This window comes from Deltaproteobacteria bacterium (genome assembly GCA_012522415.1).
In the GTDB taxonomy this organism is placed as follows: Bacteria; Desulfobacterota; Syntrophia; order Syntrophales; family JAAYKM01; genus JAAYKM01.
Map to the genome: position 1 here is coordinate 1 of JAAYKM010000123.1, position 57,671 is coordinate 57,671.

General features: G+C 50.6%; 52 protein-coding genes and 6 tRNA genes (1 of these 58 running past the window's edge). 35 read left to right on the top strand and 23 right to left on the bottom strand.

Annotated elements, in window-relative coordinates:
- Together GX147_09580 and GX147_09585 are read right to left on the bottom strand one after the other, a co-directional pair.
- A partial coding sequence (locus GX147_09580) for an exodeoxyribonuclease V subunit gamma (protein ID NLN60928.1) occupies nucleotides 1–562 on the bottom strand: 562 nt, incomplete at its 3' end.
- A 36-nt stretch (nucleotides 563–598) separates the two neighbouring features.
- Nucleotides 599–2,092, bottom strand: coding sequence for an exodeoxyribonuclease V subunit gamma (locus tag GX147_09585; protein NLN60929.1), 1,494 nt, complete (start codon nucleotides 2,090–2,092; stop codon nucleotides 599–601).
- A gap of 301 nt (nucleotides 2,093–2,393) precedes the next feature.
- Here GX147_09585 and rmuC point away from each other — a divergent pair, with 301 nt between their 5' ends.
- The 21 genes from rmuC to GX147_09690 all read left to right on the top strand — a co-directional run bounded on the left by rmuC (nucleotide 2,394) and on the right by GX147_09690 (nucleotide 22,084).
- Entirely contained in the window at nucleotides 2,394–3,548 is a 1,155-nt protein-coding gene (gene rmuC, locus GX147_09590) for a DNA recombination protein RmuC (protein ID NLN60930.1), read from the top strand.
- A 91-nt stretch (nucleotides 3,549–3,639) separates the two neighbouring features.
- Complete coding sequence (locus GX147_09595; GenBank protein ID NLN60931.1) at nucleotides 3,640–4,620, top strand: hypothetical protein; 981 nt, start codon at nucleotides 3,640–3,642, stop codon at nucleotides 4,618–4,620.
- Nucleotides 4,621–4,734: 114 nt separating this feature from the next.
- Nucleotides 4,735–5,493 carry a SagB/ThcOx family dehydrogenase gene (locus GX147_09600; GenBank protein NLN60932.1) on the top strand — a complete coding sequence of 253 codons (759 nt, stop codon included), beginning with the start codon at nucleotides 4,735–4,737 and terminating at the stop codon, nucleotides 5,491–5,493.
- A 167-nt stretch (nucleotides 5,494–5,660) separates the two neighbouring features.
- Nucleotides 5,661–5,951: an antibiotic biosynthesis monooxygenase gene (locus tag GX147_09605; GenBank protein NLN60933.1), complete on the top strand. Its 291-nt coding sequence runs from the start codon at nucleotides 5,661–5,663 to the stop codon at nucleotides 5,949–5,951.
- 481 nt (nucleotides 5,952–6,432) lie between these two features.
- The gene (gene aroF / locus GX147_09610) at nucleotides 6,433–7,446 is read left to right on the top strand and encodes a 3-deoxy-7-phosphoheptulonate synthase (GenBank protein ID NLN60934.1); all 1,014 of its coding nucleotides are present in this window, start codon (nucleotides 6,433–6,435) and stop codon (nucleotides 7,444–7,446) included.
- A gap of 11 nt (nucleotides 7,447–7,457) precedes the next feature.
- Complete coding sequence (gene aroB, locus GX147_09615) at nucleotides 7,458–8,552, top strand: 3-dehydroquinate synthase (protein NLN60935.1); 1,095 nt, start codon at nucleotides 7,458–7,460, stop codon at nucleotides 8,550–8,552.
- The gene (gene pheA, locus GX147_09620) at nucleotides 8,549–9,634 is read left to right on the top strand and encodes a prephenate dehydratase (protein NLN60936.1); all 1,086 of its coding nucleotides are present in this window, start codon (nucleotides 8,549–8,551) and stop codon (nucleotides 9,632–9,634) included. The genes aroB and pheA overlap by 4 nt, the downstream gene beginning before the upstream one ends.
- Nucleotides 9,631–10,374, top strand: coding sequence for a type I 3-dehydroquinate dehydratase (gene aroD, locus GX147_09625; GenBank protein ID NLN60937.1), 744 nt, complete (start codon nucleotides 9,631–9,633; stop codon nucleotides 10,372–10,374). Before pheA ends, aroD begins: the two co-directional genes overlap by 4 nt.
- Nucleotides 10,371–11,201 (top strand): shikimate dehydrogenase, encoded by an 831-nt coding sequence (locus tag GX147_09630; protein ID NLN60938.1) that lies wholly within the window; start codon nucleotides 10,371–10,373, stop codon nucleotides 11,199–11,201. The genes aroD and GX147_09630 overlap by 4 nt, the downstream gene beginning before the upstream one ends.
- A 25-nt stretch (nucleotides 11,202–11,226) precedes the next feature.
- Nucleotides 11,227–12,510: a 3-phosphoshikimate 1-carboxyvinyltransferase gene (aroA, locus tag GX147_09635; protein ID NLN60939.1), complete on the top strand. Its 1,284-nt coding sequence runs from the start codon at nucleotides 11,227–11,229 to the stop codon at nucleotides 12,508–12,510.
- Nucleotides 12,503–13,075: a shikimate kinase gene (locus tag GX147_09640; GenBank protein NLN60940.1), complete on the top strand. Its 573-nt coding sequence runs from the start codon at nucleotides 12,503–12,505 to the stop codon at nucleotides 13,073–13,075. The genes aroA and GX147_09640 overlap by 8 nt, the downstream gene beginning before the upstream one ends.
- Nucleotides 13,076–13,134: 59 nt before the next feature.
- Entirely contained in the window at nucleotides 13,135–14,205 is a 1,071-nt protein-coding gene (aroC, locus tag GX147_09645) for a chorismate synthase (GenBank protein ID NLN60941.1), read from the top strand.
- Nucleotides 14,202–14,984, top strand: coding sequence for a prephenate dehydrogenase/arogenate dehydrogenase family protein (locus GX147_09650; protein NLN60942.1), 783 nt, complete (start codon nucleotides 14,202–14,204; stop codon nucleotides 14,982–14,984). The genes aroC and GX147_09650 overlap by 4 nt, the downstream gene beginning before the upstream one ends.
- A 27-nt stretch (nucleotides 14,985–15,011) precedes the next feature.
- A complete protein-coding gene (locus GX147_09655) occupies nucleotides 15,012–15,779 on the top strand; it encodes an NAD-dependent deacylase (GenBank protein NLN60943.1) in 768 nt (255 codons plus the stop codon).
- 15 nt (nucleotides 15,780–15,794) lie between these two features.
- Nucleotides 15,795–16,223 (top strand): NUDIX hydrolase, encoded by a 429-nt coding sequence (locus GX147_09660; GenBank protein ID NLN60944.1) that lies wholly within the window; start codon nucleotides 15,795–15,797, stop codon nucleotides 16,221–16,223.
- Nucleotides 16,224–16,242: 19 nt separating this feature from the next.
- A complete protein-coding gene (locus GX147_09665) occupies nucleotides 16,243–16,989 on the top strand; it encodes a histone deacetylase family protein (GenBank protein NLN60945.1) in 747 nt (248 codons plus the stop codon).
- 360 nt (nucleotides 16,990–17,349) lie between these two features.
- The gene (locus GX147_09670; GenBank protein NLN60946.1) at nucleotides 17,350–18,228 is read left to right on the top strand and encodes a pantoate--beta-alanine ligase; all 879 of its coding nucleotides are present in this window, start codon (nucleotides 17,350–17,352) and stop codon (nucleotides 18,226–18,228) included.
- A 27-nt stretch (nucleotides 18,229–18,255) separates the two neighbouring features.
- Nucleotides 18,256–18,615 carry an aspartate 1-decarboxylase gene (locus GX147_09675; GenBank protein NLN60947.1) on the top strand — a complete coding sequence of 120 codons (360 nt, stop codon included), beginning with the start codon at nucleotides 18,256–18,258 and terminating at the stop codon, nucleotides 18,613–18,615.
- 121 nt (nucleotides 18,616–18,736) lie between these two features.
- Nucleotides 18,737–19,384, top strand: a complete 648-nt coding sequence (locus tag GX147_09680; protein NLN60948.1) for a DUF502 domain-containing protein — start codon at nucleotides 18,737–18,739, stop codon at nucleotides 19,382–19,384.
- Between the two features lie 27 nt (nucleotides 19,385–19,411).
- Complete coding sequence (locus tag GX147_09685) at nucleotides 19,412–20,590, top strand: methionine adenosyltransferase (protein ID NLN60949.1); 1,179 nt, start codon at nucleotides 19,412–19,414, stop codon at nucleotides 20,588–20,590.
- A 69-nt stretch (nucleotides 20,591–20,659) separates the two neighbouring features.
- Nucleotides 20,660–22,084, top strand: coding sequence for an adenosylhomocysteinase (locus tag GX147_09690; protein NLN60950.1), 1,425 nt, complete (start codon nucleotides 20,660–20,662; stop codon nucleotides 22,082–22,084).
- 23 nt (nucleotides 22,085–22,107) lie between these two features.
- Here the strand turns inward: GX147_09690 and lptG are convergent, their stop codons facing one another.
- Nucleotides 22,108–23,187, bottom strand: coding sequence for an LPS export ABC transporter permease LptG (gene lptG, locus GX147_09695; protein ID NLN60951.1), 1,080 nt, complete (start codon nucleotides 23,185–23,187; stop codon nucleotides 22,108–22,110).
- Between the two features lie 69 nt (nucleotides 23,188–23,256).
- Nucleotides 23,257–24,390, bottom strand: a complete 1,134-nt coding sequence (gene lptF / locus GX147_09700) for an LPS export ABC transporter permease LptF (GenBank protein ID NLN60952.1) — start codon at nucleotides 24,388–24,390, stop codon at nucleotides 23,257–23,259.
- A gap of 218 nt (nucleotides 24,391–24,608) precedes the next feature.
- On the opposite strand from lptF, the gene GX147_09705 reads away from it, so the two are divergent.
- The 9 genes from GX147_09705 (at nucleotide 24,609) to GX147_09745 (ending at nucleotide 34,060) form a co-directional block, all read left to right on the top strand.
- Nucleotides 24,609–25,259 (top strand): histidinol phosphate phosphatase domain-containing protein, encoded by a 651-nt coding sequence (locus tag GX147_09705; GenBank protein NLN60953.1) that lies wholly within the window; start codon nucleotides 24,609–24,611, stop codon nucleotides 25,257–25,259.
- A gap of 235 nt (nucleotides 25,260–25,494) precedes the next feature.
- On the top strand, nucleotides 25,495–26,079 hold the full coding sequence (locus GX147_09710) for a D-sedoheptulose 7-phosphate isomerase (protein ID NLN60954.1): 585 nt from the start codon (nucleotides 25,495–25,497) through the stop codon (nucleotides 26,077–26,079).
- A 34-nt stretch (nucleotides 26,080–26,113) separates the two neighbouring features.
- A complete protein-coding gene (gene grpE / locus GX147_09715; protein NLN60955.1) occupies nucleotides 26,114–26,674 on the top strand; it encodes a nucleotide exchange factor GrpE in 561 nt (186 codons plus the stop codon).
- Nucleotides 26,675–26,724: 50 nt separating this feature from the next.
- A complete protein-coding gene (gene dnaK / locus GX147_09720; GenBank protein ID NLN60956.1) occupies nucleotides 26,725–28,641 on the top strand; it encodes a molecular chaperone DnaK in 1,917 nt (638 codons plus the stop codon).
- Nucleotides 28,642–28,774: 133 nt separating this feature from the next.
- Nucleotides 28,775–29,971 carry an amino acid ABC transporter substrate-binding protein gene (locus GX147_09725; protein ID NLN60957.1) on the top strand — a complete coding sequence of 399 codons (1,197 nt, stop codon included), beginning with the start codon at nucleotides 28,775–28,777 and terminating at the stop codon, nucleotides 29,969–29,971.
- Nucleotides 29,972–30,025: 54 nt separating this feature from the next.
- Entirely contained in the window at nucleotides 30,026–30,817 is a 792-nt protein-coding gene (gene surE, locus GX147_09730; GenBank protein ID NLN60958.1) for a 5'/3'-nucleotidase SurE, read from the top strand.
- 60 nt (nucleotides 30,818–30,877) lie between these two features.
- The gene (locus GX147_09735) at nucleotides 30,878–32,080 is read left to right on the top strand and encodes an aminopeptidase P family protein (protein ID NLN60959.1); all 1,203 of its coding nucleotides are present in this window, start codon (nucleotides 30,878–30,880) and stop codon (nucleotides 32,078–32,080) included.
- 45 nt (nucleotides 32,081–32,125) lie between these two features.
- The gene (locus tag GX147_09740; protein ID NLN60960.1) at nucleotides 32,126–33,778 is read left to right on the top strand and encodes an alpha-D-glucose phosphate-specific phosphoglucomutase; all 1,653 of its coding nucleotides are present in this window, start codon (nucleotides 32,126–32,128) and stop codon (nucleotides 33,776–33,778) included.
- Between the two features lie 208 nt (nucleotides 33,779–33,986).
- A tRNA-Gln gene (locus tag GX147_09745) sits at nucleotides 33,987–34,060 on the top strand.
- Nucleotides 34,061–34,127: 67 nt separating this feature from the next.
- Here the strand turns inward: GX147_09745 and GX147_09750 are convergent.
- Nucleotides 34,128–35,816, bottom strand: coding sequence for a glutamine--tRNA ligase/YqeY domain fusion protein (locus GX147_09750; GenBank protein ID NLN60961.1), 1,689 nt, complete (start codon nucleotides 35,814–35,816; stop codon nucleotides 34,128–34,130).
- 289 nt (nucleotides 35,817–36,105) lie between these two features.
- On the opposite strand from GX147_09750, the gene GX147_09755 reads away from it, so the two are divergent.
- Nucleotides 36,106–37,029, top strand: a complete 924-nt coding sequence (locus GX147_09755; GenBank protein ID NLN60962.1) for a DnaJ domain-containing protein — start codon at nucleotides 36,106–36,108, stop codon at nucleotides 37,027–37,029.
- Between the two features lie 44 nt (nucleotides 37,030–37,073).
- On the opposite strand, the gene GX147_09760 is transcribed toward GX147_09755, so the two are convergent.
- From GX147_09760 to GX147_09780, 5 genes are read right to left on the bottom strand one after another with little or no spacing between them, the layout of a single operon-like run.
- Nucleotides 37,074–37,790 carry a UPF0280 family protein gene (locus tag GX147_09760; protein NLN60963.1) on the bottom strand — a complete coding sequence of 239 codons (717 nt, stop codon included), beginning with the start codon at nucleotides 37,788–37,790 and terminating at the stop codon, nucleotides 37,074–37,076.
- On the bottom strand, nucleotides 37,790–41,305 hold the full coding sequence (locus GX147_09765; GenBank protein NLN60964.1) for a DNA polymerase III subunit alpha: 3,516 nt from the start codon (nucleotides 41,303–41,305) through the stop codon (nucleotides 37,790–37,792). The genes GX147_09760 and GX147_09765 overlap by 1 nt, the downstream gene beginning before the upstream one ends.
- A gap of 49 nt (nucleotides 41,306–41,354) precedes the next feature.
- On the bottom strand, nucleotides 41,355–42,800 hold the full coding sequence (gene guaB / locus GX147_09770) for an IMP dehydrogenase (GenBank protein ID NLN60965.1): 1,446 nt from the start codon (nucleotides 42,798–42,800) through the stop codon (nucleotides 41,355–41,357).
- A gap of 37 nt (nucleotides 42,801–42,837) precedes the next feature.
- On the bottom strand, nucleotides 42,838–43,329 hold the full coding sequence (locus GX147_09775; protein NLN60966.1) for a DUF1285 domain-containing protein: 492 nt from the start codon (nucleotides 43,327–43,329) through the stop codon (nucleotides 42,838–42,840).
- Nucleotides 43,330–43,344: 15 nt separating this feature from the next.
- On the bottom strand, nucleotides 43,345–43,788 hold the full coding sequence (locus GX147_09780; protein NLN60967.1) for a D-tyrosyl-tRNA(Tyr) deacylase: 444 nt from the start codon (nucleotides 43,786–43,788) through the stop codon (nucleotides 43,345–43,347).
- Between the two features lie 225 nt (nucleotides 43,789–44,013).
- Between GX147_09780 and GX147_09785 the strand changes: the two genes are divergently transcribed.
- From GX147_09785 to GX147_09795, 3 genes are all read left to right on the top strand, one after another.
- Nucleotides 44,014–45,717, top strand: a complete 1,704-nt coding sequence (locus GX147_09785; protein ID NLN60968.1) for a hypothetical protein — start codon at nucleotides 44,014–44,016, stop codon at nucleotides 45,715–45,717.
- 78 nt (nucleotides 45,718–45,795) lie between these two features.
- A tRNA-Met gene (locus GX147_09790) sits at nucleotides 45,796–45,872 on the top strand.
- A 189-nt stretch (nucleotides 45,873–46,061) separates the two neighbouring features.
- Nucleotides 46,062–46,757 (top strand): hypothetical protein, encoded by a 696-nt coding sequence (locus GX147_09795; GenBank protein NLN60969.1) that lies wholly within the window; start codon nucleotides 46,062–46,064, stop codon nucleotides 46,755–46,757.
- 53 nt (nucleotides 46,758–46,810) lie between these two features.
- Here GX147_09795 and GX147_09800 read toward each other — a convergent pair.
- The 8 genes from GX147_09800 to GX147_09835 all read right to left on the bottom strand — a co-directional run bounded on the left by GX147_09800 (nucleotide 46,811) and on the right by GX147_09835 (nucleotide 53,040).
- Nucleotides 46,811–46,887, bottom strand: a tRNA-Asp gene (locus tag GX147_09800).
- Nucleotides 46,888–46,924: 37 nt separating this feature from the next.
- A tRNA-Val gene (locus GX147_09805) sits at nucleotides 46,925–47,000 on the bottom strand.
- Between the two features lie 78 nt (nucleotides 47,001–47,078).
- Nucleotides 47,079–49,463, bottom strand: coding sequence for an endopeptidase La (gene lon, locus GX147_09810; GenBank protein ID NLN60970.1), 2,385 nt, complete (start codon nucleotides 49,461–49,463; stop codon nucleotides 47,079–47,081).
- Between the two features lie 46 nt (nucleotides 49,464–49,509).
- On the bottom strand, nucleotides 49,510–50,769 hold the full coding sequence (clpX, locus tag GX147_09815; GenBank protein NLN60971.1) for an ATP-dependent Clp protease ATP-binding subunit ClpX: 1,260 nt from the start codon (nucleotides 50,767–50,769) through the stop codon (nucleotides 49,510–49,512).
- A 25-nt stretch (nucleotides 50,770–50,794) separates the two neighbouring features.
- Nucleotides 50,795–51,379, bottom strand: a complete 585-nt coding sequence (gene clpP, locus GX147_09820; protein NLN60972.1) for an ATP-dependent Clp endopeptidase proteolytic subunit ClpP — start codon at nucleotides 51,377–51,379, stop codon at nucleotides 50,795–50,797.
- Between the two features lie 9 nt (nucleotides 51,380–51,388).
- On the bottom strand, nucleotides 51,389–52,699 hold the full coding sequence (gene tig / locus GX147_09825; GenBank protein NLN60973.1) for a trigger factor: 1,311 nt from the start codon (nucleotides 52,697–52,699) through the stop codon (nucleotides 51,389–51,391).
- Between the two features lie 30 nt (nucleotides 52,700–52,729).
- Nucleotides 52,730–52,816, bottom strand: a tRNA-Leu gene (locus GX147_09830).
- Between the two features lie 147 nt (nucleotides 52,817–52,963).
- Nucleotides 52,964–53,040, bottom strand: a tRNA-Pro gene (locus GX147_09835).
- Nucleotides 53,041–53,200: 160 nt separating this feature from the next.
- Here GX147_09835 and GX147_09840 point away from each other — a divergent pair.
- Entirely contained in the window at nucleotides 53,201–53,803 is a 603-nt protein-coding gene (locus tag GX147_09840) for a lytic transglycosylase domain-containing protein (GenBank protein ID NLN60974.1), read from the top strand.
- Nucleotides 53,804–53,820: 17 nt separating this feature from the next.
- On the opposite strand, the gene GX147_09845 is transcribed toward GX147_09840, so the two are convergent.
- The 5 genes in view from GX147_09845 to GX147_09865 are tightly spaced (at most 41 nt apart) and all read right to left on the bottom strand, a layout consistent with a single transcriptional unit that may run on beyond the window.
- A complete protein-coding gene (locus GX147_09845; protein ID NLN60975.1) occupies nucleotides 53,821–54,390 on the bottom strand; it encodes a helix-hairpin-helix domain-containing protein in 570 nt (189 codons plus the stop codon).
- Between the two features lies 1 nt (nucleotide 54,391).
- Nucleotides 54,392–55,618, bottom strand: coding sequence for an aspartate kinase (locus GX147_09850; protein ID NLN60976.1), 1,227 nt, complete (start codon nucleotides 55,616–55,618; stop codon nucleotides 54,392–54,394).
- Between the two features lie 12 nt (nucleotides 55,619–55,630).
- Nucleotides 55,631–56,113, bottom strand: coding sequence for a tRNA (adenosine(37)-N6)-threonylcarbamoyltransferase complex ATPase subunit type 1 TsaE (gene tsaE / locus GX147_09855; protein NLN60977.1), 483 nt, complete (start codon nucleotides 56,111–56,113; stop codon nucleotides 55,631–55,633).
- Between the two features lie 23 nt (nucleotides 56,114–56,136).
- A complete protein-coding gene (gene folP, locus GX147_09860; GenBank protein NLN60978.1) occupies nucleotides 56,137–57,378 on the bottom strand; it encodes a dihydropteroate synthase in 1,242 nt (413 codons plus the stop codon).
- Between the two features lie 41 nt (nucleotides 57,379–57,419).
- Nucleotides 57,420–57,671, bottom strand: partial view of an ATP-dependent metallopeptidase FtsH/Yme1/Tma family protein gene (locus tag GX147_09865; GenBank protein NLN60979.1) — the 3' end only. It continues 1,554 nt past the right edge of the window; the window shows 252 of its 1,806 coding nt (coding positions 1,555–1,806); the start codon falls outside the window, past its right edge; its stop codon occupies nucleotides 57,420–57,422.

The following is a 57,671-nucleotide window of genomic DNA, read 5'->3' on the forward strand; positions in this document are numbered from 1 at the left end:
AGCGATCCTCATCGCGTATGGAGGGATCGCCACGTCTCCGGCGGCGTTCTATCAAATCAAATCCCGCTTTGACCGGCTCTCGTGGAAAAAGCTCCTGGTTCATCCCCAGAAGACATATGACCTTGAAAGGGATGCTGCGCATGGGAACCATGGCGCAAAAGGTAACGCCGCCGGACAGGAAACCTCCCGAAAAACCGGCTTTCTCCAATTCGTCGGTAAGACCGGTCCGGATAACGGAAAGCGGCAGGGAATCCTCATACCCGCTCAATTCCTCTGATTCAGACAATCCCTGCAGGACGTCCATGATATATTTTAAGTGAAAGAATGTCTCCTCTTCATTTTCATCAATGTGGAAAAATGTTTCGCAGAGCTGATGGAGAATCAAACGCCATCCATGAAGAGAGTGTCTTCCGCGAAGAAGTTTGCAGGTTTCGATAAGGCACGCCAGAAAGTCTATAAAACGGCCCAATGTTTCCGCTTTTTCCCCCTCAATGCCATCATAGGGGAGTCGTTCATCGTAAAGACGTTTGTTCTCTCCCGGCAGAGCGTAGCCCAGGAGCATACGGTCAATGCCGTCTTGCCAGCTGTGCGGGCTTAATTAAGGCAAACCGAGATCAATCAGGGCATCCTCGTCAATGCCCCAGCGGATACCGCTCTCCTTGATCCACCGATGGATCAGAGGTATTTCTTCCGATGCGATACCAAAGGCACGGCGTACCAGGCGCCTGTCAAGAAGGGCCGTAACACGCGATGCTTCAAAGCGGCTTTCGGCGAGATCCAGAATTTTGAAGAAAGAAACGATGATCGGATTGTCCCGCATGGGCTTACCGTCGGCGATACCGAAGGGTATGGATACATCACCGGCTTTCGGATTTTCTTCTTTGGAGTGGCTGAACACCGATTCAATGAAAGGGGCGTAAATATCGATATTCGGGGTCATGACAAGAATATCCCGCGGTTTGACCTGCTGATCGTTTTCGAAAAGTGAAAGAAGTCGATCGTAAAGAACCTCGACCTCTCGCAGGGGACTGTGACAGGCATGGCACTCTATCGTGTCGTCACTTTCTCTGCATTCCAGGCGAGGTGCCTCCCCTTTGCCGCGGTCGAGGAGATTCAGGATATCCGACTGGATGGTACGCAGCGCCGTGGATTCACCCGGACGCACAAAATAATCCCGGTGTTCCGCGGCAATATCGGCGAATGCAAAGAGAAAGTCCCTGCCCGTTTTCCCCATGGAGGCCAGGAGTGGGTTGCCCTTGTCCATCAATATGTCCCCGCCGCCGAATGGCCCTTTGTTCTGCCGTTTTTCCCTTTCCCGCTCCGACAGGATTTCCGACCAGTACTCACGGCACGGGTTGAGGAGAAACAGGTGTACATCGGTTAATGAAGAAAGGGTCAATATGACGTCGATCCAAAGGGACGGCAATGATGAAATGCCGATCATGGATATTCGTTCAGGAATAAGGATCGACCTCGAATGAAATGCTTTTAATTTTTCCTTGAAAAGCTTGAAAAGGGCTGGCGGATGTGGTTCCTTCGCATCTTCCCTTAAAAGCCGCCAGAGTTCTGCCTGCCAAACCTCATCTCCCTCGGTTGCGCTGCCCGTTTCCCATTTCAAAAGCATTTCCGGGCGGTAGGCCATGTACTGATCGAATACCCGTGCGATACGATGCGAGAGCTGGTGCAGTTTTTGAGAATAATCCATCTCGTAGGATTCCAGATAATGTCTGATGGCATCGAAGCCCGGCTGGTCGATTATTTTCGGAATCCATTTCATGATGCTCCAGGTCATCTTGTCGGGAAGGTAACAATCGGAAGGACCATCCGTTTCCGTTGCGTCTCTCAGCAGGTTGAGAAGATAGGCTCGTGGAAGCTGGAAAGATACATTGGTACAGAGGCCATGGTAGTCGGCAAGTCGCATGGAAAGCCATTTTTCCATGCCCCGACTGCCGACAAGGACAATTTCCGGTGAGCAAGGCGAGGGCAGGGGGGGCGTCATGATGTCTGCCAGACGTGCCGCCAGTATTTCCATCATATTGGATGTTGTAATATGAAGCCCCGCCATAAAGTCACCCGATGTGAGAAAGAACATGTATCACACCTTGCCTTCCCCTCCAAGCATTTCACTGGAAGATTTTCCCGATGTTGCCAGGATAAAAAAGGCTTTACAAACTGGAAAGGGGAAGTCAAGAATAGCACCGTCTTTGGAGGTGTAATTCATGGGATGGCTATGGCCGTTGGTGGCCGGTCTTTTTTTGTTCTGTGTCACGGCGGGATTTTATTTTCTTGGTCGCAGGAAGACAAGAGACAATATCCGAATTCAGTTTTATCTTGAATCCCTCGAAAAAAATTCTGAGCGCCTTGAAGGGCTGATCCGTGAGGAAGTGGAGCGGATGCGCGATACGGTGGTCAACAATGCGTTTCAGACAAAAACCTCCGTTGCCGGGGAGTTGAAGGATTTCGGGAATGCCGTGAAGAAATCGGTGGAGGATATGATCCATTTCCAGCGGATACATGTCGAGACCTCGACGAATCAGATGAATCTGTTCATAAAAAACAGCGAAGAACGCATTGAACGTATCCGTGCAACGGTCGATTCCAGGCTGGAACAGATCCAGAATGATAACGCCAGAAACATCGAACAGGTTCGCCTGACCGTAGATGAAAAACTACAGGGAACTTTGGAACGGCGCCTTGGCGAGTCGTTTCGTCAGGTTTCCGAACGACTGGAACAGGTTCACCGGGGCTTGGGTGATATGCAAAACCTTGCTTCGGGGGTCGGTGATTTGAAGAAGATTTTTGCGAATGTTAAATCCCGGGGCATGTGGGGGGAGATCCATTTGGAAAACCTGCTGGTCGATATTCTCTCACCCGCCCAGTATGAAAAAAATGTCCGGACGAAGGAACGGAGCAATGAGGTGGTGGAATTTGCCGTCAAATTGCCCGGCGGCGAAGAGGGTGAAATGCCGGTCTGGTTACCCGTTGACTCGAAATTTCCACTGGAAGATTACCAGCGTCTCATCGATGCCCGGGAAAGAGGTGAAACACAGGATGCCACGGAAGCGGCCCGCATGCTTGAGGTACGGTTGAAACGCTGTGCACGGGATATCCATGATAAATATCTTAGTCCTCCCCGGACAACTGATTTCGCTGTGATGTATCTCCCGTCGGAAGGGCTTTATGCCGAAACGGTGAGTCGAGCCGATTTGATCGCGGCCATGCAACGCGAATACAGGGTGCTGGTTGCCGGCCCCTCAACCTTCGCCGCCTTGCTGAATAGCCTGCAGATCGGCTTCAGGACCCTGGCCATTCAAAAACGCACAAGTGAAGTCTGGCAGATCCTGTCCGTTGTCAAGACCGAATTCGGTAAATTCGGCGAGATTCTCCAGGGGGTGAAAAAGAAACTGGAACAGGCAACGAACAACATGGATGACGCATTGAAAAAATCACGGATCATTCAGCGCAGGCTCCGTGATGTTCAGAGAATTGACGGGAGCGACAAAGGGCGGGCTGAAGATGAAATCATGGACGATCATGTGGACGATTAACCGGAATTCATTTGCCATAATCGAAGAATTATGAAAAAAACATCCGGGAAAAGACATCTATAGCTGGCCGCTATACGAGGTGGTTGTGTTATTGAAATATATTCTACCACAGAGACGGGCTGAAAAAGAACGCCATAAGGCAAAAAGAACCCTTCAGGGAAGGTGCAAATACCGATGCGATGCGGTTCTGTTGATTTTTTTCTTCTCTTGCCTGATATTCGCCCAAACCGGTATGTCATTCGCCCGGGATGTCCTTGTTTCGGGTAGTCCTGAAGTCGCCCTGCAGGCAAAATATATGGCCTTGCGGGATCGCCTGGACCAGAATGAATTCCAGAGACCCTTATCCTTGGATTCGTCGGAAACTGACGGGGAGTTGAGGGGTGAGATCCATGCCGTCCTGGACTTCCCCTTCAGGGAAACAGCCCTGGCATTGAGGGGGACCCATGCCTGGTGCGACATCCTTAATCTCCACCTCAATGTCAAATATTGTAGTGCCCGGACAAAAAAAACGGCGAACAGCTTGTCGCTTTCTGTCGGGCGCAAACATGAACAACCCCTCGATAAAGCATCGACCGTTGATTTGACCTTCCATGCCGATGCAACGAATCCGGATTACCTGCGAATCGTATTGCAGGCGGTAAATGGCCCTCTTGATACCCGGGACTATCGAATTGTGCTGGAGGCAATTCCTCTGGAGAGGCAGCGGACATTCATCCGCCTGTCATATTCCTATGAGACGAGCCTGATGGCGCGACTGGCCATGCAATGCTATTTCAGTACCCTGGGAAGAGATAAAGTCGGCTTCACCGTGACGGGAAGAACGGATGACGGGCGACCCATTTACACCAGAGAGATGCGTGGTGTCATCGAACGGAACACGATGCGATATTACCTGGCCATTGAAGCCTATCTCGGCACCATGGCCATACCGGAAGATCGACGCCTGGATATTCGCCTGAATAATTGGTTCGCTGCCACTGAACGATACCCTCTCCAGTTGCACGAGATGGACAGGGCAACCTATTTGAAGATGAAACGCAGAGAATATGAGCGGCAGATTGCCGTGCCGTAAACCCATAAGGGAAAATCCCCTGAAGCTACGCGTTCTTAGATCTTTACAGAGAAAAATATCCGCTGGCGACCGTTGTGTTAGTACCCCATAACCGTGTGAACCAAATAATAGACCATGGATAAAGACCTCATCAAACAGTGCCGATTTTTTCTGAAAGACACGATTCGAAAGATGATCGACTTTTCCAGGACGGATCAGTATCTCGGTGTTCCGCCGCCTCCTATTCAAAAACCTTTTTCCCAAGATGCGAAAAGAATTGTCCTGCCCGGCATGAAAGCATGGCAGGACATCGGAAAGGCCGATTTCAAGGCCATAATTCTCAACAGGGAAAGTCATCGGTCTTATCTGGAGGAGGCTCTTACCCTTGGAGAATTGGCTTTTCTCCTTTGGGCAAGCCAGGGGATAAAGGAGAGACTGGATGAGGGACATGCCCTCCGCACGGTTCCTTCCGCAGGATGCCGCCACAGCCTCGAGACTTATCTTTGCGTATTGAATATCGATGGATTGGAACGCGGGATTTACCGTTATCTTCCTCTTGAGCATCAATTGCTCCTCCTGTACACGGACCAGGATCTGGATGAAAAAATTTTCGAAGCAACTTTCAACCAGACTTATCCGGCGGTGGCCGCCGTTACCTTGATATGGACCACCATTCCATACAGGATGGAGTGGCGCTATGGTCCGGCTTCAGCTAAAGTTATCGCCATTGAGGCGGGTCATGCCTGTCAGAATCTTTATTTGGCCTGTGAAGCAATTGGGGCGGGTGCATGTGCCATGGCCGCTTATGACCAACAGGCCATGGATCACCTTCTTCATATCGACGGTGAAGATGAATTCACCCTGTATCTGGCATCGGTGGGACGAAAATTGTAGAAACGCGCTGTCATTAATTCACCGTAACCAACCGTTCTTCAGAGGGGCGGAGGCACGTATTTTATGAAGACTTTCCTTGCATTCCCACCGATGCGTGATTAAAATATAATCATCGGACAGGGGATGAAGTGAAAGTGGATTGAACAGACTGAGAAAGGAGGATTCCCATGGCTCTTACGAAGGTTCTTATTGAGAGGAAGGTCAAACCAGGTCAGGAACAGGCGTTTAAAAAACTCATGCGCGAAGTACTCTCTGGAGCGGCACATACCCATGGTTTCATTTCCGGCGAGACCCTGCAGTCTCTGAGTGATCCCTCGGTTCATGTGACCATCAGTCTATGGAAAGATTTGTCATCCTGGCAGGATTGGATCAACAGCCCACCTCGTAAAAAAATACAGGAGGAATACGATAAGGCTCTGGCGGAACCCATGAAAGTTACCACTTTCCATTACGAGTGATAACGAAACGGACAGGAAGAGGGCAGCCTTTCGGCTGCCCTCTTTTTTTTCTGTTTTCCCGTCGGTGGGAAAAAGGGGCTGAATTGAGAGCTCCCGAGGCGGGTTGCCATTTGAGGACTTCCTCCATGTCCTAAAATATGCATGTCTATCATCGTTACCTGTTGTGTTGAAAAATATCTGAGTTCCTCCCCTTGGAAATATCTTGACAAAGCAATTCGACTGTGCTTTACTCCGCGAGCAGTATTTATTCATAAGGAGTAGGAGTACCCGATGGACAACAACACGCGGAAAAATATCCAGGCTTATTTTTATAGCTTTTATTTTTACGGCGAGGTCTGTCCGTCGCTTGGGGAGTAGAAGCAAATACATATAACCTTAAGCCATGGTCAGACCGATAGGCGCTAACCATGGCTTTTTTGTTTTTTGGCCATGGTGATGAAAGCACCGTGGCTTTTTTTATTTCAGCAAGGAGGATTATCAAATGATCATTATCATGAAAAGAGGGGCCAGCGAGGGGCAGATCGACCATGTCATCCACTGGATCGAATCCGTTGGCTACAATGCTCATCCATCGCGGGGTGTGGAGAGGACCATCATCGGTTGTGTTGGGGACGACCGGGGAAAAATTCAGCTCACTTATGCCGAATCCTTTTCAGGTGTGGAGAAAACCGTGCCGATTCTGAAACCCTATAAATTGGCAAGCAGGGAAGCCCGGGAGGGAGAAACGGTCATTCATGTGGGACGCCTGCGTATAGGCGGCGGTGGTTTTGTCGTCATGGCAGGTCCCTGTTCCGTTGAAAGCGAGGAACAGATGATGGAAAGCGCCTACATCGCCAAGAAAGGCGGGGCCGATATTCTTCGGGGCGGCGCCTATAAGCCACGCACCTCACCCTACAGTTTTCAGGGGATGGAAGAGGAGGGTTTGAAGCTCTTGAAAAAAGCCAGGGAAAAAACAGGCTTGCCGGTTATTACGGAGGTGATGAGTACGATGGAAGTCGATCTGGTTGAGGAATACACCGATGTGCTCCAGGTCGGCGCCCGGAACGTCCAGAATTTTTCACTCCTGAAAAGGATCGGGCAGTGCAAAAAACCGGTTCTTCTGAAACGGGGCATGATGACGACGATCGAGGAGCTTCTGATGTCGGCCGAGTATATTCTTTCATCGGGAAACGCGCAGGTGATTCTCTGTGAGCGAGGTATTCGCACCTTCGAAACGGCAACCCGTAATACCCTGGATATTTCTGCCGTACCCGTGCTCAAATCCCTGACGCATCTCCCGGTCATTGTCGATCCAAGTCATGCCGCCGGTCACTGGCACTACGTCAGGCCTTTAAGTCGGGCCGCCCTTGCGGTTGGTGCCGACGGCATCCTTGTTGAAGTCCACCCCGATCCGGCGAAGGCCGTTTCCGATGGGGTGCAATCCCTGAAACCGGAGAAGTTCTACAGCTTGATGGAAGAACTGCGTAAAATAGAAAACCTTTTGAAACTTCAGTGAGGTTGAAGGAAATGAAAAAGCTTGTCCTGGAAATTGAACGAAAGGGCACCGTCCGTTGTGAAATCACCATAGGCTATGACATCATGGACCGGGTTGGATTGCTTCTAGCGAAGGAGTACGGCAAGGTACGCTCTTTCATGGTTACGGACGATCGGGTGGCTGACCTTTATGGGGCGCAAATTACCGACGGGTTTCGGAAAATGGGAATGACAACCTCGATGATTGTGATCCCCGCAGGGGAAGCATCCAAAAACGTGGATACCGCCCTGTTCGTAATCGGGGAGATGCTCAAGGGGGGGGCTGATCGCAGCAGTGTTCTGATTGCTTTTGGAGGAGGGGTGGTAGGTGATCTGACCGGCTTTGTCGCTTCGATTTATATGCGTGGTATCCCTTATATCCAGATTCCGACAACCCTGATGGCCCAGGTGGACAGCAGCATAGGCGGAAAAACCGCCGTTGACCTGCCTGAGGGGAAGAACCTGATAGGAAGCTTCCATCAGCCGGGGAGAACCTATATTGACCTCAAATTTTTGGAAACGCTCCCTGAAAAAGAGATGAAAAACGGTCTGACCGAGATTATCAAAGCGGCGATCATTGAAGACATCACCCTGTTCAACCTTCTGGAATCCGAAGCAAAGGCCGTTAAAGAACGGGATCGCCTGATCTTGACACAAATCGTGGAAAAGGCTTGCCGGGTGAAAAGGGGAATCGTCGAACTGGATGAACGTGAGAGGGGGTTGCGGCGTATTCTCAATTTCGGTCATACCTTGGGACATGCCATTGAGGCGGAATCAGGCTACAGAATGAGTCACGGTGAGGCTGTCTCCATCGGCATGGTTGCCGCAACAAGAATTGCCGAGAAAATTTATGATTTGCCCCCGTCCGACAGGCAGCGAATTGAATCTCTCATCGGGGCACTCGGTCATCCGACAACCATAGGGGCGGATATTTCCACCGAGGGTATTCTGGCTCGGTTGAAAATGGATAAGAAAAAAATGGGGGACACGGTTCATTTTGTTTTAATCAAGAAAATAGGATTCCCTTTTGTCAATGGCGCGATTGAAAGCGGGACCCTCCGAGACATTATCGAGGAATTGAGGTCATGACGGATAAAAAATTGTTGGAAATTCGTCGCCAAATGTCAGAAGCGGACCAGAAAATTATTCGGTTGCTTGAACAGCGGGCAGGTTTGGCACGGAAGATCGGGAGCATAAAAGAAGAACACGGGACGGAGATCTACGATCCCGCGCGTGAGGCACAGATCATGTCGGATTTAGAAAAAGCGCTCCGCGATGACACCCTGCCCGCCGGATACCTGAAAACAATTTACCGAGAGATCATTTCCGCCTGTCGTAACCTGCAAAGGCCGATGGAGGTGGCTTGCCTGGGGCCGGCCGCATCATTTACGCATCTGGCGGCGAAATCTCATTTCGGTGGGAGCACCGCATTTTCCTTTCAATCGACGATCTCCCACGTTTTTGATGAAATGGAACGGGGACGGGCTGATCTGGGAGTCGTGCCCATTGAAAATACCTTCGAAGGGCCGGTCAATTTCACGGCCGATCGCCTGATTCATACCCCCATAAAGGTCATTGGAGAAATCTATCAGCGAATCAACCATTGCCTGTTATCGGAAGAGCGGGATTTGACGAGAATCAGACGCGTCTATTCCCATCCGCAGGCGTTTGCTCAGTGTCAGGATTGGTTGAAAAAAAAGATGCCGGATTCCGAGTATCTGGATGTTTCCAGCACGTCGGCGGCCGCACAGAGGGCTTTGCAGGAAAAGGGCGCGGCGGCGATCGCCAGTATACTGGCTGCCTCGGTTTACGGTCTCAATGTCCTGGCTGAATCCATTCAGGACCACCCTTTTAACACAACGCGGTTTATCGTTTTAGGACAAACGACGCCCGCGCCGACAGGTACCGACAAAACCTCCATCATCTTTGGAACACCCCATTCTCCTGGGGCGTTGCACCGTGCTCTGGGGGCCTTTGCGGATCGTCAAATCAACCTCATGAAAATCGAGTCTTATCCATTAAAAGAACGGTTGTGGGAGTATCTTTTTTTTGCCGATTTTGGCGGTCACGAAAAGGATCCGGTCATCGAAGATTGCCTGAATCATTTAAAAACGATGACGACCTTCGTGAAGGTCCTGGGCTCATATCCCAGAGCGGGAGAGAACCTATGATATGCGTTTCCATATGCGCGTCGACTCAGAAAAAGGCCATGCAGGATATCCGAAGGGTTTTCAACAGATGCGATCTTCTGGAGTTGCGGATGGACGAAATCGCGGACGGAAATCTCGTTGAACTGATAAACTGCATTCGCGGGTTGTCCCCAGCCTCTCCCGTTCTTGTTACATACCGCAAGTCAAGGCCATCCGAACTCGGTAGAATAACGAGGATGAATGAATCTACGCGTCGAATGGAGGACGATAGGAAGCGATGGGAAATCCTTCGGGAAGCGGTCCATTTGGAAACGGCCTATGTCGATGTCGAACTGGAGGATGATGACGAAAAAATCGCCTCTCTGAAGATGCTGATCGCGCGAAAAGGGCGGCGGACGAAACTCGTCTGTTCACATCACAACTACATGAAAACGCCTTCCTTGGCTCACTTGAAGAATTTGTATCAGGCCTGCGTTGCTAAAGGGGCGGATGTAATTAAGATCGTGCCCTATGCAAGGGCGGCGGAAGACAATATCCGCATCTTTCAATTTCTGGCCTGGGCGTCTAAACAGAAAAAAGAGGTTGTTGCATTTTGCATGGGTCCAAAAGGGCGTTTGAGCCGGGTTGGCGCCCTCCTCTTTGGAAGCGCCTTTTCCTTTGCAGCCCTGGATGAAAAATCTTCGGCCGCACCTGGTCAGATCGGAGTGAAGGATATGGAGATCCTGAAAGAAATACTTTTTCACGAGGAATGCAGAAATTGAAAACCCTCCCCCAAAAAAATCAGGCTGGTTTGATATTTGCCCTTTTCGGGAATCCGGTTGCTCAGAGCCTCTCCCCTCGAATGCATAACCGGGCGCTTCGGTTCATGGGAATCGATGGATATTATATCCCGGTTCTCGTCAAGGATTTGGCTGGAGCCGTTGCGGCGATTCGTGCCCTTGATATGCGGGGTGTAAGTGTGACCATTCCCTTCAAGGAAGCGATCATACCGTTGCTGGATGAGGTCGATGCCGATGCCCTGTGTATTGGTTCGGTTAACACGGTTCTCAATGATGGTGACACATTGACCGGTTTTAATACGGACTGGCAGGGAATGGAGGCCGCCCTGGTCAAGAAGATGCGAATCGCCGGAAAGAGGTTTGTTCTGATCGGTTCCGGGGGGACAACCCGGGCGGTGGCCTTTGCGATCAAAAGAAATGGGGGGGAGATTGTTGTGGCAAGCCGGAATCGTGACCGGGGAACCACATTGGCCACCAAGTTCGGTTGCGTCTGGATCCCGCTCAGTGCCGGGGAAAAAATCGAAGGGGATGTCCTGATCAATACGACTCCTGTGGGGATGATGCCCCGGGTGGACGCCCTCCCCGTTGCGAAAAATATCATCCATCGCTTTAAATATGTCGTGGATGCGGTCTATAATCCAACAAATACGCGGATGCTGCGCGTGGGAAAGGCATCGGGGGCCGTTACGATTTCAGGAGTCGATATGTTCGTTGCCCAGGGAGCGGAACAGTTTCGCATCTGGACAGGAAGGAAGCCCCCACAACGGTCTATGAGGGCAACCGTCCTTGCCGCCCTGAAAGACAGGTAGAAAGTATCCGTAGCGTATGAAAAAGATGTCCGTCATTCATATTGAGCCGTTCAGATGTTCCATGGCCGAGGTGACCGTCCCGGGTTCGAAAAGCTACACCCAGCGGGCTCTGGTTGCCGCTTCTCTGGCACGGGGTTCTTCAGTGCTGATCAATCCTCTTCTATCTGAAGATACAATGAGAATCATCGAAGCCCTCCAGGCCATGGGGCTCGGTGTGGCAATCGAGAACGGGGACATTCGTATAGAAGGGGCGGGGGGCGTTTTGTTGGCACCGCAAAATCCGATTTATCTGGGCAACAACGGTACGGCCATGCGTTTTCTCGTTTCCCTCTCCAGTCTTGGACGGGGTCCTGTTACGCTGACGGGAGATGCACGATTGTGCGAAAGACCGATCCGGCCCCTCATGAATTATCTCGGTTTGCTTGGTGTACCGTATCGATATCTCGGTCAGGATGGATTCCCACCCGTGGAAATCCACGCATCCGGTTTGCGGGGAGGGGAGCTTACGATAAAAAACACGGAAAGCAGTCAATACATTTCCTCAATCATGCTGGCGGCGCCTTACGCCGATAATCCTGTTACGCTGACCCTGGAAGGGGGCATTGTTTCGCGTCCCTATATCGATATGACGTTGCAGGTAATGACCGACTTCGGCGTTCCGGCGGAGGTGAAGAAAAAGGATTGTTACACGTTCCCGGCAAAAACGGCCTATCAGGGACGCAGATATGTCATCGAAGGCGACGCATCCAGCGCCTCGTATTTCTTTCTGGCCGCCATGCTCTGTGAGGGGACGGTGAGGGTGAACAACCTGAACCCCCGGAGCACTCAGGGTGATCTGAAATTCCTGGATTTGCTTGAAGGCGTGGGCGGGGAGGTGCGTTATGGCGACAACTGGATTTCCGTTACGGGAAAGAAGATGAAGAAGGGACGCCTGGTTGTTAGTATGGCGGACATGCCCGATATGGTGCCCACTGTTGCGATTCTTGCCGCCTTCAGGGAAGGGACGACGGAGATCCGACGGGTAGCGCACCTACGGATCAAGGAAAGCAACCGTCTGGCGGTGCTGGTTGCGGAGCTGGGTAAAATGGGTATTGATGCGCGTGAAGAAGGGGATAGCCTCGTCATCGTCGGCGGAAAGCCCAACGGGGCGACCATTCACACCTACAACGATCACCGGATTGCCATGAGTTTCGCTGTGGCCGGACTTGTGATACCGGGCATTTCGATCCAAAACCCGGGCTGTGTCGATAAGTCTTTTCCTGATTTTTGGAAGATTTTTGAAGAACTTAGAGGAGGTGAACGTGACTGACCGGGAAGACAAACGGGGGGACAACATCCTGCTGGTTGGTTACCGCGGAACGGGAAAGTCAACATTGGGAAAACGTCTGGCGGATGTTTCGGGGATGCCTTTCATCGATATGGACCAGACCATTGTTGAGGAAAAGGGCTCTTCCATTTCGGAAATCGTGGAGGATCACGGATGGTCGTTTTTTCGTACTTTGGAGAAAAATCTGCTGATCAGACTGTCAAAGGGGAAAGGTCAAGTCATTGCCACAGGTGGTGGTGTCGTGTTAAACGCGAAAAACCGTACACTTCTAAGAGAAATGGGTCGGGTGGTCTGGCTTCAGTCGGATCCGGAGAAGATTGTTACGCGGTTAACCCAGGATAAAACGAGGATAGAACAGAGGCCTGCCCTCTCCGATCTTGATTTATGGAAAGAAACAAACCTGATCCTGCAAGAGAGAAGCCCCCTTTATGAAAATGTCCACGATATCGCGGTGAATACATCGGAGTCCACTGTGGGGGAATGTGTTGACGAAATCATTAGAATCCTCCATATTGAGCGGACATTGTCGCCCCTGGGAGGCTTATAAGCGCCGAAGTGGTGGTTACCGGCCGACAAAGAGCCAACCTATAACGTGGAGAGGGATATATGTCGGGGAATAGCATTGGAAAAATCTTTCGGGTCACAACCTGGGGAGAATCGCACGGACCGGCAATCGGTGCCGTTGTGGACGGTTGCCCTGCAGGGCTTCACTTGTCGGTTGCCGATATTCAGCGCGCCTTGGATCGCAGGAAAGCCGGAGGGTTGCCTTCAGAGACCTCCCGACGTGAAGCGGACCAGGTTGAGGTGCTGTCGGGGGTATTCCAAAACAGAACAACGGGAACCCCGATTTCACTGATCATCCATAATCGTGAACATGCAAGCGGGGACTATGAGAGCCTGAAAAATCTTTTCCGGCCGGGACACGGCGACTTTACCTACACAGGGAAATATGGGTTTCGGGATTATCGTGGAGGCGGACGTGCCTCAGGGCGTGAAACCGCGGCAAGGGTGGCCGCCGGAGCCATCGCAGAAAAATTTGTCCGTTCAGCGGGTCTGGATGTGATGGCCCACACGGTCATGCTCGGTGGAATTTGGGCGAGAGGTCTGAAAACGGCTCAAGTAAAACATGAAGAGGTCGACTCCAGCCGGTTAAAATGTCTGGATGGGGAAGCGGAAAAGCTCATGCTGGAAAAACTGGAACAGGTGCGGATGGACGGAGACACCCTCGGTGGAATCGTGGAAATCGTTGTCCGGGGCTGTCCGATTGGTCTCGGAGAACCCGTATGCGACAAGTTGGATGCTGATCTGGCCAAGGCATTGATGAGCATCGGCACTGTCAAGGGAGTCGAAATGGGTGACGGTTTTGCCGTGGCCGCTAAAACGGGTTCGGAGAACAATGATCTCCAGACAACCGGAGGATACCTCACCAATCATGCAGGAGGTATTCTTGCCGGTATTGCCAACGGAAACGACATCGTATTGCGTGTGGCCTGCAAACCGATTCCGTCCATTGCGAAAACACAACGGTGTTTGGATGCCGACGGTCGTGAAAACGATTATGCCATCAAAGGAAGACATGATCTCTGCGTTATTCCCCGAGTGATTCCGGTTTGTGAGGCCATGGTCTGGATAATCCTGGCCGATCACCTGTTGCGTAACAGGGCGACACGTTTATGAAAGAGACGGTAATAGGCGTTATCGGTGGAACCGGCGGCATGGGGGGCTGGTTTGCCTCGTTGCTGCGGGGGGACGGTTATACCGTTCACTGTGCCGGGCGGCGCAGCGGCATGCGGCCGGAAGACATGGCCCGGGTTTGCCAGGTTTTGGTCATCAGCGTACCCATTGGCGTAACGTGTGAGGTCATTGGCAGGGTGGGGCCGTTCATGTCCCCTGACAGTCTCCTCACGGATCTGACATCCCTCAAGGAAGCGCCGGTCAGGGAGATGCTGAGGGCTTCCCAATGCGAGGTCATCGGTTGCCATCCTCTTTTCGGCCCCGAGATCACCGGACTTTCCGGGCACAATGTGATCTTATGTCCGGGACGGGGGGATCTCTGGTTTTCTTGGTTCAAATCAATTTTTGAGAAACATCAGGCTGTCATAACCGTGACCACACCGGAGGAGCATGACAGAATGATGTCCGTTGTCCAGGTAATGAACCATCTCCACACCATGCATCTGGGCATGATCCTTGGACAGGAGAATATGACCTGTGATAAACTTCTTCCCTGGTCCACGCCGGTACTTAAAAAAAAGATGGAGATGCTTCGTAAGGTGTTCCAGAACCAGCCCGGTATGTACGCGGAAATGCTTGTGAATAATCCACATCTGGAACGCATTTGCGAACTCTATCAGGAAACGTTTTCCCTATTGGAAAAAACACTGGCGAGAAAGGACGCGGATGCCCTGTGCGACCTGCTCCATAAGCAGACGAAAAAAATCTGGCCGAAAAAATAAGAGAACCTTGATCTGGTACATGGGAACATGAATGAACAGGAAAAAAAGATAGAAGCCCTCGCGGCGATGCTGAAAAACACCCAAAAGGCCGTTTTTTTTACCGGTGCAGGGGTGAGTACGGAGTCCGGGATACCGGATTTCCGCAGTCCCGGCGGAATCTGGACAAAATTCAATCCGGACGACTTCACACTGGACCGGTTTCTGAACAGCCACGAGAGTAGAAAGAAACAGTGGCAGTTTCTTCTTGGAACGGCCTCGATCCGTATGGCCGAGCCGAATATGGCCCACCTGGGCATTGCCGAACTGGAAAGAATGGGTCATGTGGATTGCGTTATCACGCAAAACATAGACGGCCTCCACCAGAAAGGCGGTTCAAATCCGGACCGTGTTTACGAGCTTCACGGAAACCTGGAGTGGGTTCATTGTCTCGGTTGCCGGAACCGCTATAAAACGGACCGGGTCATCGAACGGAACGGAGGTGTCCAGGATGTCCCCGATTGCGAATATTGCGGAGGTATACTGAAGCCGGACGTCATTTTCTTTGGAGAACAGCTTCCCCAGGAAATCCTGGAAACGGCGATGATTTCATCCAGCACATGTGAATTATTTATCGTTGTCGGCTCATCGCTCGTTGTCTATCCGGCGGCCTACTTGCCCGTTTACGCCAAATCGGCAAATGCCAAGCTGGTTATTCTCAACATGATGGAAACGCCTTGCGATACACAGGCCGATCTGATCATCACTGGCCAGGCCGGTGCCATTATGGAACGGGTCATGCAGAAAATAAGAGCGTGAGAAGGGAGTTATCGGATGTCCAATCGGTTATACCCCGAAAGTCCACGTGTGGGTGTCGGTGCCTTGGTGATCCATGGCGGAAAGGTTTTGCTCGTGAAACGGGGTGTGGCTCCAAGCGCAGGATTCTGGGCGCCCCCCGGCGGGTCTCTGGAACTTGGAGAAACGCTGGAATCCTGTGCGGAGAGGGAAACCCTTGAGGAAACCGGAATAACTGTCCGCGCGGATAAACCGGTTTACGCCTTCGATTATATTGAACGGGACAGGGCCGGAGAAATTATGTTCCATTTTGTCATCATCGATTTATGGGCGGAGTACATCTCGGGGAAACCGGTCGGCCGGGACGATGCTCTGGAGGCAAAGTGGGTGGGGAAGGATGATATTGGATCCCTCCAGATAGGGAAAAACACCTTGAAACTTTTGCGGGCGACAGGGTTTTTTGCCTGAAAAGACAGGGAGTGACGCCATGAAAATCATATTTCACGAAGGCTTCTACCAGGTTTATGCTTCTGATCCAGCCGCGGCTCCGGGCAGAATGGAGGCAATCGTTTCCGTGATCGGAGAAAAACATGAATTTCTTCAGGCGGTTCCCGCTGAAGAAGCGGACATCCTCGCCGTGCATTCTGATTTACATGCGCAAAGGGTTCGACATGAAGGGGTCTACGAAATTGCCGCGCTGGCCGCAGGCGCTTCCATCGAGGCGGCAAAAATCGGAATGAAGGAACCGGCCTTTGCTCTGGTAAGGCCTCCCGGCCACCACGCCTCGGAGGATAGTGCCTGGGGATTTTGTTATTTCAACAATATGGCCATTGCGTTAACTCACCTGATCAGGGCCGGTTTGATTCAGAAAGCCTCCGTCCTTGACTTCGATTTGCACTACGGTGACGGTACGGTCAACATACTGGGCACTTTGGATCAAATCGCCATTTTTAACCCTTCGGCATCGGATCGTTCTCATTATCTGCGCAGCGTAGAGGATTTTCTTGCAGAACAGAAAAGCGATATCATCGGCATATCCGCCGGGTTCGATAATCATGAAGCGGACTGGGGCGGCCTCCTTTTGACGGAAGATTACCGGGAAATGGGCAGAATGGTCAGAATGGCCGCCAATGCCATGGACCTTGGTTATTTCGCCGTTCTGGAAGGTGGGTACAATCACCGTGTGTTGGGTGAAAATGTTGCGGCCCTGCTGGAAGGCATGGGAGGCGAATGAGGGTCTTGCCGGAGTAAAGGAAATGATGAAATCCACGTTGGACCGATGTATCGTTAGCCTGAATAGGAGATCGGAGAATTGGGAAGCCGTTGTCATAACCGTTCCCAGGACAGCCACGTTTTCATGGTTCTGGCATGATCCCGTTACGTGTCATACGCTGATGCAAGCCCCTGATTTCCTTTAAATAGCATTACTTTTAAAAGTATTGCTTGACAAAGAAATATCTGTCTGTTAGAAGCCCTACGCCGCTTGGATCCGCTTCAGGACTGAGACGGAAAGGTTGGAAAGATTGTTTATGTGGGTATCCTTACCTCCCGTCTCGCGACGCGGAGGTTTTTTTTTGCGCAAAGGAGAATTGCATTGGAAATATTCAATTCTGTTACGGATATGCAAAACAAGGTAAATCTCCTCAGGCAGCAGGGACAAAGGATCGCTTTTGTTCCGACTATGGGGTATTTTCACGAAGGACATCTGGACCTGATGAGGGAAGGTCGAAAGCGGGGCGATTACCTGGTCGTCAGCATTTATGTCAACCCGACACAGTTTGCTCCAACGGAAGATCTGGATGAATATCCACGGAATTTTGAACGGGACTGTTCAATGGCCGAACAGGTCGGAGTCGATGCGGTTTTTTTCCCCGATGACTCGGGAATGTACCCCCCTCATTATCAGACGTATGTCGATGTGGAAGGGGTTACGAAGAATTTGTGTGGGGCCTCGCGTGCCGGTCATTTTCGTGGTGTGACGACGGTTTGCACAAAGCTTTTCAACATCGTCAAGCCCCATGTGACTATTTTCGGCAAGAAGGATTTTCAGCAGCTTATTACGATAAAGACCATGATTCGGGACTTGAACATGGATATAGAGGTAATAGGCATAGCGACAACACGTGAACCTGACGGTTTGGCCATGAGTTCCCGTAATGCTTACCTGAATGAGGAAGAACGAAAATCGGCTCAGTGTCTCAGCCGTTCCCTGATGATCGCAAAACGGCTGTACGAATCGGGTGAAACCGATGCCGGTCAAATTTTGAATCAAGTACGCAAGTATATAAAATCACATCCACATGTTGAAATTGATTACATAAAGGTCAGTGATGTCGATACGGTTGAAGAGGTATGGTCCGTGGGCCCCGACACTTTTATCGCCATGGCGATCAGGGTCGGTAAAACGAGATTGATCGATAATTATGTTTTTGGAGAGGATCTGAAGGTTCCATCTCCAGAAAATTATCGATGATTAAAAATATTTTTGAGGTGAATTTCAATGCAACGGTTCATGATGAAATCAAAGCTGCATAGGGCTACGGTGACGGATGCAGACCTGCATTATGAGGGTAGTATTTCTATTGATGAGGATCTCCTCGAAGCATCCGACATCCTTCCTTATGAGAAGGTTGCCATTTACAATGTCACCAACGGAGAGCGTTTTACGACCTATGCCATTACGGGCAAGGCGGGTTCCGGGGTTATCTGTCTCAATGGTGCGGCGGCCAGAAAAGTATCGAAGGGTGATATCATCATCATCGCGTCGTATTGCATGGTCGAGGACAGCGAAGCCAAGGGTTGGAAGCCGACCTGTGTGCTTCTGGACGGTGGAAATAAAATAAAAAAGATTACCCCCTGAGCTACCTGTCAACGACAAATGGGGACAAGGGAGCGCACCTGCGCTGTTTACGGGACACTTTTTTATTGAAACTACGAGTTCCGTTTGGTAGGCAGGAACTGTCTTTCTACAGCGGGGATCAATTTTGAAAAAAAAGCTTAAAAGTGTTTTTCTGACGGGTCTTGCTGTGACCATCCCTATCGGCCTGACCCTTTACATTCTCTTCTTCATCATCGACGTCATGGACGGCCTGCTGAGGATCGTGCCGGCCCGGTATGACCCGAATGTTCTGCTGGGGTTTCGTATACCGGGTTTGGGTGTTGTCTTTACGGTGCTGCTCATTCTTCTCGCTGGACTCATCACAAAAAGCTATGTGGGCAACAGGGTGCTGCGCAAAGGCGAGGGCCTGTTCAGCAGAATTCCCATTGTCCGCAGCATTTATTTGGCGATCAAGCAAATATTCAACAGTCTTTTTTTGGGGAAGAGCCGCAGTTTCAGGAAGGTCGTTCTGCTTGAGTATCCACGGAAGGGATTGCACAGTATCGGTTTCATCACCGGCTCCGTGGAAGAAACCTTTCCACAGATTGCCGATGATAATCAGAAAAAAATAGGGGTTTTTATACCACTGGCCGTTACCCCCTATACAGGAGCCTTTGTCATTGTTCGGGAAGATGAGGTGGTTGAAGTAGGGATGACCGTCGAGGAAGCGTTTACCCTCATCATATCGGCGGGAATCGTTTCCCCCGAAAGCGGGAATTCAAGGTACGAACGAGCCATATCTGGGAATTAATCAGAAAAGGAAAAGGGGACTCTTTAAATGAACATCACATCAGAAAGCGTAAAAATCGGGCATCCGGATATCGTTTGCGACATGATTGCCTCACACATCATCGCGGAGATCATTGAAGAAGAACATCGGGCGGGCATGACCATAGACACGATGCCCCATTGCGGTCTTGAGGTTTTTTTGGGGAAAGGCCTGTGTATCGTCGGAGGCGAGGTTGCCACCCGCGTCTATGTCGATATCGAGAAAATCGTTCGCAATACGGTGCTCTCTATCGGGTATGACGATTACCTTCTGGGACTCAATGGCAATTCCATGGGTGTCCTGAACACCATCATCCCACAATCACCGGATATCAACAAGGGTACAAGGGCGCATCTCGGAAAATACAAAGAAATCGGTGCCGGCGACCAGGGTATCATCTATGGTTTTGCATGCAACGAAACTTCAGATTTTTTGCCTTTGCCGTATGTACTCGTCAACAAGATGATGCGCTGCTTTGAAACCTGTGGGAATCCTGTTTTTGCGCCGGATGGGAAGGGTCAGGTTACGGTCCAGTACAATGAGCGGGGAATGCCTGAGCGGGTCTCGACCGTGTTGATGTCCAATGCGATAGACTATCGCTGTGTCAAGGAGGGAGAGAAAAGCGGGATTGAACCCATGGCAAAAGAAATGGCCATGGGTTGCGTCGCTGATTGGGTGGATGACGGCACGGAATTCCTGTTCAATCCTACGGGAGAATGGCAGGCCATCAATTCCTGCAGTGCGGCAGATTCGGGTGTTACGGGACGGAAGTTGGTGGTCCAGCTCTACGGCGGTTTTCCGGGAGCTCAGTTGGGAGGCGGCGCCATAGTCAACAAGTCGCCGGAAAAGGTGGACTGTTCCGCAACCTTCGGTGCGAGACATGTGGCGAAAAACATTGTCGCGGCAGGTCTGGCCGAAAAATGTTCGGTACAACTGGCTTACGCCATCGGGATTGCCCGGCCCATATCGGTCTATGTGAATACCTTCGGTACAGGGATACTCTCCGACAACAATTTGGTTCTCTTGGTGAAGGAGTATTTCGACCTCTCCCCCCGGGGAATGATCGAAAAGTTCAATTTATTGAATGGTGATATTTACCGAAAAATCCCACGGAGTCTTTTCCTAGGTGACTACCCCTGGGAACAGCTTGATATGGTCGACGCGCTTAAAAAAGCTGCGGGTATTTAATCGACCCGATTTTTCTGATTATTCATCGTTTATGGGTTGGTTTGAAACTGCCTTGTCGGGAGGTTTGAAATGAATTTCCTCAAGATTGATCTGAGTTTACCTCATAAAATTGCGGATATAAATTTGGCCGAATGGGGAAGAAAGGAAATTGCCCTGTCTGAAAAGGAAATGCCGGGTTTGGTGGCGATTCGGGAAAAATACGGTCCCCTGGAACCCCTGAAGGGTCTGAAGGTTACGGGCAGCCTGCACATGACTATTCAGACGGCGTTTTTAATCGAAACCCTTAAACTTTTGGGAGCCGACATACGTTGGGCATCCTGTAATATCTATTCCACCCAGGACCATGCCGCCGCGGCTATTGCGGCATCAGGATCGGCAGCGGTATTCGCCTGGAAGGGCGAGACATTGGAGGAGTACTGGTGGTGTACGGAACAGGCCCTCACCTGGCCGGACGGTTCCGGGCCGGACCTGATTGTCGATGACGGCGGTGATGCGACGATGTTTGTACATCTTGGCGTCAAGGTGGAAAGGGATCCCGAACTACTTGAAGTAACACATGAAGAAAAGGAGATGGCCGTCGTTATGGAACGCCTGAGGCGTAGCCGTAAGATGAATCCTGAAAAATGGCAGAAGATTGCGGCGGATATCCGGGGTGTCTCCGAGGAAACAACCACGGGGGTGCACCGTCTCTATCAGATGGCAGCCAAAGGGGAATTGCTCTTTCCTGCAATCAACGTCAACGATTCCGTTACGAAATCCAAGTTCGATAACCTCTACGGGTGCAGGGAATCTCTGGCCGATGGGATCAAAAGGGCGACGGACATCATGATTGCCGGCAAAATGATCGTGATTTGCGGATATGGGGACGTGGGCAAAGGATGCGCCCATTCCATGAAGAACCTGGGTGCACGGGTCATAGTGACGGAAATCGATCCAATCTGCGCCCTCCAGGCGGCCATGGAGGGTTATCCGGTCAAGAGACTGGAAGACGTCGTCAGGGAAGGAGACATCTTTGTTACGGCGACCGGGTGCTGTGATGTCGTTCGGGGAGAGCATATGGAGCAGATGAAGGATGAAGCGATCGTCTGCAACATCGGTCATTTCGATAGTGAAATCGCCATGTCTTATCTGGAAAGTAATCCCAAATGCCGTAAGGAGAACATCAAACCCCAGGTGGATCGTTGGTACCTTGAATCGGGACGGTCCATTTTGATTCTGGCTGAAGGGCGGCTGGTCAATCTCGGCTGTGCGACCGGTCATCCGAGTTTTGTGATGAGCAACAGTTTCACCAATCAATGCCTGGCCCAGATAGACCTGGTCAAAAACGATTACAAACCGGGCGTTTACCGTTTAAGCAAGTTGCTGGATGAGGAGGTGGCCAGACTTCATCTGGAGCGGGTTGGTGCCGAACTGACCCGACTTGATCAGAAACAGGCAGATTATATCGGCGTACCTGTCGATGGACCCTATAAACCGGATTACTATCGTTATTGACAGGGCTGCGGAACGAGGGTTTCTCAGGTTCTTATCCGTTGACTGAGTGACGCTGCCACGATCAGGAATATTCCATTTGCCGTCCAGGCAGCGGCTGCCGGGGGAATTGTACCGGCTCGCCCCAGTGATACGGCAAAGGCGTGGACGATCCAGTAGGAAAAACCGATAATCATGCCCAGACCGATGCTTCTGGCAATGCCACCGCTTCGTTCCGCATGGACGGAGAAAATAATGCCAATGGCCGTGAGAATCACGGTTACGAAGGCAAACGCGATTTTGGCGTGCAGATCCGCGAGATATGCCGTGACGTCGGCTCCAGCTTCAACCAGTTTATCGATGTAATTCTTCAATTCAAAAAACCCCATTTTATCAGGTGATGTTTGAACCGCCTCGAAATCAGCGGGTGTTTCCTTGACAGGCAGGACCATGCGTCCCTTCTTTTCAATGGTCGGCAGGCCCCCTGGCGAAAGGGTGATCACCTGCACGTTATGCCCTATCCAGTGGTTTTTTTCCCAAAGGGCCTTTTCCGCACTGATCTGCAGCCTCGGGCGGAAATCATCCGTCATAAAATAAAGGGAAACCCCTTCGATCATTCCTGTTTTCGAATCGTACAGATGAAAATTGTAAATACTGTCCGTTCCACGGTACCATATCTGTGATTGCTTGAAGGTACCGCGGGGTTGCTCCTTTTTTATTCCCACATACTTGATGAAGTCGGCTTTCTGATTGGCCAGAGGCGTGATCCATTCGCTGAAGAAAAAGAGGAAAAAACTGATTCCCACGGCCGATAGAAAAATCGGGGCGGAAATACGGTACAGGCTGATCCCGTTCGCTTTCATGGCCGTAATCTCACTGTTTCGGGAAAGTGTACTGAGGGTGATCAGGGTTGCGACCAGTACGGCAACAGGCAAAGTAAGAGAAACAATCATGGGAATCTGATAAAAGATAAAGGCAGCCATTTGCTGGGTGGATGCGTTGTTGTTGAGAAACATCTTCAGTCTCTCGAAAAAATCAATAATGATGAACAAGGTGATGAAGAGACTCATGACCATGAGCAGAAAAAGAAAGAATTCCCTTAAAATATAACGATCGATTATTTTCATGCCCAATGACTGTTCACTTCGTTAAAAATGGATTTTTCTCACGTAATTGCGCCGGAGCACATTGGTTTGTCATGTCCGAAAAGGGGCGTTGAATCCCGTTATGCTTTTGTCGGATGCGGATCTCACGAAAAGCCAAACCGCCGCAACAGAAAAGAGTCCTGTGGTTCCCATGGCTCCGGCCAGGGGATTCAGACGTCCCATTTCAACCAGGGCGTCGCTTCCCAACTGCATCAGGTAATAAACCAGTACGATGAAAAGTCCAATGACAAAACCGCGGGCTTTTGCTGACCGTTGCGGACGAATAGCCAGCGGAAGTCCCATGACGGCAAAAATGAGACATGAGAAAGGAATGGTAATTTTTTTATATAACTCGGTCATCAATTCAGCCAGGTTTTTTTGTTTCAAACCGCCTTTCCTTATTTCGTGAAGCAGTTCTTTAAAAGTCATCTCACGCGTATCCTTTCCCTTCCGGCTGGACAGGGCCGCGCCGATATCGAGATTGATATCGTATGTCTGGAAGATCATCTGCCGGTAACTTGCCCGGCGGAGGTCGGTGCTTGAAGAGACACCTGATTCCAGTCGCATGTTCAGGGATCGGTTATCCGGATCCGAGACCAGATAGGCTTTTCTGGCGAAGATTGTTGCGGGTTCCTGGCCCGGACGGCGATCTGAGATCATGACACCTTCCAGGTAATCTCCGCTCTGAGGGATCCGGTCTGCATAGATCAAAATCCCCTGAAAATCATCATTGAAGACTTTTTCCTGAATGCCAATGGTGGCCTTTTGTTGGGCAATAGAAAAGAGAAGGTTTTTTGTCGCCGTGTTTCCGGCAGGCATGAGGAAAAAAGACATCACCATGGTCGCCAGGAATGTCAAGGCGGAGAAAAACAGTACCGGAACGCACAACTGGAACAGGCTCACACCGGACGATCGCATCACCGTGATTTCGTTATCACTGGAAAGTCGTCCCACACCGATGAGAACCGAGATCAACAAAGAAATGGGAATCGTGTACACCAGAAGTGCCGGCATCAAAAAACCGATCAATTGAGCGATATCGGCAAAACGTATCCCCTTGTTTACCATCAGGTCCATAAGTCGCAGGGTTTTGCCCATAAGCATAACGAAGGTAAGAATCAACAGCACGAACAGGAATGGCAGAGAAATCTCTTTAAGAAGGTAGCGATAGAGTATTTTCTTCATAATCTTTTACGACCATTCACATCTTTTATGACCACCCATGAATTGAGCGAATATATGCATTAACTTCGGTTTTCACAACTATAAACTGTGGCCGTCAACGAACGATCGTCGAATGATCGTCAGGAACGGTTTGCAAAAACCGGAAAAATATGCAAAAGGAATGGAAAATCCTTACGTCCCGTCGAAGGGTGGCGGAAGGGATTTGTTTGGAGATGAAAATGATAGACCTCCACACACATACGATTTTCAGCGATGGGGAGTTGGTTCCATCGGAACTGGTGCGCAGAGCCGCCGATCGAGGCTACCGGGCTATCGCCATGACGGACCACGCTGATCTTTCGAATCTTGATTTCATTGTGCCGCGCATGGTCAAAATCTGCGGCAGCTTGACTGCCATCGGCATGATAAAAGTCATTCCAGGCATAGAGTTGACCCATGTGCCGCCGGTGCATATCAAGGAATTGGCCAGAGAAGCCCGGTCTCTTGGTGCGCAAATCATTGTCGTTCACGGGGAAACCATTGTGGAACCAGTTGAAGAAGGGACCAATTTGGCGGCGGTCACTTCCGATATAGACATTCTGGCCCACCCGGGTCTCGTGACGGAGGAAGTTGCCGTGTCGGCCGCAAAAAAGGGTATCTGTTTCGAAGTATCCGCCCGGAAAGGGCATAGCCTCTCCAACGGTCATGTCGTAAAATACGCCAGAAAATACAACGTACCCCTCGTCCTGAACAGCGATTCCCATTCACCAAACGATTTGCTTACACCGGCCTTTGCACGCCTCGTAGCAGCCGGGGCGGGACTTGCTGCCAATGAAATCGAAAACATGTATCGAAACGCGGAAAAACTTGTCCGGAGAAGATCTCTCTAAGTTCATTCAGGATGAATTTCCAGCAGCCCCCCAATAATCACTGAATTTGCCTTTAGATTTTCCGGCCGCAGGATCTGCACCCAGGGCCTCTCCTCTCGTCCTCCAATTCATCTGAAAAACATCAATTTCTGAAGGAATTATCCCGGACAGAGCCTTGACAGGGTATGGGGTGATAACTATATTACCCACGCGTTTGGCGCTCCGGTGTCTCAATAAAGGGAAAGCAGGAATGACCATGGAAGATCTGATCGTAAAGATATTCAAAGAAAGCTCTCACGCTAAAGATATGTTTATCAATGAAAATCTGTCCCGTCTGGTCAATATCGTTGAAGTGATCAAAAAATGCCTGGAAAACGGTAATAAGATTCTTATTTTTGGTAATGGTGGCAGCTCATCAGATTCACAGCACCTCGCCGCGGAATTCGTGAACCGTTTCAGGATCGAGCGACCGCCCTTGCCGGCCATTTCGCTGGCGGCAGATACGGCTGTGATCACCAGTATCGCTAACGACTATGATTTTTCCGAGGTCTTCAGCAAACAGATCCGGGCGGTGGGACAACAGGGTGACGTGGCGTGGGGGTTGAGCACGAGTGGCAAGTCGCCCAATGTATTGAAGGCCTTGGAAACCGCCAGGAAGAACAGCTTGGTCACGATCGGTTTTACAGGGGCGGACGGGGGGGAAATGGCCAGAGTATGTGATTACATCCTCAATGTTCCATCGTCCAACACGGCGCGCATTCAGGAGGTACTCATGACGGCGGGACATGTAATCTGTGAAATGGTGGATTTCAAACTTTTTCAAAGACCGGAGGTGGGTTGAAGGACAAGTTTTATATAAAGAAAGCGGTGAATAAATGACAAAGAAACTCAAAAAAGACAACGCACGGGATCATGTCGAAATTAGTGAAGACGCGGAAGAGAGGGTGAAGTCTGACTCTATATTGGCTGGTGACGAAAATTTGGAGAGCCTCATTGTCGAGAAAGAAAAAATGGCGGCGGAAAGCCATGAAAAATACCTGCGAGCACGGGCTGATCTTGAAAACTACAAGAAAAGAGCGGCAAAAGACAAGCAGGACACCATAAAATATGGCAATGAAAAACTGATCAGAGATCTGTTACCTCTGATTGACGGAATGGACCGGGCTCTGGGCTGTTCGGAAAATTCAACTGATTTTGAAGCCTTTCGGGAGGGACTCCAGCTTCTTCAGGAGCAGTTGTGCTGCTGCCTGGAAAAGTACGGCGTTGAAACGATCGATGCGGCAGGGAAACCGTTTGACCCGAACATTCATGAAGCGCTTATGCAGGTGGAGAGTTCTGAGCATGAAGCCAATCAAGTCGTAACCCAGATGGAAAAAGGATATCTTCTTAATGGAAGATTAATCAGGCCGGCGAAAGTCTGTGTCTGCAAAAAATAAGTTAGGAATACATACAATCATTGAGAGATCATTTAAGGAGGGACATGGGGATGGCAAAAATAATCGGTATTGATCTGGGAACAACAAATTCGTGTGTCGCCGTCATGGAGAGCGGCGATCCCGTCGTGATAGCCAATCAGGAGGGCACTCGAACTACGCCGTCCACAGTGGCCTTCACTGACAGTGGAGAGAGGCTTGCGGGGCAGGTTGCTAAACGTCAGGCCGTAACCAATTCGGAAAATACGGTTTACGCCATCAAAAGGATGATCGGCAGAAAGTACACCTCAAAAGAGGTTCAGCATGATATCCCCATTACACCCTATAAGATTACGGAAGCTCCCAACGGTGATGCCCAGGTAACGGTACGGGGACGAAACTACAGCCCGGCGGAAATTTCATCCATGATATTGACGAAGATGAGACAGACCGCTGAAGACTATCTGGGAGAGAAGGTGCAGGATGTCGTGGTGACGGTGCCCGCCTACTTCAACGATTCCCAGCGCCAGGCGACCAAGGATGCCGGCAAGATTGCGGGACTCAACGTATTGAGAATCATCAATGAACCGACGGCGGCGGCCCTTGCTTACGGACTGGACAAGAAAAAGGACGAAAAAATAGCCGTTTTTGACCTGGGAGGCGGTACCTTCGATATTTCAATTCTGGAAATAGGGGACGGGGTTTTTGAGGTCAAGTCCACCAACGGGGATACGCATCTTGGTGGAGAGGATTTTGACCAGGTTTTGATCGAATACCTGGCAACGGAATTCAAGAAGGATCAGGGAATTGATATACGTGGTGATAAAATGGCTCTCCAAAGGTTGAAGGAGGCGGCCGAAAAGGCAAAGATGGAATTATCCACGGCAATGGAAACGGATATCAATCTGCCGTTCATCACGGCGGATGCGTCGGGTCCCAAGCATATGAACATCAAGCTGACCCGGGCAAAACTCGAGGCGTTGGTGGAAAATCTGATAGGGAAACTCGAGCCGCCCTGTCAGACTGCCCTCAAGGACGCAAACCTGACGCCGAAAGACATCGACGAAGTGATCCTTGTCGGCGGGATGACGAGAATGCCCCGAGTACAGCAGAAAGTGAAAGAAATCTTCGGAAAGGAACCGAATAAAGGCGTGAATCCGGATGAAGTCGTCGCGATCGGTGCGGCGATTCAGGGAGGGGTACTGAAAGGTGATGTGAAAGATGTCCTCCTGTTGGATGTCACCCCCCTTTCTCTGGGCATTGAAACCTTGGGCGGCGTCATGACGAAGCTGATTGAAAAGAACACCTCGATTCCGACCAGAAAGAGTCAGGTCTTCTCAACGGCGGCGGACAATCAGCCAGCAGTCAGTATCCATGTCCTCCAGGGTGAGCGGTCCATGGCTCAGGACAACCGCACCCTCGGGCGATTTGAACTTGTCGGCATTCCTCCGGCTCCACGCGGAATGCCCCAAATTGAAGTGACCTTTGATATTGATGCAAACGGAATTGTCCACGTTTCTGCAAAGGATCTCGGTACGGGGAAGGAACAAAGCATCAAAATCACCGCTTCGAGCGGCCTGAATGAGACGGAAATCGACAAGCTCGTGAAGGAAGCGGAGGCTCATGCCGAAGAAGACAAGAAACGTAAAGAATTAATCGAAGCGAGGAACCAAGCGGATTCTTTCCTTTATGGTGTCGAAAAGAATGTCAAGGAATATGGCGATAAAATTGATTCAACAGAAAAGGCAAAAATAGAAGACGCCATCGCCAAACTCAAAAAGGCGATTGAAGGCGAAGATCTGCAGTCAATTCAGTCGGCCCAGGAGGAATTGACGAATGCCTCCCACAAATTGGCCGAGGCCATGTACGCCAAAACGGCCCAACAGGAAGGAGACGTCGGTCAGGGGAGCGGGACTACGGACGGCGCTCAGCATGAAGGCGGCCGCAAGGAGGACGATGTCGTCGACGCCGACTTTGAAGATGTGAAGTAAAAGAGGAAATAAGGATGAAAATGCCCGGAAATCATGTTATCGGTTTCCGGGTATTTTCTTTTTGTTGAATGATCGTAAGGATTTCATACAACGAACCAGAGCCGCAAGGCAATTAAATGACGGACCTTGATAAGTGATTCACGCAAAATCCCCCTTAATTATCCTGGCTTTGTTCACATTGTTATTATCGCCGTGTGTTCAGGCGGAAGTTTTATCCATTAATGATCCGGAGAAAAATGAAAAGGGATTCTCTTTTGGGGCGATCCTCCCTCTCAGCGGATTCTATGAAGATTACGGCGACCGGATTCTGAAAAGCCTGATCCTCGCCGGTGGTTTTTTCATGCCTCATCGGGAAACCTTTGCAGAACTCCATATAGAAGACTCGCAGATGCAGCCGGAAAAAGCACGACAGAGGTTCGAAAGATTAAAGGCCCCGGAGGATTTGCTTGCGGTAATTGGTCCCCTTTCAAGCGAGGAAGCCCTGGAATTGGGTGAACTTTCCGGTCGAAAGGGCATTCCCCTGTTGACATTAACGAAAAACGAAGATGTCACGGGTTTGAGTTCCTATTGTTTCAGCGCCGTCCCCAGCTCAAAACGGCAGTTGCGCCACCTTGCCCACCATGTATTGAATGAAAGGAACATAAACCGGATAGCCATTCTCTATCCCGACGTTCCGTTCGGTCAAGACGCGGCGCACTTTTTTCGGGTAGAAATAAAAAACAGGGGGGGGAGGATCACCCACTTCATCTCATACGAGGGACAATCAACTGATTTTTCGAAAGAAATCATGTTGCTTCTCCGAGACCCGGACGATTCTGCTCACTCGGGCGGTGATATGGGACAGGCGAATCAGCGAACCGCATTTGATGGACTGTTCATTCCGGATACGGCAGCCCGTGCAGCCCAAATTGTATCGCAGTTTTCCTTTTATAATACGCAGGGTTTTCAGTTGTTTGGCGGCAGCGGCTTGAATGATCCGGATACGATCAGAAAACATCGAGATCTTTTTGCGGGTGCGGTTTTTGTTGACGGCTATTTCTCCTGTGGCACCCATGCAAAAACGGAGGCGTTTGCCGACGGGTATTATGCGGCATACGCGAGGGAACCTGATTCATTGGATGCCTACGCCTATGATGCCATGATGCTGGTCATGAAAGCCCTGAAGGATGGCATGACAAGCAGCAGGCCGCTGAGAGATATTCTGGCGGAGACGAGAGCTTATCCGGGTGTTCGTGGTTTAATCACGGCGAGTCCAAGCCGTCTTATGGACAGCGAGCCTTTTCTGATTACGGTTGTCGAAGGGGAGGGGGTCCGTATGGGCCGTCCGTGACATCGGAAATCCTCGATTCTGTCCGATATATTACCTTAAGGAGCTGAAAATATACTGAAACGACGATATCTATTAACGAACGATGACGGGATCTACGCCAAGGGGCTGATTACCCTGCACCATGAATTGTCCAAAGACGCCGACTGCCTGGTGGTTGCGCCGGAGGTGGAGCAAAGCGCCGTTGGACACGCCATTACGCTCTTTCGCCCCATCATGGTAAGGCGAGCGAGAAAAAACGGCAGTGAAATAGGCTACGCCGTCAAGGGGACCCCTGCTGATTGTGTCAAACTCGGGATACGGGAACTCTCGGACAGGCCCATTGACCTTGTCGTTTCCGGCATCAATGTGGGCGCCAATGTAGGGGTTAATGTGATTTATTCGGGCACCGTATCCGCTGCAACGGAGGGGATCATCATGGGGGTCCCGGCCATGGCCATATCACTCGATGTCAGGAAAGACGGAGATTTCGAAACAGCCGGCCGGTTCGCCAGAAAACTCGCCTATTTGCTGGTGGAAAAAAATCTTTTTTCTGGAATGGCCGTTAATGTCAATGTGCCCGCCTTGCCGGAAAAAGAGATAAAGGGTGTTGTAATCGCCAAACAGGGGAAGGCCCGTTTCGTGGAAAATTTTGAAAAGAGGGTCGATCCGCGAGAAAACACCTATTACTGGCTGGCTGGCGATACACGCATCTCAGAGTATGAAGATGAGGATTCAGATGCTTCCGCCTTAAGTCGGGGGATGATTACCATCACCCCCATTTTCCACGATTTGACTTGTCATAAGGTGATCAGTGAAATGCGTGAATCGCGGGCGGCGCAGGAATTATTTTCCGATCTATTGAAGTAGGGATCCCGGCAGACTCCGATTCATGCAAATTTGTAAAACCAAAGAGACCACGGCACCATTATGTACGGAAAATTAAATCAATGCGAGTTGACGCCACGGAGAGATATTGAAGATCGTATCAGGCGCCTTCAAATTGAAATGGTCCGCCAGGGTATTTCTTTCTCCATCATTCTTCACAATGTGGGCCTTTTTTATTTAACCGGAAGCATCCAGCGTGGCGTTTTATTTCTTCCGGCTGAGGGCTCTCCCATCTACATGGTTGAAAAAAACGTGGAGCGGGCGTCCATCGAAACGCCACTGAACATCATCCCTTTACAAAAAAAACAGGATCTCAGGGATATACTGCGTAACAGGATCAACCAACGAAGCATAGGCGGAATGGAGCTGGATGTTCTCCCCGTACTGGTTTTTGAAAAATGGAAGAATCTGCTGGAATTGGAGAATATAGTCGACATATCTCCGTCGATCAAAAAATTGAGATCCCTGAAAAGTCCTTTTGAAATCGATCAGATCCGTCGCTCCGGTCAGATCGTTTCCCGTGTTTTCGCCAAGGCGGGGGAGATCATTCAGGCCAACGATACAGAGGTGGGTGTTGCCGCTGCCCTGGAAGCGGAAGGAAGAATGTTCGGGCACCAGGGATTTCTCCGCATGCGCGGTTTCAATCAGGAAATGATGAACATTTACGTTACCCATGGCTATTCCGGAACCATTTTTTCAGGCTGTGACGTGCCGATTTCGGGTTTCGGCACAACCCATGCCGTTGCCCAGGGTCCATCGATTCAGAATCTCCAGCAAGACACGCCCATTCTCGTCGATTATGGAGGCGCCTATAACGGCTACGTTACGGACGAAACACGTGTTTTTGTCGTTGGAAGCCTGAAGGATCTCTTCAGAAAAGCTTTTGAGGCGGCAAGGGATATGATCGACGATGTGGCGGCGTTCGGCAGGGTAGGGGTGGACACGGTGGAGATTTACGAGCGCGCCCTCGAACTCGCCCGGCAGGCCCATCTTGAAGAGCATTTTATGGGATACGGAAGGGGGAAGGTCCGCTTCATCGGCCACGGCCTGGGACTGGAAATCAACGAATGGCCTATCATCACGGCGGCCCACCATACGGTATTGGAAGAGGGGATGGTCTTTGCCTATGAACCGAAGTTTATCTTTCCGGGGGAAGGGGCGATCGGTATAGAAGCCGATTTCATTGTCAGGAAGGATGGCCTGGAGCGGGTGACGGATTTCCCTTTGGATATTCATTATCTGTAAAAAACGCCCCGGACATCATGAAATTATGGACAAAAAGGAGTATTCATGAACCCTCACAAACTGGCGGGAAAACCGGTACCGAGAGATTTCCTGACCAATATCCCGCGCCTCATTACCGCTTATTACACCCAAAAACCGGATCCTCTCGAACCGGCCCAAAGGGTTTCATTCGGTACCTCGGGTCATCGGGGCTCCTCTTTCAAAAACAGCTTTAACGAGATGCACATCCTTGCCATCAGCCAGGCAATCTGCAATTATCGAAAATCAAAAAATATAGATGGGCCGTTCTTCATGGGGATGGATACCCATGCCCTGTCCGAGCCGGCAATGGCAACGGCAATCGAGGTCTTTATTGCCAACGGCGTGGAATGCATCATCCAGCAGGGTCTCCGTTACACGCCCACACCGGTTATCTCCCATGCGATCCTGACTTACAACGGGAAGAGAGGATCCGGCTTTGCGGACGGGATCGTCATCACACCCTCTCACAATCCACCGGAAGATGGCGGTTTCAAGTACAACCCCCCTCACGGGGGACCCGCCGACACCGGCACGACGGATCTCATAGAAAAAATGGCCAATGATTTCATGGAGGAGGACTGTGTTCATGTACGCAGGATCCCCCTGGAAAAGGCCATCAAATCCAAACGGTTTCATGAATACGACTATATAAATCCCTACGTTCGAGATCTTGCCAATGTCATCGATCTGGATGTGATTGCCCGGGCGGGGTTGAAGATCGGTATCGACCCCCTGGGGGGTGCGGCCATGGATTTCTGGGATCCCATTGCCGATCGTTACGGGATTGCCCTGGAGGTGGTCAACCGGATCATCGACCCGACATTTTCTTTCATGACCCTGGATAAGGATGGAAAAATCCGCATGGACTGTTCTTCCGCCTTTGCGATGCAAAACCTGATAAAGATGAAAGATCACTTTGATATTGCCTGTGGAAACGATACCGACGCGGACCGCCATGGCATCGTCACGCGCGGGGGAGGGCTCATGAATGCGAACCACTATCTCGTCGTGGCCGTCCACTATCTCTTTCAGAACAGACCGGGCTGGAACAGCGAAGCGACTGTGGGTAAAACTCTCGTCTCGACATCCATGATTGACCGCATTGCCGCGGATCTGGGGCGTCGTCTCTGGGAGGTGCCGGTTGGCTTCAAATGGTTTGTCGGAGGTTTGCTTGATGGAACCTGCGGATTCGGTGGAGAGGAGAGCGCGGGGGCTTCCTTCCTGAGAAAAAACGGGACCGTCTGGACAACGGATAAGGATGGCATCATCATGAACCTGTTGGCCTGCGAAATCATGGCCCGGACGGAAAAGGATCCGGCCATGATTTATCAGAACCTGATTGAACGGTTCGGGCGTCCCTCTTATAACCGGATGGATGTACCGGCTACCCCCGCACAGAAGGAAATCATAGGGAACCTTTCGCCGGATAAAATCGAAGCCAGGGAAATGGCGGGAGAAAAGATCACTGCAATCCTGACAAAAGCGTCAGGGAATGATGCTGATATCGGTGGGTTGAAAGTTATTTCTCCAAATGGCTGGTTTGCCGTGCGCCCCTCGGGAACGGAGGATATCTATAAAATTTACGCGGAAAGTTTTCTGGACGCAAAGCATCGTGAGTTGATTGAAGAGGAAGCGGTTGCCATCTTGAACAATGCTTTCAGGAATACGGGGGGCTGAATATTTCCGTTGATTCGTCCAATGAAAACGCACAGAGCCACTCAATACAGGCACGTTCCCTGCGGGGTGCAGGGTGGGTCTTTTTCGGGTTTATCCTGCGGCGCCGTTAATGCAGGATGGCCCATTTTTTTGTTGCATAAGGCCATGCCTCGTGGTATGAGGGAACTCCTTTCCAAGAAGGTCGCCGAATAGACCTTATGCGCGTTCCTGGGGGATCGTTCAATGGTAGGACAACGGACTCTGACTCCGTGAATAGGGGTTCGAATCCCTTTCCCCCAGCCAATATAGAAAAGGATTGGATTCGTATGGATCCAATCCTTTTTCCTATTTATAAGGGGTTGAATCCAATTTATTTTTTTATCTGGTTTCTGGCCCAGGAATCCCGAAGGGTCACGGCTCTGTTAAAGACCGTGGTTTTGGGCGACGAATCAACGGGATCCACAATAAAATAGCCCAACCGCTCGAATTGAAAATGCCGTCCCGCCTGAACATCCCGCAGACTGGGTTCTACGATGGCCGTGGTGATGGTTTCCAGTGAATGCGGGTTCAGGAAGTCTTTGAGTTCCCCTTCTTCCGCCATAGGATCGGGGACGCGGAAGAGGCGGTCATACAGCCTCACTTCGCAGGGAATCCCATGACGTGCCGATACCCAATGGATCGTCGCATTGACCTTACGGCCGTCCGGGGCAAAACCGCTTCTTGTTTCGGGATCATAGGTACAGTGAATGGCCTCGACTGCGCCTGTGTCCGGGTTTTTCTCAATACTGACGCACTTGATGTAATAACCGTAACGCAGCCGCACTTCCTTCCCCACGCTCAACCGGAAGAATTTTTTGGGCGGGTTCTCCATGAAATCATCCTGTTCGATATAGAGGACCCGGCTGAAGGGGACCTTTCTTGAACCCATTTCCCCGTGTTTCGGATGGAAGGGACAATCGAAATCTTCCGTCTTTTCTTCAGGATAGTTGTCGATTACAACACGTAGGGGACGCAGGACAGCCATGACACGGGGGGCCCTTTCATTCAGGTCCTCGCGGACGCAGTTTTCCAGGAGGGCGACATCAATCATGCTGTTGTTTTTCGCGACCCCGATCCGTTCGCAAAAATCGCGTATGGCGGCGGGGCTGAATCCCCGCCTACGCATCCCGGACAGGGTCGGCATTCTGGGGTCATCCCAACCTGAGACCAATTCCCCTCCAACCAGTTCTATCAGTTTTCTTTTGCTCAAGACCGTATAGGTCAGGTTTAAACGGGCAAACTCGATTTGTCTCGGACGATCTCCTTTCACGACCTGATCAAGAAACCAGTCGTAAAGGGGTCTGTTATTCTCAAACTCAAGGGTACAAATGGAATGGGTGATATTTTCAATGTAGTCGGAAAGACAATGGGCAAAATCGTACATGGGATAGATGCACCACCTGCTTCCGGTTCGGTAATGCTCTTCCTTTTTAATCCGATACATGACAGGATCGCGCATGGTCATGTTTTTTGCCGCCATGTCGATTTTAGCACGTAAAACGTGGTCCCCTTCCTCGAATTCCCCGGCCCTCATCTTTTCAAACAAAGCCAGGTTTTCTTCCACTGACCGGTTCCTGTAAGGGCTTTCCTTGCCGGGTTCCGTCAGGGTACCCCGATATTGGCGCATTTCTTCCGTGGTTAAATCACATATATATGCTTTGCCGTCCTTTATCATCTGAACTGCATAGTTGTATAATTTGTCATAATAATCCGATGCAAAATAGAGACGATCCTCCCAATCGAACCCCAGCCATTTCACATCCGTCATGATGGACTCGACGTACTCCATGTCTTCACCGGCCGGATCGGTATCGTCCATCCTCAGGTTGCAGGTTCCCCCGTATTGCCTTGCAATGCCGAAGTTCAGGCAGACAGATTTCGCATGGCCGATATGGGGATATCCATTGGGTTCCGGTGGAAAGCGTGTGGTCACTCTCCTCTGATTTTTTCCAAGTTCCAGATCCTTATCGATAATATCCCGGATGAAGTCGGAAGGGTAGGTTGGTTGATTCTGTTCCATGTGGCGCGTCCTTTCTTGTAATCGGTCATAACCTGAGAGAATATGTACATCATCATGATCATTTTGACAATTGTTAATGTTTTATCGAAACCCCTTGCCAATTTGAAAAATAATTAATATGTTACTTCAGATATAGGCTTTTATTTATCTGTTATTACATTGTTTTTCGCTATCTTGATATGCGTGTCCATTACCGATCATATTGACAATTTCCCTTTTGTTGTTAAGTATGTAAAGCAATCATGTGAGCTCTGATTCGAACATCTATTTTCATGACAGGGTGAGGGGAATGGCTGAAGATTATTACAAAATTCTGGGAATAGGCAAGGCTTCCACGGCTGATGAAATCAAGAAGGCCTACAGAAAACTGGCCTTGAAATTCCATCCCGACAAAAATCCCGGCAACAAAGACGCCGAGGAAAAGTTCAAGAAAATTAATGAAGCCTACGCGGTTTTGAGCGACGCGGAAAAGAGAAAGGAATACGATCAATTCGGATCGGCGGATTCCTTTAAGCAACGATTTTCACAAGAAGACATTTTCCGCGGCTTCGACCTGAACGAAATCTTGAAGGATCTCGGTTTCGGATTCGGCGGTGCCAGCCAGCGGCGACAGGACTTTTCTCAGGGACAAACCGATCCGTTCGCAAGTTTTTTCGGAGGCGGCCAGAGACGTTATGCTCGGGCCCCTCAGAAGGGGGAGGATCTTTACTATAATATATCAATCAGCCTTGAGGAATCGGTTTTCGGGGCGGAGAAAAAGATTGCCCTCCACAAGCAGGACCACGTTGCGGAGATAAATGTAAAAATTCCCAAGGGAATCAACGCCGGCAAAAAGCTGAGACTTGCCGGGAAAGGCGGCCCCGGGGTTGCCGGTGGCCCGCCTGGGGACCTGTTCCTTGAAATCAATATACTTCCACACCCCATCTTCGCCCGCGACGGCAATGACATACACATCCTGAAGTCCATCAACTATTCTCAGGCCGTCCTGGGAACGTCAATTGATATCCCCACGGTGGATGGATCGGTCAAGAGGGTTAAAGTTCCTTCAGGGACGCAGAGCAACACCAAAATTCGCCTGAAAGGGCTGGGCGTACCCGCCACAAAAAATTCCCCTGCAGGTGACCAGTATGTAAAAATCACGATCGATGTCCCCAGGAAGCTGAATGATCGACAAAGAAAAATAATGAAGGAATTGTCAGAGACGGGTTTGTAAAATAAATATATGTCTCATAAGATATATTATGTAAACTAATGAGTTCAAGCCAACTCAATATCGCCAATGAGCCCCATTTTATCTTTTATGATGATCAGAATGCCCCGAACCCCCTCGACCCTCATTCCCCATTCGAGGGCCTTTCGAATGTCCTTTTCGTCCTTCACGCGGTTGCAGACGGCTGTGGCCGCCGCATCGGCTAAGGCAGTCGAATCCGACACGACACACACCGCATCGGCTCTACCGAAGCTCAGGGAATGGCCGATCGATCCTGAAGATGTGCAGACCCCCGTCGGGATGGAACGCGATCGAATTTTCAAGACAATTTTCTCACTCAACGGAGACGCCCCCGCAAACACCGCCACATGGGCGTCCTCGGTCGTTTTAATGAAATCATCACCGCCATTTTCGACAATGACGTTTTCGCTGAATGCAAGGAGGTCCGTTCCGACAAAATGCGACATGGCGCCGGCAACAGAGGCCATGGGACCGACACCGGCCTCTTTTGACTGAAAAATCATCTCTTTGACGATGGGAGGAGCGAATGGGTCGTCCGGAAAGGGTGCCAGGGTGTTGCGAAATGCCGGATTAATTTTAATATAATTCTCTATGTTAATTCGATATTTAATGATTATATCTAAAGCAACACTGTATAAATTGCTGTCGGTGCCCACATATAAATCTGTTTCAGCGACACAGGGGTTGTAAAATTCCAGCCTGCCCGCTCTGATCCTGTTCCGATATGTCCTGGGTTCAACCATTAATTAACATAATTAACGTAAGCGCCGGATATCATACTGTTTATGCTATCTTTAAGCTCCTGGCAAATCCGGTATCTCGCACCGAGGGAGATCACCGTGTCGGACTTGTGGTTCAGTATATGAAGGAGAACTTCGTTTGATCCCGGATAGGCAAAAAGAATCTCTTTCAGTAAATGGACATCGCGGTCGGTATGCATTTCCTGACGAAAATATATATGAATGTCCGTTTCTTTCGTGTAACCCTTTAAATATTCATCCAGGTCGCTAATTTCATTGGCTATCACCTTGGTTTCATCATCCTGCGGATCCGCATAACCTCTGATCATCAAGGGTTTATCGCCGTGCAGCAAACTGTAGGATTTCATGTAGACATCGGAAAAACAGATGGCCGTGTACATGCCGCGCATATCCTCCATTTGGACGTATGCCATCGTTTCTTTCTTTTTGGTCTTCATTTCTTTGATGTTGACGACGGTCCCGCAGATATGAAGGTCTCTTTTATCCTTGATGGCGCCCAGATCGGATGAGAACAGCACATGACTATGGGCCGACAATTTCTCGATATATTTGGCCAGGGGATGCCCCGTAACATAAAAGCCCAGGGTCTCTTTCTCGTAGGCGAGCAAGATCTGCTGGTCCGCCTCCGTTTGACCGTTTTTTGAACCGGAAAGGGGGGCTGGGGCCGTCTGGTTCTGAGATTCCGCCCCTTCATGAGAGGAGGAACCGTTTCCGAGCGAATCGAACAGGCTGATCTGCCCGTTCGAGAGGTCCCTGTTTCTTTTTTGCGATTGACTGAGAATGTCTTCGTACGATGACAGGAGGTGAACCCGATCCCCTTCGATTGAATCGAAGCCCCCGCATTTGATAAGGCTTTCAATGACCCGTTTGTTGACCTTGCGTGTATCGATGTGAAAACAGAAATCCTCGAAGGATTTGAATCCCCCCTGGGCGGTCCTCGCCTCGATGATTGACTCGATGGCCCCCTCCCCTACATTCTTGACCGCGGCCAGGCCAAATCGGATACTATTTTCCTTTGCTCTGAATATTTTACGGGATTGATTGAAATCGGGGGGAAGGACATCGATGCCCATTTCCTTGCAACTGTTGATATATTTTATGATCTTATCCCGATTGTCCTTTTCACTTGTGAGCAGGGCGGCCATGAAATAGGCTGGATAATGGGCTTTTAAATAGGCCGTCTGATAGGAAATCATGGCATATGCGGTGCTGTGGGATTTGTTGAACCCATATGCGGCAAAGGTTTCCATTTTTTCCCAAATCTTCTGTGCCTTCGCTTTCGTGATGTTTTTTTCGGTGGCCCCGGCAAGAAAATTCGGTTTTTCCTTCTCCATATCAGCGACCTGCTTCTTGCCCATCACCTTGCGCAGGGTATCGGCCTCGGACATGGTATAGCCGCCGATGGATACGGCAATCTGTATGACCTGTTCCTGATATAATAGGACCCCGTATGTTTCTCCCAGGATGGATTTTAGTTGCGGTAATTCGTAGGTTATTCTCGTTTTTCCCTGTTTCCTGGATATGAAATCAGGCACCATGTTCATGGGACCTGGGCGATACAGGGCAATGGACGCGCTGATATCCTCGATGCAATCAGGCTTTATATTCACCAGGATATCCTTCATCCCATCACTTTCCAGTTGGAAGATCCCGTCGGCATCTCCCCTGCCGAGCAACTGATAGGCCAGCGGATCGTCGAGCGGCAGGGCGTTCAGATCAATATCGACGTCATGGTCTTCTTTGATTGCCTGGATCACATTGTTGATGACCGTCAGGGTTTTCAATCCCAGGAAATCGAATTTTGTAAGCCCGATTTTCTCCAGGTCATTCATCGGAAACTGGGTAACGATGTCCTGGTCCTCCTTGGGATTTTTATAGAGAGGCACCCTCTCCACCAGAGGAACGTCGGAAACGACCACACCGGCCGCGTGCGTCGAAGCGTGTCTGTTCAGGCCCTCCAGCTCCCTGGCCAGGTCGATTAGCCGTTTGATCTCGGGAGACCGGTTCATTTCATCGGTCAGGCGTGGTTCGGATTTTAAAGCGGTATCGAGTGTCATGTTGACGGCTTCGGGAATCAGCTTGGCAACCCGGTCCACTTCCCCGTAAGGCATGCCGATCACCCTGCCGACATCCCGAATAACGGCCCTCGCCTGCATTTTTCCAAAGGTAATGATCTGGGCCACTTTATCGGCCCCATATTTATTCTTTACATAGCGAATGATATCGTCCCGCCCCTCCGGACAGAAATCGATATCGATATCGGGCATGGTGATCCGGTCCGGATTCAGAAACCTCTCAAAGAAGAGACCGTACTTGATGGGATCGATGTTCGTGATTCCCAGAGAGTAAGCGACAAGGCTGCCCGCGGCAGAGCCCCTTCCCGGTCCGACGGCAATATTATTTTCCTTTGCGTAACGGACGAAGTCCCAGACAATCAAAAAATATCCGGCAAATCCCATGTTCCTGATGATGCCCATTTCATGGGACAGTCGTTCCAGATAGCGGGAGCGCAACGCCTTGTGGTCCAACTCGTCTTGGTTCTGCAAAATGTACGGAAATAGCTTTTCAAGTCCCTTTTCCGCTTCTCGGGTCAGTACTTCATCAAGTCTGTCTGTTGAACCCTTGAGTTCAAATTTGGGTAAATAGATCTTGCCGAATTCGAGGTCGAGATTGCAGCGTTCCGCTATGAGAAGCGTATTCTCTATGGCCTCCGGCAGATCCTTGAAGATTTGCGACATTTCCCGGGGAGATTTCAGGTAAAACTGATCCGTACTGAATTTCATCCGGTCCGTATCGTTGATTGTCTTTCCGGTTTGAATGCAGAGGAGGATCTCATGAGCTTCCGCTGATTCTCTGGTAAGGTAGTGGCAATCGTTGGTGGCAACAAGGCCAATACCCAGCTTTCGGGCGATATCGATCAACTGATGATTGACCAGGTTCTGTTCCGGCAAGCCGTTTTCCATAATTTCGATGAAAAAATTGTCGGGCCCGAAGATTTTCAGATAGTCTCTTGCCGCCTCTTCGGCTTCCTCTCTTCTTTCCTTCAGCAGTTTGCTCGATATTTCGCCTTGCAAACAGGCACTCATGGCGATCAGCCCTTCATGGTTCCGCAGCAGGACATCTTTGTCGATTCTGGGGCGATAGTAAAATCCCTCCAGGTACCCAATGCTCGTCAGCTTCATCAGATTCTGATAACCCGTCATATCCTTCGCCAGCACAACCAGATGGTTGGCGTTGTCGCCGATGTATCCGGCGGTTTTATCGAACCGGCTCTTGGGGGCAATATAAAGTTCACACCCGATGATGGGTTTTATGCCGTTTTTTTTCGCCTGCTGGTAAAAGTCGATCGCGCCGTACATGTTGCCATGATCGGTCATTGCGACGGCAGGCATAGCGAATTCTTTCGCTTTGGTGATCAGATCACTGATACGAATTGCGCCGTCCAGAAGGCTGTATTGTGTATGAACGTGCAGATGAACAAAGGAATTCTGAAGCATGTTTAACAACCCATATTAAAAACACCCGCGTAAAAATGCATGGATGGAGCTAATCCATCCAGTAATTGGGGGCCTCTTTCGTGATGATGACATCATGTACGTGACTTTCTCTCAATCCGGCTGATGTAATTCTGATAAATTTCGCCTTGGTTCTCAGCTCTTGGATATTTTGACATCCCACATATCCCATACCCGCCTTCAGGCCGCCAATGAGCTGGAAAATGCTGGCGGACAACGAACCCCTGAATGGCACCCTCCCCTCGATCCCTTCGGGAACCAGTTTGATTGTGCTTTCAATATCGTCATGATAGTATCGATCCACGCTTCCGAGCTTCATGGCCTCCAAGGACCCCATACCTCTGTAGACTTTGTAGCTGCGTCCCTGGTAGAGGATCGTCTCTCCCGGGCTTTCTTCCGTACCGGCAAAAAGGCTGCCGATCATGACCGTATGCGCGCCTGCCGCTAAAGCCTTCACAATATCTCCGGAGTATTTGATCCCGCCGTCGGCGATGACGGGAATCCCATATTTCGACGCGATTTTACAGACATCGGTTATGGCTGTGATCTGGGGAACGCCGACCCCCGCAATGATCCGGGTCGTACAAATGGACCCGGGCCCCACACCGACCTTGACGGCATCGACACCGGCGTCGATCAACGCCTTTGCCCCTTCCGCTGTGGCGACATTTCCGGCGATCAGTTCACACCGGGGAAAATTCCTTTTGGTGTCCCGGATCGCATCCAGAACGACGGAGGAATGGCCGTGGGAGGTATCGATCACAATGGCATCGGCTTCGGCGTCAAGGAGAGCGGCCACCCTCTCCTCACGATCGACGATGCCGACTGCGGCACCGACACGTAATCTTCCGTGCGTATCTTTACAGGCCAGGGGGAATTTCTTGATTTTTTCTATGTCCTTGATGGTTATGAGGCCCTTCAGATTGAAGTCTTCATCCACAACGGGCAGTTTTTCAATCCGGTGTTTATGCAAAAGCCGCTTGGATTCCTCCAGGGAAATATTTGCCGACACCGTAACGAGGTTCTCTTTCGTCATCACATCGGCTACGGGTTGCTCCAGGTTGGTTTCAAATCGCAGATCCCTGTTGGTTAAAATACCCACCAGCTTTTTTTTGCTGACAACGGGCACACCGGATATCCGGTAGCGGTTCATGAGGTCCAGGGCCTCACTGACTTTCTGGTTTGGTTCAATTGTGATCGGCGAAATAATCATTCCACTCTCGGACTTTTTGACTTTGTCCACCTCCAGGACCTGTCTTTCAATGCTCATATTCCGATGGATGATGCCGATTCCCCCTTCCTGGGCCGTGCAGATCGCCGTCCTCGATTCGGTCACCGTGTCCATGGCGGCACTGACAATGGGAATATTCAGGGGAATGTTGTTCGTCAAACAGGTGGATGTATCCACATCCTTGGGTAATACCGAAGACTCACTGGGTACGAGGAGTACATCGTCAAATGTCAAGGCTTCTCTCATCTTTTCTTCCAACGTTTCTAACCTCCGTGTGATTGATTTATTGAGAGTTGTTTCCTTCGATGAAGCATCGCTTGCCGTTTATATTCAGAAAATACTTTTCAACCTGATCATCGTATTGAACATCGCTGATCATCTGGTAGTAACTTTTTCTGGAAAACCGAGCCCTGAATGAATTCTTCTTTATTCGGCAATACAAAACATTCTCTTCGGAAATAGTCAATGTGTCGGGCTCCAACACTTCTGAAGAACCATCGGACAGGCTGAGGTGAATCACTTCTTCCTGCGAAGTGTCCGCCCGCACCCGTTCTACGGATTTCACGACGAATGCCGTATCCTCCACGTCGATTTCGCATCGGTCATGTTCGGATACTTCAAGGTAATAACTGCCTCCAGGCGTCTTTTTCAAGTACCCGTACAGATACTGGACAATATCCGCACGGAGCATTTCCGCACCGCGGTAATACCAGACGCCGTCTTTATCGATTTTGATGTCGCAGATCTCTTTTATCCGCTTTTTTATGTTTTCCAAGGGGCTGCACCAGAGTCAGGTCCGACTGTTGATGGATAAGGTCACGGGTCCGTTATTGACCAAACGCACTTTCATCATCGTCTGAAATTCTCCTGACAAAATCCGGTCATAAAGCCCCCTCCCCCGGCTCAGGAAGTATTCGTAGAGATGCTTTGCCCGTTCGGGATCCTCCGCATCGGTAAACGAGGGTCTTCTCCCCTTTCTGCAATCGGCAAGTAACGTAAATTGGGATACCACGAGCAGGCCTCCACCAAGATCCTTTACGGAAAGATTCATTTTCCCCTGACGATCTTCAAAGATCCGCAAATTGAGAATCTTTTCCAGAAGATAATCGGCATCCTTTTCGGAATCGCCCTTTTTCACCCCCAAAAATACCAGCAATCCTACTTGAATGGCGCTGTGCAGGCGATCATCGATGTAAACCGACGCCTCATCCACGCGTTGTACCAAGGCAACCATGTTCCAGTTTACGCTCCCTTAACTTTTTCAAGCGAAAAGACGTCCCATTCCTGATTTGAAAGAAGGGGAAAACCCATCCTTTTCATATCACAATATCGTCTCCAGGACATCCACTCATTTCTTTTTCTCATCCATTTTTCCGGGGACAGACACATAAAGAAGGGCTTGAATCGTCATTGTGAAAGTGTTAAGAGAGCACAAGTCATCGAAAAAACATAGGAGAATATGATGAAAAAATATTTTAAAATATTTTTTATCCTGACGATTATTTCCATTTTGATACAACCTGCAAATCCTTCGGCGAAGGATAAATTTGTGATCGCGGTCCTCCCGTTTTCAACACACAGCGCGGAAAACATCGAGTACATCCGCCATGGTATCTGGGACATGTTGTCTTCCAGGATATCCTATCATGACAAGATGAGGGTTGTTGAAAAGGAGGTTCTCTCGACTCTTGTGCAAGACAACAAGGATCTCTCCTCATCTGAAATTTATGAAATCGGAAACAAGGTACAAGCCGATTTTGTCGTATCGGGAAGCCTCACAAAAATCGGAAGCGCCCTCAGTGTGGACGGAAAACTGTTCGATATGACCGCCTCCGATAAACCTGCCTTGTCCATATACTACCAGTGTCAGTCCTTTGACGAGGTCATTCCGAAAATCAATGAGTTCGCCAAGCAAATTGACCACCATGTACTGGGCTTTACCGAGGACGTTTCCTCGCAGCCGGTTTTAAAACAACCCTCCGCCGTGAGTTCGGGTTACGGTTCAGGAGGGGCCACCCGGGAATCGCAGATCATCAAGAGCATGAGAACATCCCCTCAGGGCACCCTGACTTCGGCCATCAACACGGACTTTATCAACGCACAGCGTCCCCTCGACCGGGAAGGCTTCTGGATGAGTCCGAAAATTCCGACCCAGATCAAAGGGATGGATATCGGTGATGTCAACAACGACGGTCTGAATGAAATCGTCCTGATCGATAATCACAATGTGATGATCTATCAAAAACGGGGTCGCGATTTGGTTCTCCTGAAGAAAATCGAAGGCAAACCCTACGACCAATACCTTTCCGTCGATGTGGCGGACATCAACGAAAACGGTGTACCCGAAATTATCGTGACACGGCTTCGCCGCAATTATCTGACTTCTTTTGTCCTTGAATTCAAAAAGGATAAATATGAAATGATTGCGTCAAAACTGGGCTATTTCATGCGGGTGATCGAAATGCCGGATGGAACCCCCCTTTTGATGGCACAGCCTCTGGGTATGACTGAACCGTTCTCGTCGCCGATTTATGAAATGACCTGGAAAAGCGGGAAGTATCAAACAGGAAAGAGGATGCAGATTCCTGAAGGCCTCTCCGTATACAGCGTTAACATCGTCAATTTTACGGACAGCGGTTCCGACAAGGTCCTTGCCATTGACGAAGGGGATTACATTTCCATGTATGCCAAAACGGAGAAGGCCCTGAGCAAGGTCAACGCTTTCGGGGGGAGCCCGGAGTACCTGTACAGAAGCGACGAAATATTCGGCGGCACGAACAACGTCTTCGACCTCACGGACAGGCAGGTTTCGGATAATGTGGTCAAGAAGTTTTATTATGTGAACCTGAGGACTTTCGCCTACGATACAAACAAGGACGGCAAGAAGGAATTGATTATCGTCAAGAACCTCTCCTCATCGGGCCGATACTTCGCCAATGTCAGGCTTTTTACCGCCGCTGAAATCTATAATCTTGAGTGGGATGGTCTGGGGTTCATAGAGAACTGGCGAACACGAAAAATTAACGGCTACGTTTGTGACTATCAATTCAAGGACGTGGACAATGACGGGGACAAAGAGATCGTCCTCGCCCTGGTTATGTCATCGGGGGTGAGTCTTCAGAAGACAAGCGTAATCGTTGCCTATGACCTGGTTGCAGAATAGGGGTTGACATCGCATTGAAAAACAGATAAGAAGCAAAACCGCTACAGGAAAGGCTTACGGGATTTCAGAAGTACATATGGCGGTGTAGCTCAGCTGGTTAGAGCATACGGCTCATATCCGTAGTGTCCGGGGTTCAATTCCCTGCACCGCCACCAGCATACAAGCTTGACTCTAGGGTCAAGCTTTTTATTTTTCAAAGCATGATCATGAACGAGACCCAGACATCTTTCATCGAAAGGTTAACCCAATCCCTGCAAAATCCGCATATCGACTTCCATGAAAAATATCTTTTGATCCGGAATCAACAAGGAAAGGAAACAAAATACTTGTCTGCGGGAGTTTGCATGCCCATCTTCTCTGAAGCGGATCGGTTTTATTTTCAACTGATCAAAAGATCCGCAAAGGTCTCACAGCCCGGCGACTTGAGTTTTCCCGGCGGAATGCTCAATCCCATACAGGACTATCCGCTCAGATACATGATCACGTCCGGTATCATCCCGGTCATCCGCCGCAACAGGTTCCTCGCCGTGAAGCAATATCCCCCTCACAACATGCGGGCCATGACGTTGTTTCTTGCCAACGCCCTCCGTGAAGCCTGGGAAGAGGTCGGCATGAATCCTTACCACCTTGTATATCTGGGATCATTGCCGACTTATACTTTAAAAACCTTCCATCGCGTCATCTTCCCCTCGGTCTGTTTCGTGACCGGTCAACAGGCCCGGTATCGGTTAAATGAAGAGGTGGACCGTATTGTGAACCTTCCCCTGACGATATGTTTTGATGAATACAACTATTTTCAACTGATCATCGAAATGCCGGCGGGCTCGCCTGAACCTGTCGAAAAATTCCCCTGTCTGTTGTTCAAGGACGAAAGCGGCTATGAGCATATTCTTTGGGGGGCGACTTTTGCCCTCGTCATGGGGCTTCTGGAAGTTGTTTATGATTTTCACATTCCGGCAATTCCCGATGAAAAATCGATCAAAAAAACCCTCCTGCCGAATTACTGTGAAAAACTGACAAAGTTGGTGAGTTGGCATTGATGAAAAGGGCAGGCATAAAAAAACAGGGCAATTCAGTTGCCCTGTTTTTTTTATGGCGGGGCCGATGGGATTTGAACCCACGCCCTCCGGCGTGACAGGCCGGCGTTATAACCAGCTTAACTACGACCCCGCAATTCCAAATTTCAAATCAGAAAATCTTATATCCTTGGTGGGCGGAACAGGACTTGAACCTGTGACATCCACGGTGTAAGCGTGGCGCTCTCCCAGCTGAGCTACCCGCCCAAAACGGTGTTCCCGATCAGCAGGGGGTTTTTAGCAACATATCTTATGGTTGTCAAGCAGTAAGTGTCCCGGGAATCCCTAGGCGTTAAAATGCTGCTCCGTTTCGGTGTTGAATTTTCCCGGTTCTTCACCTCTGAAGAGCAAGGCCGCCTTCAGCACCTCGTCGACATTGTCCACAAATATGACATCAAGGGCTTTCAGGATGTTACGGGGAACTTCCGCCAGATCCTTTTCGTTGTCCCGCGGAATGATAACCGACTTGATATTTCCCCTGTGGGCAGCCAGGAGTTTTTCCTTCAAACCGCCGATGGGTAAAACCCTTCCGCGTAAAGTGATTTCTCCGGTCATCGCCAGGTCCGCTCTCACGGGTTTTTTCATGAAAACGGAGGCGATGGACGTTGCCATGGCAATCCCTGCGGACGGTCCGTCCTTGGGGATCGCCCCCTCGGGCACATGAATATGAATATCCGATTCCTTGTAGAAATCCGGCGCCAGGCCGAATTGTTCTGCCCGTGCCCGGACATAGGTCAGGGCAGCCTGAACGGATTCCTGCATGACGTCGCCCAGTTTGCCTGTTACGATCATCTTCCCCGCGCCGGGCATGGTGGACGCTTCCACAATCAGCAATTCACCGCCGAATTCCGTCCAGGCCATGCCGATGGTCAAGCCGATACCGGCCTGCCCTTCCGTTTCCCCGTGTCGATACTTTGGGACACCCAGATATTTGTGCACAGCCTTCGATGTAATGTTCGAGAAATTCTTGTGCCCTTCCGTGACCACCTCTCGGGCAACTTTGCGGCAGATCGATGCGATTTCCCGTTCCAGATTTCTGACACCCGCCTCCCGGGTGTACTGTCGTATGATCGTCTGAAGCGCTCCATCGGTGAAACGGATATTCTCTTTCGTCAAACCGTTTTGTTCCATTTCCTTGGAAACGAGAAATTTCTTGGCGATGTTCATTTTTTCCGGTTCCGTGTAACCGGCCAGACGGATGACTTCCATCCGATCCTGCAACGGCGGCGGAATCGTTTGGAGCACATTGGCCGTCGTGATGAACATGATATCGGAAAGGTCATAATCGACTTCCAGATAGTTGTCATTGAAGGCGTTGTTCTGTTCCGGGTCCAAAACTTCCAGCAGGGCCGACGAAGGATCACCACGGAAATCGGAACTCAGCTTATCCACTTCATCGAGACAGAATACGGGATTGTTTGACCCGGCCTTTTTTAAGAGCTGCACGATTTTTCCGGGTAAAGCCCCGATATAGGTTCTTCTGTGTCCACGGATCTCCGCTTCGTCGCGTACACCGCCAAGGGAAAGACGCACAAATTTTCGATTTGTCGCCCGGGCCACCGATTTTGCAATAGAGGTCTTTCCGACCCCCGGGGGTCCGACGAGACAAAGAATGGGGCCTTTGTTTTTCTTGACCAGAGTCTGAACCGCCAGGTATTCAAGGATTCTTTCCTTAACCTTTTTGAGACCGTAATGATCTTCTTCTAAAATAGCCTCCGATTCCTCCAGGGTGTGCTTGTTTTCTGTCCTTTCATACCAGGGCATATCCAAAAGCCAGTCGATATAGTTCCTCACAACGGTGGCTTCCGCGGACATGGGGGCCATCATCTGGAGTTTCTTTATTTCCTGCCTGACCTTTTTCGTGGCCTCCTCCGACATCTTTTTCATTTTGAGCTTCTTTTCAAGCTCGGCGATTTCATTTCTGAAATCGTCCTTCTCCCCCATTTCCTTCTGGATGGCGCGCATCTGTTCATTCAGATAGTAATCCTTCTGGGTTTTCTCCATCTGTTTTTTGACGCGCCTTTTGATCTTCTCTTCCACTTCCAGGATCTCGATTTCAGAAACCATCAGGGCGTAAATCGTTTCGAGTCGCTCCGTGACATGGAATATCTCCAGGATTTTTTGTTTGTCTTCCAGTTTCACGTTCAGTTGGGAGATCACGGCATCGGCTATTTTGGAAGGGTCATCGATGGTGGCCAGGGTGCTCAGCATTTCAATATGCGCTTTTTTGCTGAGTTTGATGTACTGTTCGAAGGATTCCTTGATGTTTCTGATCAAGGCCTGGGTTTTTATATCGTTTTCTTCAACGATATCATCTACTTCCTTCACCTCGACGTAGAAAAATTCGTCATTCGGCAGGTAACCCTGGATGACGCCCCTTTTCTTTCCCTCCACAAGAACCTTGACGGTCCCGTCAGGCAACCTGAGAAGCTGAATGATAACCCCTATTGTTCCGACCTGGCAGATGTCATCCTCCGTCGGATCATCCTTTTGGGCACTCTTCTGGGCCACCATGAAAATCCCCTTCTCGTCCTTCATGGCGTATTCGAGAGCGGAAATTGATTTCTCCCTGCCCACAAACAACGGTACGATCATGTAGGGAAAAACAACCACATCTCGCAGGGGCAGCAAGGGTATTGAAATGAGTTTCTCTTCGCTGTTCTTATTCATATTAAAATTATTCAATGTTCCCAATTTATTTTATTCCTCGTTTCAATCAGGCGGTTTCCGTTTTTTTCTCAAAAAGGAGAATGGGCTGTTCCTGATTGGATATGACATCCTCGTTAATGACGCATTCAGAAATATCTTTCCGGGACGGTATTTCGTACATGATATTCAACATCGTGTCTTCGATGATAGCCCTCAAGCCCCTTGCCCCCGTTTTGCGATCCTCCGACAGTTTGGCGATAGCCCGGAGGGCCCCGTCCGTAAACCGGAGTTTTACGTTTTCCAGCTCAAGCAGTCTCTCGTATTGCTTGATGATGGCGTCCTTTGGTTCCGTCAGGATCCTGAACAGGTCGTGGTGATTCAGGTCGTTCAATGTCGCCACCACGGGCAAGCGTCCAATGAATTCAGGAATCATGCCGAATTTCAGAATATCTTCCGGCCGCACTTTCGACAGGAGATGTTCGTTGCGGATATCCTTGCGGCTCTTCACTTCCGCGCCGAATCCCATGGCGTTCACGCCGAGACGTTTGGCAATGATGTCCTCCAGTCCGTTGAATGCGCCTCCACATATAAATAAAATATCCGTTGTATCGATCTGGATAAATTCCTGCTGCGGGTGCTTTCTGCCGCCCTTCGGCGGGATATTCGCCAAAGTGCCTTCCATGATTTTCAGGAGCGCCTGCTGAACCCCCTCACCCGACACATCCCGCGTAATCGAGGGATTCCCCGATTTTTTGGCGATTTTATCGATTTCATCGATGTACACAATACCCCGGCAGGTCCTGTCCGCATCATAATCGGCATTCTGCAGGAGGCTCAGTATGATGTTTTCCACATCTTCACCGACATAACCAGCTTCCGTTAAGGATGTGGCGTCGGCAATGGCAAAGGGAACCTTCAGAATTCTGGCCAAAGTCTTCGCCAGCAGCGTCTTGCCCGATCCCGTGGGACCGATGAGGAGGATGTTGCTTTTCTGGATTTCCACATCACCGGTTTTTTTGTCGGCGAACAATCTTTTGTAATGGTTGTACACCGCAACGGACAAAACTTTCTTTGGCTTCTCCTGCCCGATCACATACTCGTCGAGATGGGCCTTGATCTCCTTTGGTTCGGGAATTTTTTTTACCGAACCTTCGCAGAAGTTCTCCTGATCCTCCTCAACGATGCAGCGGCAGAGGTTGATACATTCATCACAGATATAGGCGGCCGGTCCGGCAACCAGTTTGCGTACCTCGTTTTGATCTTTTCCGCAAAATGAGCAAAACATCAGGGACAGATCACCTTGAGTATCTTTATTTTTTTTCCCCATGAAATATCCTTTGTCTCTTATCTTATCAGGCTCTTTTGGCGATAATCTCGTCAATAATACGATACTGTTTTGCCTGTTCACTGGTCATGTAATAATCCCGGTCCGTATCCGTCTCGATTTTTTCGAAGGGCTGATTCGTCAGTTTGGCCAGGATGCGATTGAGTTCCTCTTTCAAGCGGAGGATTTCCTTGGCTTGAATATCGATGTCCGTCGCCTGCCCCTGAAAACCGCCCAGAGGCTGGTGAATCAGAATTCTGGAATGCGGCAGGGCATAACGTTTTCCCGGCTCCCCGGCGGCAAGGAGAAATGCGCCCATGCTGGCGGCTTGCCCCATGCACACCGTCGATACGGGGGGTTTGATGTACTGCATGGTGTCATAAATGGCCATGCCGGAACTGACGTGCCCCCCAGGGGTATTCAAGTAAAAGGATATCTCCTTTTCCGGATCCTCCGACTCAAGGTAGAGAAACTGGGCGATGACCAGATTGGCCACTTCATCGTTGATGGGTGTGCCCAGAAAAACAATACGATCCTTCAACAGCCGGGAATAGATATCAAAGGCTCTCTCACCTCTGCCATCCTGTTCCACCACCATGGGAATCAGAGCCATTTAATCCTCCTAAATATCCGCCGTTTTTTTGGCCACTGTGATGACCGACTTGCTTTCAAGAAAATCGATTACCTTGGCCATGAGGATCTCGCTTTCCAGATCCTCCACCATGTGGGCGTTTTCGAATTTTTTCTTTATCTGTTCATAGTCCTGGGCGTAATACCCGGCAAGGCCCTTAATCCGCTCTTCTATTTCCGACTCTTGAACCTCGATACTTTCCTTTGCCGCGATGGCCCTTAAAATCATGCCGGCCTTGACGATCTTTTCCGCCTCGGGCCTCATATTTTCACGCATCCCTTCGGCCAGTTCCTTGGCCCTCTCATTTGGCATACCGCTCGCTTTCCAGCGTCGGCTCGCCTCCATCACCATTTGTTCCAGTTGGTGGCCCGTCATGATGGAGGGCACCTCGAGATCGTTGTTGGCGATCAACCGGTCGATCATGCATTCTCTCAGGTCGGCGTTGGATTTATTCGCCAGTTCGATGTCCAGTTCCTTCCTCAGTTCCTCACGAAGTTCCGCCATGGTGTTGAACCGTTCGAAGTTCTTGATAAAGTTTTCGTCAAGCTCCGGCAGTTTACGTATTTTATGATCCTTCAGGGTCACTGTAAATTCAACATTCCTGCCTGCGACGTGTTCCGCATGATAATTTTCGGGGAAGGTCACGTCGAAGACCCGGGTTTCCCCCCTCTTCATTCCCGTCAATTTATCCTCGAAATCGTCAATAAATTGACCTGATCCGATCTCCAGGAAATAATTTTCAGACGTCATCTCCTTGATCGCCTGGCCGTCAAGGGTCCCCTCGAACTGAATGGCCGTGAAATCGCCTTTCTGAATGCCGCGGTCCTCGGCGACATCCTCCATGTAGCTGTAGAGATGGCGCAATTTTTCGATTTTCTCGTCAATCGCCTCTTCCGTGACTTCCGGATCCGTCTTCTCCAGTTCCAGACCGACATAATCTTTTGGTTCGAAATCCGGTTCAATTTCGACGGCCACGTTAAACGCAAACATTTCATCCTTCGTAAAGCCCTTGTGATCGACGCTGGGATATCCCGCGGGGCGCAGTTTGCGGCTGTCCATGGTTTCCTGATACTGCCTGGCAATGATGTTTGCGGCGGCGTCATTTTCCGCATGATCTTTATAATAGGTCTCCAAAATCTTCCGGGGAATTTTGCCCTGGCGGAAACCCTTGATCTTGGCCGTTTTGTTCAGGTTGTCGTAAACCTTGTCCAATTCTTTTTCCACTTCCATCCATGGAACTTCGAAGTACATCTTTTTTTTAATCTGGCTTAAATCCTCAAATTTGATACATGTTTCAGTCACGGTTTCGCGGCTCCTTTTTACGAGATATTATGGTGCGAGAGAGGGGACTTGAACCCCTATCCGTTTTCACGGGCTGGATCCTAAGTCCAGTGCGTCTGCCAGTTTCGCCACTCTCGCTTGGAACAAGCCTGATGAGTCCTATATATTCACTGCCTGGATTGTTGTCAATGGGAATTGCTTTTTTAACCAAAATGTCGTCGAGACTGGAAAAAGTGTGAAAAAGTTACAATAAAAAAACCGCTTTTCAGGCGGTTTCTTTATTACTGGTCGGGGCGAGTGGATTTGAACCACCGACCCTCTGAACCCCATTCAGATACGCTACCAAGCTGCGCTACGCCCCGACAGATCACTCCCGTAAATCTCTGTGCCGCACCCATTACCACCTATAATTTATGGTGTCAAGCACTATAAGGCCATATTCTTGCAAGAAATAATCGCTTGAATATCATCTTGTCATACCTTAATCTTGGTTCCTCGTTTTCGTATATCAGGAGAATACAGATGATCGGAAAATGGTATCGGCGCTTCCTCGTTGCGGTGCTTTGCCTGTCGCCGTTATACGCGACATCGACCTTCGCCGATATTTACAAATTCATCGACGATGACGGGGTCACCCACCTCACCAACATACCGACGGAAAGCAACCGGAATTACATCCTTTTGATCAAGGAAAAGCGGGTGATCATGAAAGTCAAAGGCGATGTGGCGCAATACGATGACATAATAAGGAAGGCGTCGGAGAAGTATGATGTCGATTACGCTCTTATCAAAGCCGTGATCAAGGCTGAATCGAACTTCAATCACCGGGCCGTTTCCCCCGTCGGCGCGCAGGGACTCATGCAGCTCATGCCGAAAACAGCCTCGTCCCTCAATGTGCAGGATTCATTTCACCCGGAGAACAACATCAACGGGGGGGTCCGCTACCTCCGTTATCTCCTGCGCCTGTTCAACGGGAACCTCTCCTTGGCCCTTGCCGCCTACAATGCGGGGGAAGGGGCCGTGGCCCGATACAACAACCGCATCCCGCCCTACCCGGAAACGCAGACCTACGTTCAGCGTGTTCTCCAGTACCTGGAACAATACCGCAACCTGAGCAGGAATTGACCTCCCCGTACCTTGCTTCAGGGAATCGCCTCGGTGAGGGCACCCCCGCAGGTTTCCGGCCTGGTGGTCAGGTACGGTCTCATCCTGGCGATCTTCCGTTCCTTGATGCCCCGGATCGCGCTCAGTTCCGACAGATCACGGATACAGCCCCGGCTCTGGATGTAGGCTACAATGGATGTGGATGTTTTTTCGCCGATCCCGGGAACGAGCATCATCTCCTCTCGTGACATCCGGTTGATGTCGCTGGGGATGCCCAGGGCCATGGCCTTGTGGGGGGACATATCCGTAACGTCGCGCAGACGGTTTCCCCGGATCCGGACGGACATGCCGGGGGTGACGGCGGTCGTTTCACCCCCCTCCCATTGGGGGTTTATGCCCGACAGGCATGCCGCCATGGTTTTTCCGCGGGGGAAAAAGTATATGCCCTGTTCCTCGTCTTCCACGACCAGCTCGACCGCCGCCGTTTCTTCCCCCCTGACCTGGAAGGGGACGTCCCTCGTCTGATTCTTCATCAGGGAGGAAACGGACTGCACCAGAAGCAGTAAAAGAAGCAGTGTCGTGCCGCCGAGTAGAAGACGGGGTTTCATCTCATGATTTTTTGGGTACGCAGAACACATCGTGAAGGATAGAGACGGCCAGCTCCGTGTACCTGGACTGGATGGCGCAGGATATCTTTATTTCCGATGTGCTGATCATCAGGATGTTGATCCCCTCTTTGGCCAGGGTATCGAACATTTTCGCCGCCACGCCGGAATGGCTGATCATGCCGACGCCGACAATGGAGACCTTGGACACGTTTTCATCCACCTCCACTTTATCCGCGCCGATTTTCCGGGCCGCGTCCTCGATGAGCCTGCGTGCCTGCCCGATTTCCTTCCTCGAAACGGTGAAGGTCAAATCCGTGTATCCGTCTATGCTCGCGTTCTGGATAATCATATCCAGAACGATGTTGTTTTCCGCGAGGGGGGAGAGGAGCTGCGCCGCGGTACCGGGACGATCCGGCACATGGACGATGGTCACTTTTGCCTGATCCTTGTCATAGGTCACACCCGACACCACTTCTTTTTCCATATCCATACTCGTATCCTCCTTGGTCACCAGGGTCCCCGCTTCATCGGAAAAGTTCGGTTTCACATAGAGGGGGACATTATATTTTTTTGCCAGCTCGACGGAACGGGGCTGCAGCACCTTGGCGCCCGCCCTGGCCATCTCCAGCATCTCGTCATACGTGATTCGATCGAGTCGCCTGGCATTGCTGCAGATATTGGGATCCGTCGTATAGACGCCGTCCACATCCGTATAAATATCGCACGCATCCGCCTTGAGAATCGCCGCCAGGGCCACGGCCGTGGTGTCCGACCCGCCGCGTCCGAGGGTCGTGATGCTGTTGCCCGCGTCGATCCCCTGAAAACCGGCAACGACGGCAATCGTTCCCTTCTCCAGTTCATCCTGCAAGACACGCGCGTCCACATCCAGAATCCTGGCCTTGTTAAAGGCGTTGTCCGTGTGTACCCCGGCCTGAAACCCGAGAAAGGATCGGGCGGGATAACCGAGACGATTCAGGACCATGGACAGAATGGATATGGTAACCTGTTCCCCCGTTGATATCAAGGAATCGAACTCTCGCGCGTCAGGCGGGTCCGCCGCCTTCTGGGCCATTTCAATGAGGCGGTCCGTCTCACCCGCCATGGCTGACAGGACAACGACCACATCATGGCCCGCCTGCTTGGTTCTGATGATTTTCTGTGCGACCTTTTCGATCTTTTCGATGTTGGCGACAGACGTTCCACCATATTTCTGTACAATCAAAGCCATACCCATCCTCCCCTATTCCCGTTCGCGCCGGTATTTTTCCAGAATTTGCCCGATAACGGACTCGTCACCGGATATTCTGATGATCCGCGTTGACTCATCGAAATACTCAAAATTGACAAAAAGGGTATCCCCGGGCAGGATATCCCGTATTTTTTCCGCCCATTCCACCACCACAACGCCTCCGTCGTCGAAGAAATCCTCAAACCCCGCATCGATCATTTCACGGGATGTTTCCAGTCGGTAGGCATCGACATGCCGGAGAGTCATCCGCCCCGGATACTCGTTGATGATGGTGAAGGTGGGGCTTGTGATTTCATAACAATCGGACACGCCGAGACTTCTCGCCAGGCCCTTGGCCATACAGGTCTTGCCGGCGCCCAAATCCCCGATCAGTCCGACAACGTCTCCCGGGCCCAGGCATTCGCCGATCGCTTCGCCGAGGCGTATGGTTTCCCCTTCACCGAGGGTTCTGACTTCGCATGTTCTCTTTGTCATAGTCCGCTTCTTTTACGGGCCCCTTATGCCGTGAACCGCCCCCGCATGATCGCGTCCGTCATGACGACGACTCTGGCGGTTTCGGCCACGTCGTGTACACGGACGACATGGGCCCCGCCCATGATGCTCGCCGTCAGCGCGGCGGCCGTCCCCTCCGTACGCTCCGCCGGCGCCTCGACACCGGTGACGGCCCCGATGAACGATTTCCGTGACACGCCGACCAGGATGGGAGCGCCCAGAATTTTGAGTTCGGACAAACGCCTGACAATGGCAAGGTTGTCCTGAACCGTCTTCCCGAAACCCACGCCCGGATCCACCATGATGCGGTCCATCGCGATACCCTGCGCCCGGGCGTGGTCAATCCGATCCGACAAATAGGCGATGATTTCCGCCATCAAATTCGAATACACGATGGGCCCCGACTGCATGGTCCTGGGAACGCCCCTCATGTGCATCAGGATCACGGCGGCCCCCGTATCGGAAACGACGGCGGCCATCACGGGGTCGCCGGTCATGGCGCTGATGTCGTTCACAATCTCCGCCCCTGCGGCGACGGCCTCACGGGCGACCTCCGCCTTCATCGTATCGATGGAAACGGGGACTCCGAGCCTCCCCCGCAACCCGTCGATCACGGGAAGGACCCGCTTCAACTCCTCCGACGCCGAAACGCCCTCGGCGCCGGGGCGGGATGATTCGCCGCCGATATCGATAAAGTCCGCCCCCGCCTCTTCCTGGGCCAGGGCCAGATCAATCGCCTCGTGGGTGGACATCATCTCCCGTCCCCCGCCGGAAAAGGAATCGGGTGTGACATTCACGACGCCCATCACCCGGGTTCCGTCCCCCAGGGGAATTTTTCTTTTTCCCGTTGCAAGAACAAAATCGGTGCGGTGATAATGGGCCAGGCGTTGTTCCAGTTCTGCCGACAGAAAAGTCAGGCCGAAGGGTTGCCTCCTGATCCGCCCGGCGAACAGAAGGATCTGCTTTGCCGTTCCCATGAGGATGACATCGGTTGAAGGGATGCTGCAGGAGACGGTCCCTCTCGCGACGGCGGCGTCCCCCCCGAGGGCGAGCATTTCCTGTTTGATGACATTGGCCGCCCGGCATTCGACATCTTGAAGGAGGATATTGAAATGCCTCATTTTGGGGAGCAGCCGTTCCCTGCCGGGTGGATCGACGCCGACGGCCTTCAGGAGCTCCATGAACGCCTCATCGCTGGTCTGTGACAGGATTCCAACCCGGAAAACCCGGTGTTCTGGTGAAGACATTGCAGATCACCTGATGGGGGATGTCGGGGGTTTCCCCGGCATCAACCCTCCACGGCGCATCCGTCCACCCCGATGAGCTCGTCGAGGTCCTCCGTATCGAGGACTTCCTTTTCCAGAAGCGTCGCGGCAAGACGGTGCAGCGTCTCGATATTTTCCTCGAGCAGTTTTTTTGCGATTCGGTAACAAGTGATCACGATATCCGATATTTCCTGGTCGATCAGCCTGGCCGTTTCCTCGCTGTAATCCTTGTGGGTCGCGAATTCCCGGCCCAGAAATATCTGTTCATCCTTTTT

Excerpts from the sequence above, each read along its gene's own strand:
- GX147_09585 (NLN60929.1), bottom strand. The coding sequence starts at position 2,092 with ATGTTCTTTCTCACATCGGGTGACTTTATGGCGGGGCTTCATATTACA.
- rmuC (NLN60930.1), top strand. The coding sequence starts at position 2,394 with ATGCGCGATACGGTGGTCAACAATGCGTTTCAGACAAAAACCTCCGTT.
- GX147_09600 (NLN60932.1), top strand. The coding sequence starts at position 4,735 with ATGGATAAAGACCTCATCAAACAGTGCCGATTTTTTCTGAAAGACACG.
- GX147_09605 (NLN60933.1), top strand. The coding sequence starts at position 5,661 with ATGGCTCTTACGAAGGTTCTTATTGAGAGGAAGGTCAAACCAGGTCAG.
- aroF (NLN60934.1), top strand. The coding sequence starts at position 6,433 with ATGATCATTATCATGAAAAGAGGGGCCAGCGAGGGGCAGATCGACCAT.
- aroB (NLN60935.1), top strand. The coding sequence starts at position 7,458 with ATGAAAAAGCTTGTCCTGGAAATTGAACGAAAGGGCACCGTCCGTTGT.
- pheA (NLN60936.1), top strand. The coding sequence starts at position 8,549 with ATGACGGATAAAAAATTGTTGGAAATTCGTCGCCAAATGTCAGAAGCG.
- aroD (NLN60937.1), top strand. The coding sequence starts at position 9,631 with ATGATATGCGTTTCCATATGCGCGTCGACTCAGAAAAAGGCCATGCAG.
- aroA (NLN60939.1), top strand. The coding sequence starts at position 11,227 with ATGTCCGTCATTCATATTGAGCCGTTCAGATGTTCCATGGCCGAGGTG.
- aroC (NLN60941.1), top strand. The coding sequence starts at position 13,135 with ATGTCGGGGAATAGCATTGGAAAAATCTTTCGGGTCACAACCTGGGGA.
- GX147_09650 (NLN60942.1), top strand. The coding sequence starts at position 14,202 with ATGAAAGAGACGGTAATAGGCGTTATCGGTGGAACCGGCGGCATGGGG.
- GX147_09655 (NLN60943.1), top strand. The coding sequence starts at position 15,012 with ATGAATGAACAGGAAAAAAAGATAGAAGCCCTCGCGGCGATGCTGAAA.
- GX147_09660 (NLN60944.1), top strand. The coding sequence starts at position 15,795 with ATGTCCAATCGGTTATACCCCGAAAGTCCACGTGTGGGTGTCGGTGCC.
- GX147_09665 (NLN60945.1), top strand. The coding sequence starts at position 16,243 with ATGAAAATCATATTTCACGAAGGCTTCTACCAGGTTTATGCTTCTGAT.
- GX147_09675 (NLN60947.1), top strand. The coding sequence starts at position 18,256 with ATGCAACGGTTCATGATGAAATCAAAGCTGCATAGGGCTACGGTGACG.
- GX147_09685 (NLN60949.1), top strand. The coding sequence starts at position 19,412 with ATGAACATCACATCAGAAAGCGTAAAAATCGGGCATCCGGATATCGTT.
- GX147_09690 (NLN60950.1), top strand. The coding sequence starts at position 20,660 with ATGAATTTCCTCAAGATTGATCTGAGTTTACCTCATAAAATTGCGGAT.
- lptG (NLN60951.1), bottom strand. The coding sequence starts at position 23,187 with ATGAAAATAATCGATCGTTATATTTTAAGGGAATTCTTTCTTTTTCTG.
- lptF (NLN60952.1), bottom strand. The coding sequence starts at position 24,390 with ATGAAGAAAATACTCTATCGCTACCTTCTTAAAGAGATTTCTCTGCCA.
- GX147_09705 (NLN60953.1), top strand. The coding sequence starts at position 24,609 with ATGATAGACCTCCACACACATACGATTTTCAGCGATGGGGAGTTGGTT.
- GX147_09710 (NLN60954.1), top strand. The coding sequence starts at position 25,495 with ATGGAAGATCTGATCGTAAAGATATTCAAAGAAAGCTCTCACGCTAAA.
- grpE (NLN60955.1), top strand. The coding sequence starts at position 26,114 with ATGACAAAGAAACTCAAAAAAGACAACGCACGGGATCATGTCGAAATT.
- dnaK (NLN60956.1), top strand. The coding sequence starts at position 26,725 with ATGGCAAAAATAATCGGTATTGATCTGGGAACAACAAATTCGTGTGTC.
- GX147_09735 (NLN60959.1), top strand. The coding sequence starts at position 30,878 with ATGTACGGAAAATTAAATCAATGCGAGTTGACGCCACGGAGAGATATT.
- GX147_09740 (NLN60960.1), top strand. The coding sequence starts at position 32,126 with ATGAACCCTCACAAACTGGCGGGAAAACCGGTACCGAGAGATTTCCTG.
- GX147_09750 (NLN60961.1), bottom strand. The coding sequence starts at position 35,816 with ATGGAACAGAATCAACCAACCTACCCTTCCGACTTCATCCGGGATATT.
- GX147_09755 (NLN60962.1), top strand. The coding sequence starts at position 36,106 with ATGGCTGAAGATTATTACAAAATTCTGGGAATAGGCAAGGCTTCCACG.
- GX147_09760 (NLN60963.1), bottom strand. The coding sequence starts at position 37,790 with ATGGTTGAACCCAGGACATATCGGAACAGGATCAGAGCGGGCAGGCTG.
- GX147_09765 (NLN60964.1), bottom strand. The coding sequence starts at position 41,305 with ATGCTTCAGAATTCCTTTGTTCATCTGCACGTTCATACACAATACAGC.
- guaB (NLN60965.1), bottom strand. The coding sequence starts at position 42,800 with ATGAGAGAAGCCTTGACATTTGACGATGTACTCCTCGTACCCAGTGAG.
- GX147_09780 (NLN60967.1), bottom strand. The coding sequence starts at position 43,788 with ATGGTTGCCTTGGTACAACGCGTGGATGAGGCGTCGGTTTACATCGAT.
- GX147_09785 (NLN60968.1), top strand. The coding sequence starts at position 44,014 with ATGATGAAAAAATATTTTAAAATATTTTTTATCCTGACGATTATTTCC.
- GX147_09795 (NLN60969.1), top strand. The coding sequence starts at position 46,062 with ATGCCCATCTTCTCTGAAGCGGATCGGTTTTATTTTCAACTGATCAAA.
- lon (NLN60970.1), bottom strand. The coding sequence starts at position 49,463 with ATGAATAAGAACAGCGAAGAGAAACTCATTTCAATACCCTTGCTGCCC.
- clpX (NLN60971.1), bottom strand. The coding sequence starts at position 50,769 with ATGGGGAAAAAAAATAAAGATACTCAAGGTGATCTGTCCCTGATGTTT.
- clpP (NLN60972.1), bottom strand. The coding sequence starts at position 51,379 with ATGGCTCTGATTCCCATGGTGGTGGAACAGGATGGCAGAGGTGAGAGA.
- GX147_09840 (NLN60974.1), top strand. The coding sequence starts at position 53,201 with ATGATCGGAAAATGGTATCGGCGCTTCCTCGTTGCGGTGCTTTGCCTG.
- GX147_09845 (NLN60975.1), bottom strand. The coding sequence starts at position 54,390 with ATGAAACCCCGTCTTCTACTCGGCGGCACGACACTGCTTCTTTTACTG.
- GX147_09850 (NLN60976.1), bottom strand. The coding sequence starts at position 55,618 with ATGGCTTTGATTGTACAGAAATATGGTGGAACGTCTGTCGCCAACATC.
- tsaE (NLN60977.1), bottom strand. The coding sequence starts at position 56,113 with ATGACAAAGAGAACATGCGAAGTCAGAACCCTCGGTGAAGGGGAAACC.
- folP (NLN60978.1), bottom strand. The coding sequence starts at position 57,378 with ATGTCTTCACCAGAACACCGGGTTTTCCGGGTTGGAATCCTGTCACAG.